Source organism: Salinimicrobium xinjiangense DSM 19287 (assembly GCF_000423585.1).
Classification (GTDB): domain Bacteria; phylum Bacteroidota; class Bacteroidia; order Flavobacteriales; family Flavobacteriaceae; genus Salinimicrobium; species Salinimicrobium xinjiangense.
Window position 1 is genome coordinate 230,686 of record NZ_AUIG01000002.1, and the last position, 57,671, is coordinate 288,356.

54 protein-coding genes and 1 tRNA gene (2 of these 55 only partly in view) are annotated in these 57,671 nt (G+C 41.9%); 35 read left to right on the forward strand and 20 right to left on the reverse strand.

Features of this window, described 5'->3' with window-relative positions; translation table 11 throughout:
• The 6 genes from G564_RS0103255 to G564_RS0103280 form a co-directional block, all read left to right on the forward strand.
• On the forward strand, positions 1-496 hold the 3' portion of the coding sequence (locus tag G564_RS0103255; RefSeq protein WP_029036397.1) for a creatininase family protein. It extends 272 nt beyond the left edge of the window; the window shows 496 of its 768 coding nt (coding positions 273-768); its start codon lies off the left edge, out of view; it ends in the stop codon at positions 494-496.
• A gap of 36 nt (positions 497-532) precedes the next feature.
• Positions 533-2,131: a beta-N-acetylhexosaminidase gene (locus G564_RS18465; RefSeq protein WP_051205280.1), complete on the forward strand. Its 1,599-nt coding sequence runs from the start codon at positions 533-535 to the stop codon at positions 2,129-2,131.
• Between the two features lie 10 nt (positions 2,132-2,141).
• The gene (gene murQ, locus G564_RS0103265; RefSeq protein WP_029036398.1) at positions 2,142-2,966 is read left to right on the forward strand and encodes an N-acetylmuramic acid 6-phosphate etherase; all 825 of its coding nucleotides are present in this window, start codon (positions 2,142-2,144) and stop codon (positions 2,964-2,966) included.
• A 61-nt stretch (positions 2,967-3,027) separates the two neighbouring features.
• Positions 3,028-4,680 (forward strand): glycoside hydrolase family 10 protein, encoded by a 1,653-nt coding sequence (locus tag G564_RS0103270; RefSeq protein WP_029036399.1) that lies wholly within the window; start codon positions 3,028-3,030, stop codon positions 4,678-4,680.
• A 17-nt stretch (positions 4,681-4,697) separates the two neighbouring features.
• A complete protein-coding gene (locus tag G564_RS0103275) occupies positions 4,698-5,711 on the forward strand; it encodes a dipeptide epimerase (protein WP_029036400.1) in 1,014 nt (337 codons plus the stop codon).
• An 8-nt stretch (positions 5,712-5,719) separates the two neighbouring features.
• Positions 5,720-6,958: a C40 family peptidase gene (locus tag G564_RS0103280; RefSeq protein ID WP_029036401.1), complete on the forward strand. Its 1,239-nt coding sequence runs from the start codon at positions 5,720-5,722 to the stop codon at positions 6,956-6,958.
• 236 nt (positions 6,959-7,194) lie between these two features.
• Here the strand turns inward: G564_RS0103280 and nagB are convergent, their stop codons facing one another.
• Together nagB and G564_RS18470 are read right to left on the reverse strand one after the other, a co-directional pair.
• Positions 7,195-9,114 (reverse strand): glucosamine-6-phosphate deaminase, encoded by a 1,920-nt coding sequence (gene nagB / locus G564_RS0103285; protein ID WP_029036402.1) that lies wholly within the window; start codon positions 9,112-9,114, stop codon positions 7,195-7,197.
• A 35-nt stretch (positions 9,115-9,149) separates the two neighbouring features.
• Positions 9,150-10,409: an ROK family transcriptional regulator gene (locus G564_RS18470; RefSeq protein WP_037373386.1), complete on the reverse strand. Its 1,260-nt coding sequence runs from the start codon at positions 10,407-10,409 to the stop codon at positions 9,150-9,152.
• 197 nt (positions 10,410-10,606) lie between these two features.
• On the opposite strand from G564_RS18470, the gene G564_RS0103295 reads away from it, so the two are divergent.
• The 4 genes from G564_RS0103295 to dusB all read left to right on the forward strand — a co-directional run bounded on the left by G564_RS0103295 (position 10,607) and on the right by dusB (position 18,671).
• The gene (locus tag G564_RS0103295; RefSeq protein WP_051205281.1) at positions 10,607-11,779 is read left to right on the forward strand and encodes an acyltransferase family protein; all 1,173 of its coding nucleotides are present in this window, start codon (positions 10,607-10,609) and stop codon (positions 11,777-11,779) included.
• Between the two features lie 42 nt (positions 11,780-11,821).
• Positions 11,822-14,761 carry a glycoside hydrolase family 3 N-terminal domain-containing protein gene (locus tag G564_RS0103300; RefSeq protein WP_029036404.1) on the forward strand — a complete coding sequence of 980 codons (2,940 nt, stop codon included), beginning with the start codon at positions 11,822-11,824 and terminating at the stop codon, positions 14,759-14,761.
• 202 nt (positions 14,762-14,963) lie between these two features.
• Complete coding sequence (locus tag G564_RS0103305) at positions 14,964-17,375, forward strand: outer membrane beta-barrel family protein (protein WP_029036405.1); 2,412 nt, start codon at positions 14,964-14,966, stop codon at positions 17,373-17,375.
• 303 nt (positions 17,376-17,678) lie between these two features.
• A complete protein-coding gene (dusB, locus tag G564_RS0103315; protein WP_029036406.1) occupies positions 17,679-18,671 on the forward strand; it encodes a tRNA dihydrouridine synthase DusB in 993 nt (330 codons plus the stop codon).
• A gap of 70 nt (positions 18,672-18,741) precedes the next feature.
• On the opposite strand, the gene G564_RS0103320 is transcribed toward dusB, so the two are convergent.
• A complete protein-coding gene (locus tag G564_RS0103320; RefSeq protein WP_029036407.1) occupies positions 18,742-19,941 on the reverse strand; it encodes an ABC transporter permease in 1,200 nt (399 codons plus the stop codon).
• A gap of 3 nt (positions 19,942-19,944) precedes the next feature.
• The gene (gene rbfA / locus G564_RS0103325) at positions 19,945-20,340 is read right to left on the reverse strand and encodes a 30S ribosome-binding factor RbfA (protein WP_029036408.1); all 396 of its coding nucleotides are present in this window, start codon (positions 20,338-20,340) and stop codon (positions 19,945-19,947) included.
• 167 nt (positions 20,341-20,507) lie between these two features.
• Here rbfA and mce point away from each other — a divergent pair, with 167 nt between their 5' ends.
• Both mce and G564_RS0103335 read left to right on the forward strand, forming a co-directional pair.
• Entirely contained in the window at positions 20,508-20,957 is a 450-nt protein-coding gene (gene mce / locus G564_RS18475) for a methylmalonyl-CoA epimerase (protein WP_051205282.1), read from the forward strand.
• An 82-nt stretch (positions 20,958-21,039) separates the two neighbouring features.
• Positions 21,040-21,113, forward strand: a tRNA-Ile gene (locus G564_RS0103335).
• A gap of 151 nt (positions 21,114-21,264) precedes the next feature.
• Here the strand turns inward: G564_RS0103335 and G564_RS0103340 are convergent.
• A complete protein-coding gene (locus G564_RS0103340) occupies positions 21,265-21,888 on the reverse strand; it encodes a thioredoxin family protein (protein ID WP_029036409.1) in 624 nt (207 codons plus the stop codon).
• A gap of 268 nt (positions 21,889-22,156) precedes the next feature.
• Positions 22,157-22,966, reverse strand: a complete 810-nt coding sequence (locus G564_RS0103345) for a hypothetical protein (protein WP_029036410.1) — start codon at positions 22,964-22,966, stop codon at positions 22,157-22,159.
• 472 nt (positions 22,967-23,438) lie between these two features.
• Here G564_RS0103345 and G564_RS0103350 point away from each other — a divergent pair, with 472 nt between their 5' ends.
• The 9 genes from G564_RS0103350 (at position 23,439) to G564_RS19785 (ending at position 30,975) form a co-directional block, all read left to right on the forward strand.
• Positions 23,439-24,962, forward strand: a complete 1,524-nt coding sequence (locus G564_RS0103350; protein ID WP_029036411.1) for a hypothetical protein — start codon at positions 23,439-23,441, stop codon at positions 24,960-24,962.
• A 286-nt stretch (positions 24,963-25,248) separates the two neighbouring features.
• Positions 25,249-26,466: a DUF481 domain-containing protein gene (locus tag G564_RS19780; RefSeq protein WP_051205283.1), complete on the forward strand. Its 1,218-nt coding sequence runs from the start codon at positions 25,249-25,251 to the stop codon at positions 26,464-26,466.
• A gap of 134 nt (positions 26,467-26,600) precedes the next feature.
• Positions 26,601-27,224 carry a hypothetical protein gene (locus G564_RS0103365; RefSeq protein ID WP_029036412.1) on the forward strand — a complete coding sequence of 208 codons (624 nt, stop codon included), beginning with the start codon at positions 26,601-26,603 and terminating at the stop codon, positions 27,222-27,224.
• The gene (locus G564_RS0103370) at positions 27,221-27,520 is read left to right on the forward strand and encodes a winged helix-turn-helix domain-containing protein (protein WP_029036413.1); all 300 of its coding nucleotides are present in this window, start codon (positions 27,221-27,223) and stop codon (positions 27,518-27,520) included. Before G564_RS0103365 ends, G564_RS0103370 begins: the two co-directional genes overlap by 4 nt.
• 75 nt (positions 27,521-27,595) lie before the next feature.
• On the forward strand, positions 27,596-27,937 hold the full coding sequence (locus G564_RS0103375; RefSeq protein ID WP_051205284.1) for a hypothetical protein: 342 nt from the start codon (positions 27,596-27,598) through the stop codon (positions 27,935-27,937).
• An 18-nt stretch (positions 27,938-27,955) separates the two neighbouring features.
• The gene (locus G564_RS0103380) at positions 27,956-29,197 is read left to right on the forward strand and encodes a DUF4153 domain-containing protein (protein ID WP_029036415.1); all 1,242 of its coding nucleotides are present in this window, start codon (positions 27,956-27,958) and stop codon (positions 29,195-29,197) included.
• A 93-nt stretch (positions 29,198-29,290) separates the two neighbouring features.
• Positions 29,291-30,061 (forward strand): oxygenase MpaB family protein, encoded by a 771-nt coding sequence (locus G564_RS0103385; protein WP_029036416.1) that lies wholly within the window; start codon positions 29,291-29,293, stop codon positions 30,059-30,061.
• 18 nt (positions 30,062-30,079) lie between these two features.
• Positions 30,080-30,448: a ribosomal maturation YjgA family protein gene (locus tag G564_RS0103390; RefSeq protein WP_029036417.1), complete on the forward strand. Its 369-nt coding sequence runs from the start codon at positions 30,080-30,082 to the stop codon at positions 30,446-30,448.
• A gap of 113 nt (positions 30,449-30,561) precedes the next feature.
• Positions 30,562-30,975: a BLUF domain-containing protein gene (locus tag G564_RS19785; protein WP_051205285.1), complete on the forward strand. Its 414-nt coding sequence runs from the start codon at positions 30,562-30,564 to the stop codon at positions 30,973-30,975.
• Between the two features lie 83 nt (positions 30,976-31,058).
• Here the strand turns inward: G564_RS19785 and G564_RS0103400 are convergent, their stop codons facing one another.
• Both G564_RS0103400 and G564_RS0103405 read right to left on the reverse strand, forming a co-directional pair.
• Positions 31,059-33,935 carry a M16 family metallopeptidase gene (locus G564_RS0103400; RefSeq protein WP_029036418.1) on the reverse strand — a complete coding sequence of 959 codons (2,877 nt, stop codon included), beginning with the start codon at positions 33,933-33,935 and terminating at the stop codon, positions 31,059-31,061.
• Positions 33,936-34,062: 127 nt separating this feature from the next.
• Positions 34,063-35,127, reverse strand: coding sequence for a transporter substrate-binding domain-containing protein (locus tag G564_RS0103405; protein ID WP_029036419.1), 1,065 nt, complete (start codon positions 35,125-35,127; stop codon positions 34,063-34,065).
• Between the two features lie 236 nt (positions 35,128-35,363).
• Between G564_RS0103405 and G564_RS0103410 the strand changes: the two genes are divergently transcribed.
• Positions 35,364-35,687 (forward strand): hypothetical protein, encoded by a 324-nt coding sequence (locus G564_RS0103410; RefSeq protein ID WP_029036420.1) that lies wholly within the window; start codon positions 35,364-35,366, stop codon positions 35,685-35,687.
• Between the two features lie 78 nt (positions 35,688-35,765).
• Positions 35,766-36,095, forward strand: a complete 330-nt coding sequence (locus G564_RS0103415; RefSeq protein ID WP_029036421.1) for a hypothetical protein — start codon at positions 35,766-35,768, stop codon at positions 36,093-36,095.
• 114 nt (positions 36,096-36,209) lie between these two features.
• Here the strand turns inward: G564_RS0103415 and G564_RS0103420 are convergent, their stop codons facing one another.
• Positions 36,210-36,800 carry a riboflavin synthase gene (locus G564_RS0103420; RefSeq protein WP_029036422.1) on the reverse strand — a complete coding sequence of 197 codons (591 nt, stop codon included), beginning with the start codon at positions 36,798-36,800 and terminating at the stop codon, positions 36,210-36,212.
• 59 nt (positions 36,801-36,859) lie between these two features.
• Between G564_RS0103420 and pdxA the strand changes: the two genes are divergently transcribed.
• The 9 genes from pdxA (at position 36,860) to G564_RS0103465 (ending at position 44,267) form a co-directional block, all read left to right on the forward strand.
• On the forward strand, positions 36,860-37,906 hold the full coding sequence (gene pdxA / locus G564_RS0103425) for a 4-hydroxythreonine-4-phosphate dehydrogenase PdxA (protein ID WP_029036423.1): 1,047 nt from the start codon (positions 36,860-36,862) through the stop codon (positions 37,904-37,906).
• A 96-nt stretch (positions 37,907-38,002) separates the two neighbouring features.
• A complete protein-coding gene (locus tag G564_RS0103430; protein ID WP_029036424.1) occupies positions 38,003-38,539 on the forward strand; it encodes a YceD family protein in 537 nt (178 codons plus the stop codon).
• A gap of 9 nt (positions 38,540-38,548) precedes the next feature.
• Complete coding sequence (gene rpmF, locus G564_RS0103435) at positions 38,549-38,746, forward strand: 50S ribosomal protein L32 (RefSeq protein ID WP_006988996.1); 198 nt, start codon at positions 38,549-38,551, stop codon at positions 38,744-38,746.
• Positions 38,747-38,920: 174 nt separating this feature from the next.
• Positions 38,921-39,916 (forward strand): beta-ketoacyl-ACP synthase III, encoded by a 996-nt coding sequence (locus tag G564_RS0103440; RefSeq protein WP_029036425.1) that lies wholly within the window; start codon positions 38,921-38,923, stop codon positions 39,914-39,916.
• Between the two features lie 21 nt (positions 39,917-39,937).
• A complete protein-coding gene (gene accB, locus G564_RS0103445; protein WP_029036426.1) occupies positions 39,938-40,438 on the forward strand; it encodes an acetyl-CoA carboxylase biotin carboxyl carrier protein in 501 nt (166 codons plus the stop codon).
• 41 nt (positions 40,439-40,479) lie between these two features.
• Positions 40,480-41,829, forward strand: a complete 1,350-nt coding sequence (gene accC, locus G564_RS0103450; protein ID WP_029036427.1) for an acetyl-CoA carboxylase biotin carboxylase subunit — start codon at positions 40,480-40,482, stop codon at positions 41,827-41,829.
• A gap of 196 nt (positions 41,830-42,025) precedes the next feature.
• Positions 42,026-43,141, forward strand: coding sequence for an NAD(P)/FAD-dependent oxidoreductase (locus G564_RS0103455; RefSeq protein ID WP_029036428.1), 1,116 nt, complete (start codon positions 42,026-42,028; stop codon positions 43,139-43,141).
• Entirely contained in the window at positions 43,141-43,812 is a 672-nt protein-coding gene (gene mtgA / locus G564_RS0103460; protein WP_029036429.1) for a monofunctional biosynthetic peptidoglycan transglycosylase, read from the forward strand. The genes G564_RS0103455 and mtgA overlap by 1 nt, the downstream gene beginning before the upstream one ends.
• Positions 43,812-44,267, forward strand: a complete 456-nt coding sequence (locus tag G564_RS0103465) for a hypothetical protein (RefSeq protein WP_029036430.1) — start codon at positions 43,812-43,814, stop codon at positions 44,265-44,267. The genes mtgA and G564_RS0103465 overlap by 1 nt, the downstream gene beginning before the upstream one ends.
• 17 nt (positions 44,268-44,284) lie before the next feature.
• Here G564_RS0103465 and G564_RS0103470 read toward each other — a convergent pair whose 3' ends face one another.
• The 10 genes from G564_RS0103470 to G564_RS0103515 all read right to left on the reverse strand — a co-directional run bounded on the left by G564_RS0103470 (position 44,285) and on the right by G564_RS0103515 (position 54,876).
• Positions 44,285-45,253 (reverse strand): ABC transporter ATP-binding protein, encoded by a 969-nt coding sequence (locus G564_RS0103470; RefSeq protein ID WP_029036431.1) that lies wholly within the window; start codon positions 45,251-45,253, stop codon positions 44,285-44,287.
• A gap of 96 nt (positions 45,254-45,349) precedes the next feature.
• The gene (locus G564_RS0103475; protein WP_029036432.1) at positions 45,350-47,533 is read right to left on the reverse strand and encodes a prolyl oligopeptidase family serine peptidase; all 2,184 of its coding nucleotides are present in this window, start codon (positions 47,531-47,533) and stop codon (positions 45,350-45,352) included.
• Between the two features lie 104 nt (positions 47,534-47,637).
• Positions 47,638-48,120 carry a DUF4625 domain-containing protein gene (locus tag G564_RS18490; RefSeq protein WP_051205286.1) on the reverse strand — a complete coding sequence of 161 codons (483 nt, stop codon included), beginning with the start codon at positions 48,118-48,120 and terminating at the stop codon, positions 47,638-47,640.
• A 31-nt stretch (positions 48,121-48,151) separates the two neighbouring features.
• On the reverse strand, positions 48,152-48,499 hold the full coding sequence (locus G564_RS0103485; RefSeq protein ID WP_029036433.1) for a hypothetical protein: 348 nt from the start codon (positions 48,497-48,499) through the stop codon (positions 48,152-48,154).
• Positions 48,500-48,501: 2 nt separating this feature from the next.
• Entirely contained in the window at positions 48,502-50,877 is a 2,376-nt protein-coding gene (locus tag G564_RS0103490) for a TonB-dependent receptor (protein WP_037373389.1), read from the reverse strand.
• A 79-nt stretch (positions 50,878-50,956) separates the two neighbouring features.
• Complete coding sequence (locus G564_RS0103495; protein WP_156879164.1) at positions 50,957-51,292, reverse strand: hypothetical protein; 336 nt, start codon at positions 51,290-51,292, stop codon at positions 50,957-50,959.
• A 68-nt stretch (positions 51,293-51,360) separates the two neighbouring features.
• Positions 51,361-52,350: an aspartate-semialdehyde dehydrogenase gene (locus G564_RS0103500; RefSeq protein WP_029036436.1), complete on the reverse strand. Its 990-nt coding sequence runs from the start codon at positions 52,348-52,350 to the stop codon at positions 51,361-51,363.
• Between the two features lie 301 nt (positions 52,351-52,651).
• Complete coding sequence (gene mscL / locus G564_RS0103505; protein ID WP_029036437.1) at positions 52,652-53,089, reverse strand: large-conductance mechanosensitive channel protein MscL; 438 nt, start codon at positions 53,087-53,089, stop codon at positions 52,652-52,654.
• Positions 53,090-53,126: 37 nt separating this feature from the next.
• On the reverse strand, positions 53,127-54,236 hold the full coding sequence (alr, locus tag G564_RS0103510) for an alanine racemase (RefSeq protein ID WP_029036438.1): 1,110 nt from the start codon (positions 54,234-54,236) through the stop codon (positions 53,127-53,129).
• Complete coding sequence (locus G564_RS0103515; RefSeq protein WP_029036439.1) at positions 54,208-54,876, reverse strand: thymidine kinase; 669 nt, start codon at positions 54,874-54,876, stop codon at positions 54,208-54,210. Before G564_RS0103515 ends, alr begins: the two co-directional genes overlap by 29 nt.
• A gap of 90 nt (positions 54,877-54,966) precedes the next feature.
• Here G564_RS0103515 and G564_RS0103520 point away from each other — a divergent pair, with 90 nt between their 5' ends.
• Together G564_RS0103520 and rsmI are read left to right on the forward strand one after the other, a co-directional pair.
• Positions 54,967-55,779, forward strand: a complete 813-nt coding sequence (locus G564_RS0103520; RefSeq protein ID WP_051205287.1) for a hypothetical protein — start codon at positions 54,967-54,969, stop codon at positions 55,777-55,779.
• 8 nt (positions 55,780-55,787) lie between these two features.
• Positions 55,788-56,459: a 16S rRNA (cytidine(1402)-2'-O)-methyltransferase gene (gene rsmI, locus G564_RS0103525; protein ID WP_029036441.1), complete on the forward strand. Its 672-nt coding sequence runs from the start codon at positions 55,788-55,790 to the stop codon at positions 56,457-56,459.
• Between the two features lies 1 nt (position 56,460).
• Here rsmI and G564_RS0103530 read toward each other — a convergent pair whose 3' ends face one another.
• Entirely contained in the window at positions 56,461-56,808 is a 348-nt protein-coding gene (locus G564_RS0103530; protein ID WP_029036442.1) for a hypothetical protein, read from the reverse strand.
• Between the two features lie 164 nt (positions 56,809-56,972).
• Here G564_RS0103530 and recJ point away from each other — a divergent pair, with 164 nt between their 5' ends.
• On the forward strand, positions 56,973-57,671 hold the beginning of the coding sequence (recJ, locus tag G564_RS0103535) for a single-stranded-DNA-specific exonuclease RecJ (RefSeq protein ID WP_029036443.1). The gene runs 999 nt beyond the window's last position; only the first 699 of its 1,698 coding nucleotides appear in the window; its start codon is at positions 56,973-56,975; the stop codon falls past the right edge of the window.

A 57,671-nucleotide genomic window follows, 5' to 3' on the forward strand; every position in this document is an offset into this window, starting at 1 on the left:
GCTTGCCATTCTTAATGATATCGTGGAGGTTCTTAACCGTCAGGGTATTCATAAGCTACTTCTACTCAACGGCCACGGCGGAAATAATTTCAAAGCCTTGCTCAGAGAAGTAGGAGCAAAGTATCCTGAAATGCTCCTGGTCACCACAAGTTTTTTTCAGACTGTAGACCGGACAGAATTTTTCGAAGAACCGGGAGATCATGCCGATGAAATGGAAACCAGTCTCATGCTGCATATAAGACCAGATCTTGTGCTTCCGCTGGAAGAAGCCGGAAAAGGAGAAGAAAAAAAATCCAGACTTACTGCTATAAGAGAAGGTTGGGCATGGTCTGAACGAAAGTGGAAGATGGTATCGGCCGATACGGGCATTGGAAATCCTAAAAAAGCTTCCGCAGAAAAGGGGAAGAAATATTTTGAAGCCGTTACGCAGCAGGTAGCTAACCTTCTTATTGAAATGGATAAAATTAGTAATAAGGATCGTTATAAAGATTTATAATCTTCAGCCGATCTTATAATCTTCAAAAACGTCATCATGAAAAATTATCTTAGAGGCTTTGGTTTCCTGATTATTGCTACCCTTACTTTTTCCTGTGGGAGTACAGATCCTACAGAAACTTCACCAGCTGTTGCAGTATCCGGTGAACCTTCATTGATCCCGCTTCCGGCAAAGGTAGAATGGGAAAATAAGTACTATGTAATTCCGCAGCAAAATAACGTTTGCTATACAGGCGAAGGTAAAGAAGCCTCACAGTGGCTTCAGGCTTTGCTTTCTAAAGCAGGTTTTGTTGTTTCATCAAATGCTTCGGGAGATTGTGGAAACTGGAGACTGGTACAGGATGTCAGCCTTGAGCAATCCCTTGGTGAAGAAGGCTATCAATTACAAATTACAGGAGAAGGAGTTGTTATAAAAGCTGCTTCTAAAGCCGGACTTTTTTACGGTATTCAGACCCTTCGACAAATGTTTCCGGCCGAAATTGAAAACGGAGAGCTAAAAAGCGGAGTTTCTTTGCGGCAGACTTTTATCGAAGACCAACCGGAATTTCCCTGGAGAGGAACCATGGTAGATGTGGCCCGAAGCTTTTTTGGTCTTGATTATCTCAAGCGCCACGTTGACAGAATGGCCCTTTACAAAATGAACCGCCTGCATCTGCATCTTAGCGATGACCAGGGTTGGAGAATTGAAATTAAGGGCTGGCCTAAACTCACTGAAGTTGGCAGTCAATTTTCGGTTAGAAGAGGAAGGGCAGGTTTTTTAAGTCAGGATGAATATAAAGAGCTTCAGGATTATGCCCTTGCACGTAATATTATTATTATTCCCGAGATAGACATGCCGGGTCATATATATGCAGCTCTTGCTGCTTACCCCGAGCTTAACTGTGATGACTACACAAATTTGACTCCCATACGGGCTACACCTCCCGAAGGTTTTGAGGATTACGACGTTGGCTGGAGTAAGTTTTGTCTTGAAAAACCGGAGATCTATAATTTCGTATCTGATGTTATTGGAGAAATAGCAGAAATTACCAAAGGACCATGGATACACATTGGTGGAGATGAGATCAAAGATCCCCGATATGAAGAATTTGTTGTAAAAGCGGATTCTATAGTACGTGGATATGGGAAAACAGCCATAGGTTGGGAAGAGGCAACTAAGGCAGTAGTAGATGACTCTTTTATTAGCCAGGTATGGCATGGAGAAGTAGAACCTGTTGTTAATGTAAAAATAATTGAATCAATTTGTACAAACTTTTATCTGGATCATGCCAATGTGCCGGGGCAGCCAAATACCCTCAACTGGTGCAAAGAGGATGGAGTTTCTCTAGAAAATGTCTACACATTCAAGTCGGTCAATCCAAATTCAATAGGCGTAGAAGCGCCTGTTTGGAGTGAATTCGTACTCAGCGATGAAATGATGGATAACCGGTTTTGGCCTCGTGCCATAGCGGTTGCAGAGGTCGGGTGGACTTCCGGCGAAAAAAGGGATTTTGAATCCTTTAAGCAAAGACTGGGCAACCACGGAAGTCGTTTAAGGGCGTTGGAGATCAATTTCTTCAGAACCCCGGAAATAAACTGGGGTCCCGAAAAGGCCATTCCGGGAGTCTTTTCTAATTTCAAACCTGCTTCGGAATAAATAAATAGCTATGACAAAGAAATCAACGACCGAGAGTTCATCTAATTATGATCATCTCGAGAAGATGAGCACCCAGGAGTTGCTCGAAAACATAAATAAAGAGGACAAGACAGTTCCCCTGGCAGTAGAGAGGGAGATTTTGGCTATTGAAAAACTGGTTGAGGTAGTTGTCTCAAGGATGCAGGAAGGAGGAAGACTTTTCTACATTGGTGCCGGCACCAGTGGCAGGCTCGGCGTACTGGATGCTTCAGAATGTCCGCCCACCTTTGGTGTTTCTCACAATGTGGTGATTGGGTTAATTGCCGGTGGCGACGGAGCCCTTCGGAAAGCTGTTGAGAATGCCGAAGACGATACAGAGCAGGCCTGGAAGGACCTGCAGGAATTCAGTATCTCCAAAAATGATGTTTTAGTGGGTATTGCTGCTTCCGGAACAACGCCTTATGTGATTGGTGGCATCAAAGCTGCACGTGAAAACGGCTTGATCACTGCCTGTATTACCAACAATGCGGGTTCTCCTTTAAGCGAGGCAGCCGAATTTCCCATTGAAGTAGTTGTAGGACCCGAATTTGTCACCGGAAGTACCCGTATGAAATCGGGCACAGCGCAGAAACTGGTGCTCAACATGATCTCCACGGCGGTGATGATCAAACTCGGTCGCATAAAAGGTAATAAGATGGTCGATATGCAGCTGTCTAATAAAAAACTTGTAAGTAGGGGAGAGCTTATGCTGATGGAGGAACTCGGGATTTCGCAGCACATGGCCTCAACCTTGCTTGAAGAATATAAAAGCGTGCGGAAAGTGCTTGAAATTTTTAAGAACAAACCTGAAAAATAACATTTTACAATACACTATTTTTACCGGCTTAAGGTTATATAACCTGAATATACAAAGATCTATGCTGAAGAAAAAGCTGTTAATCACCGGCCTGCTGGCCATTTTCCTTAATTTGAGCGGGTGCTCTACTTCCAAACCTGTAGTTTCTGGAAAGAAACAACCGCAGACAGAAAAGCCTGCTGAAAAAATCACTGAAGCTTCCGAAGAAATTCCGGAAGTCACCCCCGAAGAAATAATTGAAGAAATTCCGGCTACGCCCGAAGCTGTCAAAGAGCTCCCGAAGGAGAAACCATTTAAAAAATCCCCTTTTGTGATGCGGGAATTCCGCGCTGCCTGGATCGCTACCGTGGCCAATATCAACTGGCCCAGCAAATCGGGCTTATCAACCGCCGAACAGCAAAGAGAAGCCATTGCGCTGCTTGACTTTTTAAAAGAGCATAATTACAACGCGGTCATTTTTCAGGCGCGTCCTCATGCAGATGCGCTTTACAAAAGTGAACTTGAACCCTGGTCGTTCTTCCTTACAGGCGTAGAAGGACTGGCGCCAGATCCTTATTATGATCCGCTGCAGTTCTGGCTGGATGCCGCTCATGAACGCGGACTCGAGTTTCACGTGTGGCTTAATCCTTACCGGGCCCATCATTCCACCGGTGGGAAAGTGACAGAAGCTTCTGCTGTAAGAAAGTATCCGGAGTTCATGGTTGAGCTAAAGAATGGTATGTGGTGGATGGATCCCGCAAAAAAAGCTACCCAGGATCACACTTCGAGAGTGGTAATGGATATTGTGAAGCGCTACAATATTGACGGGGTGCATTTTGATGACTATTTTTATCCCTATGCTTCCTATAACAAAGGTGCAGACTTTCCTGATGCCGCGATTTATGCCGCATATCAACGGGAAGGTGGAAGGCTTTCTAAAGATGACTGGCGCAGGGATAATGTGAATCGGTTTGTGGAGCGGATCTATAAAGAGATCAAGGCTGAGAAGCCCGGAGTAAAATTTGGAATAAGCCCCTTTGGGATTTTCCGCCCCGGTTATCCCCGTTCTATCACAGGAATGGACCAGTACAGTGAACTTTATGCCGATGCCCGGCTATGGCTAAACGAGGGCTGGATAGATTACTATTCGCCTCAGCTTTACTGGAAGATAAGTCAGACGGCGCAAAGTTTTCCGGTTCTGTTGGGTTGGTGGGAACAGGAAAATCACAAGAACAGGCATCTATGGCCGGGGATCAACATTGATTTTGGCGGGGATGACCCCAACCTTATTGAAACAGTTAGCCAGATCATGATCACCCGCGGTATGCTTCCTGAGAGCAAGGGAACAATCCATTGGAGCATTGGTCCGCTGCTTAAGTACAGGAATCTTTCCGCAGGGATATTAGAAAATGCTTATAAAAGACAGGCTCTTGTGCCCGAAACTCCATGGTTGGCTACAGCAGTTCCTGAAGCTCCACAGGTTTTGGCAGAGCGCAAAGGAGAAGATGTTTTGATCTCCTGGGATAATCCTTCCGGCGAAATTTTTCGATGGGTGGTACATTATCAGTACAACGGGGTATGGAATTACAAGATCCTTAGCCGGAAAGAAACCACTCTGATTTTGCCTGCAAAAGTAGGTGGCCATCCATTGATGAAGTTTGGAGTGACTGCAGTAGACCGGTTAGGATCTCAGAGTGAGTTTGAGGAAAATTCAATAGATTTAATTAAGATTTAATGCTTTAATACCGCCGATTGTACATTAAACTCAGGAAATATAAGCTCGAACTTAAAAACACCTTCAGGATTAGTCATACCTCAAGGAACTTTCAACCCACGCTTATTGTAGAATTGAGTGACGGTAAGTTCACGGGTTATGGAGAGGCTGCCGCTACTTCTTATTACGGAGTCACCGTAGAAGGAATGGCAAAAAAAATAAAAGCTCTGGAAAAGCTCATTTTTGAGCACCTTCATAAAACACCCGAAGAATTATGGGAGATCACTGCTCCTTTTTTAAAAGATAATTCTTTTGCACAGTGTGCGCTTGACATCGCCGTGCATGACCTCCACGGAAAGCGTAACGGGCTTCCACTGTACCAAATGTGGGGACTTAGTCTTGAGGATATTCCGCTTTCTAACTACACCATCGGGATCGATAGCCCTGAAAAAATGGTACAGAAGATGAAGGAATTTCCGTGGCCACTTTATAAGATCAAACTGGGAACAGAGCATGATGTGGAACTGGTAAAAGAACTTCGGAAGCATTCTGATGCAATTTTTAGAGTAGACGCCAACGCCGCCTGGACTGCAGCACAAGCCATCGATAATTCAGTTTTACTGAAGGATTTGGACGTAGAATTTATTGAGCAACCGTTACCTGTAAAGGACGAAGAAGGTATGGCCGAAGTTTATAAGAAGTCAGTTCTACCGGTTATTGCCGACGAAAGTTGTGTCACTGAAGCCGATGTCGAGAAATGTGCCCCTGTTTTTCACGGGATCAACATCAAACTCACCAAGTGTGGCGGCCTCACCCCGGCACGCCGCATGATCGCCCGCGGCAGGGAGCTTGGTTTAAAGATTATGGTCGGTTGTATGACAGAATCCACGGTGGGAATTTCTGCAATTGGGCATTTATTACCTTTATTGGATTACGTGGATATGGATGGCGCGATGCTGATAAAAAATGACATAGCCGATGGGGTAAAAATATACGATCAAAAAACACATTTTCCGGACCGCAATGGTACGGGAGCTTTATTACTGAAATGAAAGAAAACATGATAAATCTTAGAACCCTCAAAAATTTCGGATTTGCAGCAGTATTTTCCGGTCTGCTTTTCACAGCCTGTAATTCTAATACAGAAGAAGGTGTCGTAACTGCTACCGAAGCCGATGCAGCTATTGAAGAGGTAAGGCAACAGCACGCACCCGATAAACGTGTAGCTCTCTTTGATATAGAGGCTGTAAAAAGGGAGAATGAGCTGGTGCTTAGGGGAGAATCGAACATGCCGGGAGCAATAGAAGATCTTAAACAGAAGCTGGCCGCCGAAAATGTGAAATTCACAGATAGCATACAGTTGCTGCCGGCAAGTGAACTGGAAGGTAAAACAGAAGGGGTAGTACCTATCTCTGTAGCCAATTTGAGGTCCAAACCTTCACACTCTTCAGAATTAGTGACCCAGGCAACCCTGGGAACTCCGCTGAAGGTTTACAAGAAGGAGGGAGGCTGGTATTATGTTCAGACTCCCGATGGTTATCTTGCCTGGGTAGATTATGGTGGTGTAACATCTCTTACTCCACAGGAATTCCAAACCTGGAAAGCTTCAGAAAAGATCATTTATCTGGAACCTTACGGTTTTTCTTATTCCAAGCCGGATAAGGATTCAGATGTAGTGACAGATCTTGTGTCGGGAAATATTTTCGAAGTAACAGGAGAGAAAAATGGCTTCTATGAGGTTAAATATCCTAATAATAAAATGGCATATGTAGCAAAATCTGATGCGCAGCCATATCTTGAGTGGGTAGCCTCTCTGGAGCCAACAGGAGAAAATCTTATTAAAACAGCAAGAGAAATGATGGGTGTGCCCTACCTGTGGGGAGGAACTTCTTCAAAAGGCGTGGATTGCAGTGGCTATACCAAAACAATTTTCTTTCTTAACGGAATGGTCATTCCGCGTGACGCCTCTCAGCAAATTGCAGCAGGGGAGGAGATAGATTCGGTTAAGAATTTTGAAAACCTGCAGGCGGGAGATCTGCTTTACTTCGGAAGAAAAGCTACAGATACAACTTCAGAAAGAATTATCCATGTGGGCATGTGGATAGGGGACAATAAATTCATCCATTCCATGGGCGAGGTGCATGAGAGTAACTTTGATACTACGGCAACAGATTTTGATGAATATAACTACAACCGGTATTTGAGGACCAAGAGAGTTCTTGGAACAAATGACGAGCGGATTATTTACCTGGCGCAGAGTGATCTTTTTACAGACGGCAATAGAGAATTCAAAAATTAGACCTTCAGAAAAGCGGCTTTTTAGGCCGTTTTTTTTTTATTATTAAAACAGATCATTCATGCCCTGTTCTAAGAATTACCAGTAGTTGATATGAAGAACTTCCACTTTTAATCCTTCTGTTTTATTACTTTTCAACACCACAAACATTTTTATGAGCCTGGTTAGACTTTGAGTATGGATTGGCACTGCAGCCAGTTAGTAGGGTTAACAGCAGAGCACCAACCCAAACAAAGGATTTAGAATTTCCACTTTACAAAAGCTTCCATGGCCTCGTAGTTTGCCAGCCCCAGTTTATGGTAGGCTTTTGCAGTTTCACGGTTTCGGTCTTCTGCCCGTTGCCAGAATTCCCTTTCATCATCTCCCGGGAAAACAGGTCGATCTTTTTGGGACTGGTGCTGGAAAATGGCGTTGCGTTTTCTTTGTACTTCCTGAGGAGACAACGGCACAGCCATCTGCACTTCATGAGTTTCAAATTCATGCCATGCACCACGGTACATCCATAGCCAGCTGTCTTCAATCCAGTCTTCGGTCTCTTTAAGTCTGCTCATAGCTTCCACCACAATGTTGAAACAAACCAGGTGAGTACCATGAGGGTCTGCAAAGTCACCCGCAGCGAATACCTGGTGGGGTTTGATCTGCTGTAGCAATTCCATGGTGATCTCTACATCTTTATCTGTTGGTGGATTTTTCACTGTTTTTCCGGTTTCATAAAATGGAAGGGCCATGAAATGAATATTATTATCCTTAAGGCCTGCAAATCGTGCGCCGGCAATAGCTTCAGTTTTTCTTATAAATCCTTTTACGTCCCTTATTTCTGGTAGATCGAGCTGGTTGGGCTGTTTGGTTTTAAGGAACTCCCGCATATCGTCATAGATCTTCTCGAGTTTACTGCTGTCTTCACCAATACTCTTGTTGAAGTCAATGGCAAATTCGACGTAACGCAAAACATCGGTATCCCAAACGGCTGTATTTCCCGAAGTCTGATAAGCTACATGTACATCATGCCCCTGGTCAACAAGCCTTATAAAAGTGCCTCCCATAGAGATCACATCGTCATCTGGATGTGGAGAGAAAATAAGGGAACGTTTTTGAGCAGGTTCGGCTCTTTCGGGACGCTGGGAATCATCGGCATTTGGTTTACCACCCGGCCATCCCGTGATGGTATGCTGCAGCTGATTGAATACGTCAATATTGATATTATAAGCCGGACCTTTTTCTGTGGCCAGTTGAGCCATACCGTGGTTATTGTAATCCTCATCTGTAAGTTTAAGGATAGATTTATCAACTTCTCCCGAAAGCCAAATAACTGCCTTTCTAATGAGATCCCTATCCCAGCTGCAGTCTTTGACAAGCCATGGGGTATCGAAACGGGTCAAATTTGAAGCTGCATCTTTATCCAGAACAAATTCGGTATTCTCTGAAAGCTGAAGGTAGGTGGCGGGTACTTCGCCCGAAATTTCCCCCTCTACAGCTTTTTTAATAATAGACGCTTTCTTTTTATTCCAGGCCATAAGAATGATCTCTTTTGCCTTGAAAATGGTCCCGATTCCCATGGTAATGGCCTTCGTTGGCACATTCTCTTTCCCCCCAAAGTCACGGGAGGCATCACGACGTGTGAGATCGTCAAGCGTAACCAGCCTGGTGCCAGAATTAGGCGCCGAACCCGGTTCATTGAACCCGATATGTCCCGTCCTACCAATGCCAAGAATTTGCAAGTCCAGACCACCCAGAGCTTCAATTTTATTCTCGTAATCAATGCAGTAGGCGGCAATTTCTTCTTTGGGAAGAGTACCGTCGGGAATATGAATATTTTCCTTTTTAATGTCAATATGATCGAACAGATTTTCCTTCATGAAAGTCACGTAACTTTGACGTGAGTCGGGATTCATAGGATAATATTCATCAAGGTTAAAGGTGATGACGTTTGAAAAGCTAAGGCCGTCTTCCCTGTGGCGACGCACCAGTTCTTCGTAAACCTGTACAGGAGTGGCCCCTGTGGCCAGACCTAATACTGCCATTTCCCCCCGATCCTTTTTTCTTTTTATGAGATTGGCTATACGATCGGCAACTTTGAGAGAGGCAATCTGGGCATTTTCATAAACCGTTACGGGTACTTTTTCGAAACGTGTTTCTTCAAGAAGATTTAATCTGGCCATCTAGTAGAGGTAATAAATTGTTATACCGGTTCAGTTCAATTTTTTGTTATGAGGGATATTTGATTCCCAAATATATTTTCCATCACTGTCGCTACAGCACCCAACAAAACTGAATCTTCACACAGATTGGAAAGAGAGATTTTCGTTCTTTCCCGAAGCTGTGCCATACAATAGGTGTTGATCGATTGCTGAATAGGAATAGTAATGAATTGTTTTGCACGTGAAAATCTCCCTTCCAGAATAATTAGTTCGGGATTAAAGATTTGTATAAGTATTGCCAGGCCTTTTCCAAGATTTATTCCCAGTTTAGAGAGGATATTGATTGAAAACTGGTCACCTATGTTTGCTGCTTCGATAATAGTCCGGGGTTGAAGGGCTTCAATTTCCTTTTTTGATAAGGAGCTAAGGCTGGTGCTTTCTCCTGCTTTAATACCTTCCTGAGCCATTCTGGTTAATGCAAGCCCTGAAGCCATTGTTTCAAGACACCCCCTTTTTCCGCAGTGGCAGAGTAATCCATCATCTACTAAAGGGATGTGACCAAATTCTCCTGCAAAACCCGAAGAGCCCTGATAAACTTTTCCGTCTATAATGATCCCGAGACCTATTCCCCAGTCCATGGAAATTACCAGAACATCCTGTTTTTTGCTGGCCAGGCCGAAATTGAGTTCAGCAAGACAGGCACTTTTAGCATCATTAAGTATAAAAACCGGCTTATCAAATTTCCGCTTCAGGATGACTTCCAGGGATTCCGATTCTTCTTCTTTAATAAAATAGGTGAAGTTTTTCCCTTGTTGCGAAGAAACTAATCCAGGCATACTTACCCCAATCCCCAGAAGCTTTTCCAAATTGATTTTTGAACTCTTAAGGAGTTCATTTGCCTTGCTGTATATTTGGTCCACCAGGCCGTCTTCACTTTCCAGTTCGAAGAGGTCCTCGAATTCGGCTATTTTATTATTGTGATTGTCGAAAATGGCCATTTTTATCCTGGCGCGCTCCAGTTGGATACCCATTACGTAAAAGCTGTCTTCTTTAAGCCTGTAGAGATCGGGTTTTCTTCCTCCTGCAGATTTTCCCTGTCCCTCTTTCTTGATCCAGCCTTCATCTATTAACTGGTTAAGAAGTCTTATAGAAGTAGGGGAACTAATTCCAAATTGTTCACAAATGTCTGTGTTAGTTTTTGGCCCCTGGAAATAAATATTTTCAATGATCTTTATTTTTTGCAGATGCTTTTTTCGCTCTACAGTACTGCTGGTGCTGAGCTGCTGGGTTCTTACGAGGAGTTTCTGGGTTTCCATTCTTTTTTGGTCGCGCTTAGGCGAAAACTGTTTTTGAAGTTTAAAAATAGGACAAAAAGTATATACAACAAAGAACTTTACTTAAATTTTTATAAAAGATGTTTTGTTTAATAAAAATTTATATTTTTAGACTTCATTATAATTCTGAATCTTTAGAGAACTTTTCTTCAGTCATTCGATTTTAAAAAATGCCAGTCATGAGCAGTTTTTCAGTAATTAAAAACGGGGAGAACACAGGAGTTGTAACGCCTCGTACAGGTGAGAGGTATCTTGCCTTAGATGTATTACGCGGCCTTACCATTGCACTGATGATCCTTGTAAATACGCCCGGAAGCTGGAGCACGATATACGCTCCTTTTCGCCATGCAGCCTGGCATGGCTTCACCATCACCGATCTCGTTTTTCCAAGTTTCCTTTTTGTAGTAGGAAATGCTATGAGCTTTAGCATGAGAAAATTTGATTCTCAGCCCGATGCCATATTTTGGAAAAAAGTATTAAAAAGAACTTTTTTGATCTTTGTGATTGGACTTTTCCTGAACGCCTTCCCCTTTGTACATCGGGCAGAAGGAGAAATTGTGCTTAAAGATCTCAGCAACATTCGCATAATGGGCGTACTACAGCGCATTGCACTGTGTTATTTTTTTGCATCTGTTTTTATAAAGTATTTTAAGCTGAAGGGATCTGCTATAATTAGTGTCATTATTTTGCTGCTGTATTGGGGACTAATGTACTATTTTGGAGATGCGGGAGATCCCTATTCTAAAGAGGGAAATGCAGCTTTAAAATTCGACCGTTTAATTTTACCTGCTGAAAATTTATATACTGGATTTGGGCTTCCTTTTGATCCCGAAGGACTTTTAAGCACCTTACCGGCTATTGTTAATGTCATTGCCGGTTATCTTGCGGGCATTTTTATTCAGAAATCGGGAAATAATTTTACTACCGTAATGAAACTTATTGCCGCCGGCTTGGTTTGTGTATTAATAGGAGAGATTTGGGATATGGTTTTTCCAATAAACAAACCTATCTGGACCAGTTCCTATGTGATGCTGAGTGTTGGCTGGAGTCTTGTGCTTATCGGTGCATTAATCTGGATCATTGAGGTGGTAAAACTAAAGAGATGGACCTACTTTTTTGAGGTCTTTGGTAAGAATCCTCTCTTCATCTATGTAATGTCTGGTGTTTTTGTAATGCTCCTTAGCGTGATTTGGATCAATGGGGGTTCCTTGAAAGGCTGGTTGTACGATAATTTCTTCCTAAGTTGGCTGGAGCCATATAATGCCTCGCTGTTTTTTGCCGTTATCTATGTATTGCTTCTGTGGCTCATGGGTTATTGGATGGACAAGAAAAAAATCTATATAAAGGTGTAGTTAAAAATACATACTAAAGAATAAAAACATTAAGCTTCAAAAATGAGAAAATTTTCTGCCCTTTTCCTGCTCCTGGCAATAGGCCTAAACCTGCCGCTGCAGGCTCAAAATGCCAAACCTCCATTTCTGAAGTACACTAACAGCCAATGGGTGGATTCCATAATGAAAACCCTGTCGCCCGATGAACGTATTGCGCAGCTTATCATGGTGGCGGCATACTCTAACCGGGGGGAGCAGCACAGGCAGGAGATCCTGAAGCTCATAGAGGAACAAAAGATTGGTGGACTCATTTTTTTCCAGGGAGATCCTGCGAGTCAGGTGAAGTTGATGAATGAATATCAGGCGGCTTCAAAAGTGCCACTTTTGGGTGCTATTGATGCCGAATGGGGATTGGGAATGCGGCTGGACAATACTATTAGTTATCCTTTTCAAATGGCTTTAGGAGCAATTCAGGATGAAGATCTGTTATATGAGTTGGGTACCGAAGTGGCCCGGCAGGTAAAGAGAACAGGGCTGCACCTTAATTTTGCACCTGTGGTTGATGTTAATAATAATCCTGATAATCCCGTTATAAATTTCCGTTCTTTTGGAGAAGACAAATACAATGTCGCGAGAAAGGCCAAAGCTTATATGCAGGGGATGCAGGACGGGCAGCTGCTCACAACGGCAAAACATTTTCCCGGGCACGGAGATACAGATACTGATTCGCATTACGCACTGCCGCAAATTAATCATCCGAAAGTAAGACTGGATTCCCTTGAACTATATCCTTTTAAGGAGATTCTTAAAGCAGGAATCGGCGGCGTAATGGTGGCGCATCTCAACATTCCGGCGCTGGATTCCACAGGTGTGCCTTCTACATTATCAAAGCCAATTATTACAGGATTGTTAAAGGAGAAACTGGGGTTTGAAGGTCTTATAGTGACCGATGCCATGAACATGAAGGGAGTGACCGAAGGGAACGAACCCGGAGTTGTCGATAAAGATGCTATCCTGGCAGGAAACGATCTTCTGGAATTTACCGAAGATGTACCCAAAGCTATTTCTGAAATTAGAAAAGCCATCAACCTCGGACTCATTTCCCAAAAGGAGATCGATGCCAGGGCAAGAAAGATACTTGCAGTAAAACAATGGGTGGGCCTGAATGATTATGAAGCCACGCCGGTAGAAGATATTTTGGATGAAATAAATACTCCCGAAGCAGAATTTCTCAATCGCAGGCTTGCAGAAGCTTCACTTACAGTACTAAAGAACAGGAGAGATATTTTGCCGGTGCAGGGACTGGATAGCCTGCGCATAGCTTCAGTTTCTTTTGGAGCCAAAAAGCAAACAGTGTTTCAGAAAAGTCTGGATCTGTATGCGGGGATGACCCACTTTAATCTGCCGGTAAATGCTTCGGAAATTATGGTGAAGACCCTGAGAGATCAGCTGAAAAATTATGATCTTATCATTGGAGGGATCCATGACCAGAGCAAATTTCCACGAAATACCCTGCGGTTGAATAAAAATGTTTTGGAGCTAATATCAGAACTCGCACAGCAGGGCCATACAATTTTTGCCCTTTTTAAGAACCCGTATGTAATGAGCAAGATTGATGGGATCGAGGCAGCACCGGGACTTATTGTTGCATATCAGGATAGCAGGGAAACCCAGGAAGTCGCGGCCCAGCTTATTTTTGGAGGGGTAGGTGCCAACGGAAAACTTCCGGTAAGTGTGGGAGAAAAATTCAAAGCCGGTGACGGACTCGAGGTTCAGGGCGGAATTCGTTTCAGTTATACTTTGCCTGAGGCTGCAGGCATGGATTCAGAGATCCTTCATACCCGTATCGATTCCCTAATGAATCTGGCAATGCAAATGAAAGCTACTCCCGGAGCCCAGATCCTGGTGGCGCGCAACCGGAAAGTTGTATTCCATAAGGCATATGGCGAACACACCTATTTTGACACCATAAAAGTGAAAAAGGATGATGTTTATGACCTGGCTTCAGTAACAAAAATTTCCGCAACCATGGCAGCCTTGATGAAGCTGAATGAGCAGGGGAAGTTTCAACTAGACGGTACCCTGGCAGATCATCTTCCATCTTTCCGAAGATCGAATAAAGCCGACATTCCTTTCACAGATATACTTACCCATCAGGCAAGATTCCGGCCCTGGATCCCTTTTTGGAAGGATACAAAAAAAGAAGATGGCGGCTTCAAGAGAAGGACATTTAGTAATACGCCTTCAGAAAACTATCCCATTCAGATCAGAGAAGGAATGTATTTGCATAAGAATTATCCGGATAGGATAGTAGAGGCAATCCGGGAGTCTCCTTTGCGGGAAAAGAAGGAATATGTGTATTCCGACTTCTTTTTTATCCTGGCTCCGCGGGTTGTGGAAAGTCGAACTGAGCTAAGCTTTCCGGAATTTCTTGAGAAGAACTTCTATGAACCCTTAGGTGCCGCTTCTGTCGGTTTTAATCCGCAGCTGCCTTTATACAAGATCGTGCCTACAGAGCATGATTTTTTGTTTAGACAGGAGCCTATTCATGGTACGGTACATGACGAAGGTGCTATAATGCTGGGCGGAGTTTCGGGACATGCAGGTTTATTTGCAAATGCAAATGACCTGGCAAAGCTGCTGCAAATGTACCTTGACGGGGGGAAATATGGCGGGAAGCGGTATCTGGAGCAGGAAACGCTTCAGAAATTCACCCAAACAGCATTTCCGGAATCTGGTAATCACCGCGCTTTAGGTTTTGATAAGCCATACTACAATGAGAAAGGGGAGAGCAGAAATACGGCACAGGATGCATCGGCAGCCAGTTTTGGTCATACAGGCTTTACCGGAATAATGGTCTGGATGGATCCCGAAGAAGATCTGCTCTACCTGTTCCTTTCGAACAGGGTTCATCCTACCAGAGATAATCACAGGTTGTACAGCCTTAACACGAGAACCGAGATCCACCAGGTGCTTTATGACGCCATTAAAAGTTACAGGTGAATATATTCGGTTCGGTTATAAAAACCGGTTTGTGAAATCTCTTGTTTATACATTTTTATCCTAAAAAATATTAATGTTCTTATAGGCTAGGTAGGCTATGAGGAAATAAAGTGGAATTTCCTCATTAATTTCTATGTCTTATCAAAAATGCTATATTTGTTTGATTTTGTTACCCTTATCAAGCACTAACCAACCATTTTGCATGACCAATTTATACAGCCCCCCACTGTTCCTGTTTATATTTTTGTGTTCTTTTTCAGGTTTTAGCCAGCATTCCGTCGAGGGAAAAGTAGTCGATTCCAACAGGAATCCCGTTGCTTTCGCTAATCTTATTCTCCTAAATGCCCAGGATTCTACAACAGTTTATAAAGGTGCTGTTTCTTCGGAAGCAGGGGATTTTAAATTCACAGAAGTAGCCGAAAACGAATACCTGCTAAAAGTCAGTTTTGTTGGATTTGGAGACCATTTCAGGAAGATTAAGGTGTCAAAAAATGAAAATTTGAGTCCGCTTGTGCTGCAGGAGGACACGGCTACCTTAAATGAAGTTTCTATTAACTATAAAAATCCTTCAGTAAAAAGAGAAGTAGACCGGCTTGTGTTTAGTGTTGAGAACACAACTCTTTCCACCGGAAATTCTTGGGATATTTTAAAGAGGACACCGGGGGTGATCCTGTCAGGAAACAGTCTTATGGTAAGAAATCAGGGAGTGCAGGTTTATATCAATGACCGGAAGGTGCAGCTCACTGCTTCAGAATTACAGACGCTGCTGGAAAATTATTCCGCCGAAAATATAAAATCCATTGAGGTCATTACCACGCCACCGGCACGCTACGACGCCGAGGGCGGTGCGATTCTCAATATTGTTACGACAAAAAGTATTGCTCCCGGGTACAAAGGGAATATTAACGGCGCGTGGACACAGGCAGTATTTCCGAAGTACCAGCTGGGAACGAGCCATTACTATAAAACAGAGAAATTAAATCTCTTTGGTAATTATACATTTTCGCCAAGAAAGGAATTTAAGGAAGACGAGAGCTATATCAACTTCAACGATGGGAATGGAAATATTCCGGCCCGTTGGGAAACAGATTTTGAACGTATTACGCGCTCTAAAGCTCATAACGCCAATTTACTTTTAGATTATAACTTCGATGATAACAATGTGTTGAATTTTTCTTCCAGCTTCACCTTTTCTCCCGGTAAAACCTTCGACAATGATGTGATGACAAGAGTTTTTGAAGGCAATAATGAAGTTGGGAACCTACTAACTGAAAGTGAACTTGAAGAAGATCTTTCTAATGTTGCCCTGGATCTCGAATACCGGCATTTACTTCAAAAACCGGGGGCTCAGTTTTCCGCTAAAGCGCATTATACGCGATTCGACCAGGACAGGGATCAGCTAATTCTCACTAATATAGAAGAGGGGGCACAAAGTCAGGAATCCTCCTTTACAACCCTTGCACAGCAGCATATTAATATTGCCACCGGCCAGCTTGATTTCATTAGTCCTTTAGGGGGAACCAGTTTTGAGGCCGGATTAAAAGCTTCTCTAATTGATTCTGAAAGCGGAATAGATTATTACAGTATAGATCCTGCCACGGGGCAGCAGGTTTATGAGCAGCAACAGTCTGACAATTTTCTCTATGACGAAAATATTTATGCAGCATATCTCTCCCTTGCAAAAGACTGGGAGCGATGGAGTGTCAAAGGTGGTTTAAGAGGGGAATATACAGATCGCACGGGAGAGTCCAGATCTATGAATGAAATTGACGACAGAAAATATTTTGAATTGTTTCCTACATTTTATCTGCAGCACAATTTTAATGAGAATAACAGTCTCACCTTCGACTACAGCAGAAGGATTCAGCGGCCGCGATATGAAAGCCTTAATCCATTCAGATATTATTTAACCGAATTTGATTTTAATTCAGGTAATCCGGAACTAAGAGCTTCGATCAGCAATAATTTCACCCTGAGCTATGCTCTCAAAAATCAGTATTTCTTTGATCTTTACTACAGGGACAGTGGTGAAACTCCTGAAACATTGAGCTTTCAGGATAATGAGCAGAGGCTAATCAGACGGGTGAGTGTAAACCTGCTCGAAAGTAAATCCTACGGACTAGATATTAGTCATGGCCGTTCAATTGCCAACTGGTGGTATGCCTACGCCTATGTTTCTCTCTTTAATGAGGAACGTACGTTTATGGCCATTGAAAGTGGAGATGTACCGGTAACCATAGATATTGATGCTTATTATGCGAGCCTTTACAACAATTTTATTATTTCCAAAGACGGTACTCTCACAGGAGAATTCAGCCTTACCTACGTTTCGAATTTTCTAAGTGGTTCCTATATTATGGATCCCTTTACCACCCTGTCTCTGGGCTTAAGGAAGACGTTGTGGAATAACCGCGCTGAACTCAGCGCAAATGTGGAGGACCTTCTCGATGAGACCAACACCTGGCTAAAGTCTCAATATCTTAATCAGGACAACGGCTACTTCGCCCAACCCGAGACCCAATATGTACGGGTAGGTTTCAAATACAACTTCGGAAACTTCAGACTCCGCGACAACCAGAGAGCTATAGAGGCGGCGGAGAGAGATAGATTGTAGATTTAATATTGTATATGGAATATTTTATATAGAAGAAGCACCAAGCACCAAATTCCAAATTCCAAATTCCAAATTCCAAAAAATTAAAAGGTAATTGGTTAATTGGGGAATGGTTGTTCTGCGAAGATCTGCGTGATCTGCGGGAAACATTTTCAATTAACAGTGATCAATAAACAATAATCAGAAATACCACTTCGACCACCCTCAACCAGACAACATCAATTCGTGTATTCGTGGCTATTTATTCTCAAACCTTGGAACTGAATTAATTTCATTATTTTTGCAGCCTGAAAAACAGTTGTTTTGGCGAAAATAGGAAACATAGATGTAGGAGAATTTCCGTTGTTGTTAGCACCAATGGAAGATGTGAGTGATCCACCGTTTCGTGCATTGTGCAAGGAGCAGGGGGCCGATGTTGTTTATACCGAATTCATTTCTTCAGAAGGGCTTATTCGTGATGCCGCAAAGAGCGTCATGAAACTTGATATTTACGAAAAAGAAAGACCTGTAGGCATTCAGATCTTTGGAGCCAACCTGCACTCCATGCTACAGTCGGTAGAGATTGTTGAGAAATCCGGGCCGGATATTATAGATATCAACTTTGGCTGTCCGGTAAAAAAGGTGGTTTCTAAAGGTGCAGGAGCAGGGATCCTTAAAGATATTCCGCTGATGGTTTCCCTTACCGAAGCTATGGTGAAGCACACAAAACTTCCTGTTACCGTTAAAACCCGTCTTGGATGGGATGCCGATTCCATAAAGATCGTTGAGGTAGCCGAAAGACTGCAGGATGTTGGAGCCAGCGCTATCTCTATCCACGGCCGCACCCGCGTACAGATGTATAAGGGAGAAGCGAACTGGGCACCGATTGCCGAAGTAAAGAACAATCCGCGTATGCACATCCCAATTTTCGGAAACGGAGATGTTGATACACCCGAAAGAGCCATGGAAATGCGCGATAAATTCGGACTTGACGGCGCCATGATCGGTCGGGCCAGTATTGGCTATCCCTGGTTTTTTAGAGAAGTAAAGCATTTCTTCGAAACAGGCGAACAGCTTGCTCCACCCAGCCTGGAGGAGAGGATAGACGCTGCCCGTCGTCACCTGCAAATGGCAATAGACTGGAAAGGGGAGAAGCTTGGGGTTTTTGAAACCCGCAGACATTATACGAATTACTTTAAAGGCATTCCACACTTCAAGGAATACCGGCAAAAGATGGTGACAAGTGATGACGCAGCCGATGTCTTTGCCGCTTTCGATGAGGTGGAAAGAGATTTTGCCGGCTACGAGTTCGCTTAAGGTCCTCTCCTAATAAGGTGTCAAAAATGACATTTTTAGGACCTCTTTTATAAGGCCCGCTTTAACCGGTCTATGCTTCCAATGCCTTTTTACTTCTGCTGGCGGCGATCCAGGAGGCCATCATGCCTAAAGAGGTGATGGTGACCATCACGATGATCACATTTTCCCAGGTAATAGCTACGGGGTAGGCAAGGCTGGGAGTGATCATTACCAGATCATATTCGAGTTGCAGGTAGACAAGAGCAAGGGAACAGAGTATCCCGATAGTACCCCCCAGAACAGTCATAAAAACTCCCTGGGTAAAAAAGATATTCCTTATCTGGTTTGGGGCTGCGCCAAGACTGTGCAGGGTTTTGATGTTTTCCCTCTTGTCCAGGATCACCATAATTATAGATCCTACCACATTAAAGAGCGCAATAATCAACACCAGGGTGAAGATGAGATAGACCGCAAGATTTTCTGTGTTGAGCATTTTATAGAGCGCATCATTCAGCTGTGCCCTGTTCTTGATCTCGACCTGCTCACCAAGGGAAGCTCTGATATCGGCCTTTATAGTTTCCGGATTGGCACCGGGGCTGAGCTTCAGTTCAATTCCCGTCACCTCATTAGGCTTCAGGCTAAGCAGGTCCCGCGTAAATTCCAGCGGAGCAAATATAAATTTATCATCCAGCTCTTCATTAATACTGTAAATGCCCGATGCTACTACTCTTTCAGAATTAAAAGCACGGGTAGGGTCGAGCTCCTGTCCTGTTCCGGGTCTTGGGACCAGGATCTCCAAAAGGCTCATATAATCGAATACCCCCAGGTTTAGTTCCCGGGAAATGTTATTTCCTATGACCACCTGTGATTCTTCTGGATGAAACCAGGTGCCTCGAACCAGGGCACTGTCGAGTTTGTTGACCTTCAGGAAATTTCCATCCACTCCCTTTATATAAGCGGTTTTATTCTTCGACCTGAAGGTGAGGAATACCCGCTCCTCGATAACCTCCGAAAAATGTAAAATTCCGTTGATATTTTTCAGGCGTTCCCTTTCTTCCGCAGAAAAGCTGAAAGTCTTTCCGCTGGAGGGCAAAACCTTGAGATCGGGGTCATACTGATTGGAGAAGGAAAGGCTGAAATCTTTTAATCCTGTAAAGCCCGAAAGGACTATAAAGAGGGCAAAAGCCCCTGCAAAAACCCCGATAGCCGCGATGATCGTGATGATGTTGATGGCATTGTTACTGCTTTTAGAGAACAAATACCGGCGGGCTATGTAAAAGGGGAAATTCAAGAATTATGATTTTTTCCGTCGTGACAACAAATCGGGCTGTTCGATGGGGTTCTCATCTCCCTTGATCGATTTTTCAATGTTTTCAATGTAGTCCAGGGAATCATCTATGAAAAATTCCAGGTGGGGCATTCTTCGCAACTGGTGTTTGGTGCGTTGTGCCACTTCATGTCTTATTTTAGGCTTCAGCTCATTGAGCTCTGCAAGGATCTCCTTTGAGTTCTTCGTCGGAAAAATGCTGAGGTAAGCTTTTGCCTGGGAAAGATCTGTGGTGACTTTTACTTTAGAAACAGAGATCAAAATACCCGTTCTTCCTGCATCTCTTAGGTGAGACTGGAGAATATCGGCCAGATCCCGCTGTATCACTCCGCCTATTTTTTTCTGTCTGTGTGTTTCTTCCATGCTACAAAAATAGAACATTTAACGCTCAAATCTTAAAATCTACGTTAATAGCTTTTAGTTTTAGCTTCAAACTCCCATGACTTTTTATCTTTAATCAGGGAAAAGGCCGTGAGTAATCCATCTGTGGCTACAAAGGCTTTATATTCTGAATAAATTTAAATGTAAAAATGAAAAAGATTGAACACATAGGAATTGCCGTAAAAGACCTTGATGCGGCAAATGAAGTTTATGCAAAACTACTTCAGACAGAGAGTTACAAAACTGAAAAAGTAAAAAGCGAAGGGGTGGAAACCTCTTTTTTTAAGGTAGGAGACAGCAAGATCGAATTGCTGGCCGCAACTTCGGAAGACAGCGCTATTGCTAAATTCCTTGAAAAGCGGGGAGAGGGCATTCACCACATTGCCTATGAGGTGGCCGATATAAAAGCTGAAATGAAGCGCCTAAAAGAGGAAGGTTTTGAATTGATCTCCAAAAGACCAAAGAGGGGAGCGGACAATAAACTGATCGCTTTTTTACATCCCAAATCGGCCAATGGAGTGCTGGTGGAATTATGCCAGGAGATAGAGAAAGAAGAAGATACTATTCCTATTGGCGATGAGGTGTGGGAGGATTTGTAGGTGCTGTGAAAATATATTTTTGAAATGCTTGTGAAGTAAAGGACAAATATCTAAATTTGCGCCCTCATAACACCAATGAGCCGGTCCTATAGCTCAGCTGGTTAGAGCACCTGACTCATAATCAGGTGGTCCCTGGTTCGAGTCCAGGTGGGACCACAAAAAAATCCTCGCTTTTGGCGGGGATTATTTGTTTCTAAGTGGGTAAATGCCGTAAGGCTCGCCTCATTGGGCATATAATTTGAAAGAGTTTCCTCTTAATATCTACGACAGGGTAAACAGCTTACTTAAGCAGTCCATTATTATAAATCTAACTTTGGAGCAAAAGCCTTTCCTGCTCTTCGGCTTTGCCAACTATGTCTATCAGTTCGTTTATGATACTCGCACCTTTATCCTTATTGTACCACATTTGAAGCTGAGTTTTAAAGGCTGCATCGATCTTTCCAAATTTCTCTTTATAGTCACTCACCAGTTTGGTAGCTGCAGCTGATCGCGGGCCCCAGGTGGCGATTACATCAAGATCAGAATTCAGGATGATAAGTTTTGGAATGGATCGGGTGCCATTGGTTAAAAAGTGATCCATCAGCTCGGGATGCTCGTCTCTCATGATAACTCTGAGGTCGAGATTTTCTGAAGCCTCTGCAAGCTTATTGAGAACCGGTAAGGTCTGGGCCGCGTCACCACACCAGGATTCAGTGATCACAAGCCATGTTTGCTGCATCCTGAGTTCTTTAAAAAAGGAGATTTCAGGTTCCTGCAGACGGAGCTTCTTATTCAAACGTTGGGATCGCGTGAGGTTTAAAGCGGTGAATTCTACCCTGCTTTGATCTATTTCTCCGGTTGTACTTTGGGAAAGCACAAGCTTTTCCATTAGATCCATGTATTTCTGATAAGTCAAAGAATTTTCCAGGCCGGAGATCAACTGTTCTTTCATAAGATGAAGATTTAAAAGTGCAATTTTAAGTTTATCCTCTGCAAAGAAAAATGACCGTACTCAGCTTAGGGGGCATTTTTGGAAAAAGCTTTAAATAGCTTTAGGATAAATTCGACCTGCATTGAATCACCTGTAATAACTTCCTCTCAAAAATGTCATTTTTGACACCTCTTTGGTGGATTGCATTAAAAGAATCACCGTAAACGCAGTCTCTTTTCTTCGCCCTTGGTTGGGATGTTCCCTGAGAGAACACTATTATATTAAAACATTACACTAATTTCTTTAAAACCCTTATCCAACCCTCAATGAATTTTTTTCTCTTTTCTTCAGGTAATAACTGAATGGAAAGAAAGGGATTTAGATCTTCCAGTTCGACCAGGAGCAGCCTTCCATCCTTCAGGCGGCAGGCGTCTACACGGGTGATTCCGGTTTTAATATTGTTCCAGTTTATAAATTGTTCGGCAAACCGGAGATCCTCATGGCTGGGTTCATAGACCTTTAAATCCCATCGCCGGGATTTGTCGGGTGCATATAAAGCGTATTGAAAATCCTTGTTCAAATAGTAAAAGGACACTTCATATTCGAAATCCAGGTAAGGCTGAATCAGTTTACCTGCAGGCTTTGCCTTGAGAAGTTCCTCTTTTGAGAGGATCTCCATTCCGATGGAATCAGCTCCGTTTCTAAGTTTCAATACGTATTTGTCCGGTTTTCCAAGAACATCAATATCCGTGATCTTTTCCACTGTAGGGATTACCGGAAAGTCGGATGCTGCCAGATCTAGAAGATACTGCTTCCCTTTTATATCTGCCTTCCCATCAAAGGAGTTGAATATATTAATATCTTTTTGCTTCACAGTCTCCACAAGGCGATTAAAATAATCCTGGTATTCTATTACAGGTCCTGTATTTCTAAAGACCACCAGGTCACCTTTTTCTAATAGCAGAATGGCTTGTTGTGGATGCGCTATGAGGATATTGAAATGTTCTTTAAGTCTTGAAGTGAGATACAGATCCTCTTCATAATAGTTTCTGCCTTGTGCTTTAAAATAAAAGTCTGTTAAATAAAGTATGGTTTTCATGTTCTAAATATAGGGGTGTAATATTAAGGTACATCGCGGGAATAACAAGGGAGAGTAAAGTTCCTTTATAAAAAATTTACGGTTTAAAATGATTTTAGGTTACAGTAGTTAAGTATACTTTAAGAGTGGTTCTCATTTTCCTTTTAGATTTAATGGTTTTCGCAACTTCTTAACCCATTTCCACCACCTTCATCACCTGGCTCTTAAATCATAAAATTTTTCTGTCAAAAGTTTTCATAAAGAAGGTCCAGAAGCGGATTTTTCTGTTAACGGGAAATTAAAATGTAAGAATTTTTCCCTGTTAACTTTTTAAAAGTCAGATAAATATGACAAACAATTAGTATTCTATTATGTACATGCCTGTTTATCTTTGACCTGAAAGAAATGTTTTTTCGGAGTAAAAATGCCGACGGAAAAACTTCTGACAAATTTATTAACGATTCTAAATTTTATTAATTAAAAACCATTATCTATGAAGAATTTAAAAACCTATTTCGCGTTTCTTGCAGTATTCGCGTTGATCTTTACCTCCTGTAGTAAGGACGAAACAGGGGTGGAAACCTCAACAGAAAAAGCTACGCTTTCCTTTGGAGCCATTGTGGCTGACTTAGCGAGTGACTCTACCAACAAACAATCTGATGTTGGCGATCTGCCTCAATGTTCAGAAGCTGCCCCTTCTTATGTAGAGGTTGTTTTGACGCAGGGAGACAATTACATTATTGGAGAGGATGCCCCACACAGAATTAACCTGGTAGCCGGACAGGTCTTCACCGAGGAAGATGCTGTTTTAGAACTTGACCCGGGAAATTATACCCTTGAGCATTTCGCTGTATATGATGCCCAGGGAAATCTAACCTGGATCGCACCAAAAGGTGGAGTTCTTTCTCAATTCGTTGATGTTGCACTTCCGCTTGACATAGACCTGGGTGCCGGAACAAAGAAATATGTTGATGTTTCTGTACTTTGTTATGATGACAGAGATGTGAACGAATATGGATACCAGTTCTTTGAATTTGACACTACGAAAGCTTTGGAATTCTGTTTCTTCGCAAACTATTGTACTCCTGAAGGCAGACATTTCCCTGCAAGATATTCAGTAGAATTATCTATTGAAGGAAATGTGATCTATACAGCCGAAGAGAATACTAACAATGTAGGAGTGAACAGCTTCGGAGACAATTATGCAGATCCGCTGTGTTTTGCACTACCTGATCTTTCAAGATTTGGAGATGATGAGGAGTATATCGACTATACTGTTACACTTCTTGACTGGGACGGAGTTTATGATGCTCCTGAAAACACGGTGATCACCGGAAGCCTTAGCAGAAATGAAATTATGGCCAACTTTGATGGTGATGACAACGTGGACTACGAGCACCTGAGATTTGGATGTGAAGGTGATGATACCAATACCGGAGGCGGTGACGATAACGGAAACGGCGACGGCGACGACAATGGTAACGGTGATGGTGATGATAATGGAACCGGTGACGGTGATGACAACGGCGACGGTGACGGTGATGACAACGGAGACGGTGACGACAACGGAGACGGTGACGACAATGGTGATGGAGTTGCCGAAGGTTGTGATACTGCTTACATGATTGGAGACAATGCGTTAAACGAATTAGATCGTTATAACGAAACTAACTGGGGTTGGGGTCTAATACTTGATGGAGATGCGTTTGATGATGAATATTACGAGGGTGACGGAGTTTGGAGATTCCCATTCTACGCAGGAGCCGGTCAAAATGACTGGGAAACTAAAGGCTGGGAAGCCGGTCATATCGTGATCACCAGAACGGGAAACACTCTTAGTGTAGAGTTCGATCTGTACTCTGGTGTTACAATTAATGAATCTCACATTTACGTAGGATCTGACTGGCCAACGAGCCGTGCTCCGGGACAATTTGATCGTGGAACAGATACTTTCACAGTTGGTGATACCCCGCACATCATCGTACATGCAGAAGTTTGTGGTACAGATGAAGATTAATTAAGCAGACATTATAACAGTCTGAAACTTAAAAACCTCACTATTTAATGGTGAGGTTTTTTTATACTTTCTAACCGGCTATGCAATAAATTGAAGGCAGGAACACGACCCTGCCATATTAAATCTGGCAGGTAAAATTTCACCGCATCCGGATTTTTTTGTAAGGCTTCTTTAATAAAAACTTTGTCCTTCCTTACCTTTGCAAAAATCACCTGCTTTGTTTCTAAATACTACTAAATTTTCTCTGTTCTCAGCTTTTATTAAGTGTTCAATTTTTGGATTTTTATTGTCATTTCCTGCTCATTCCCAGGTTGTAGATGCCAGTTTACCCGATAAGGATATACTCCAGGATCGCATTTCTGTTTATCTGGATTGCTCGGTCTGTGACAATTCCTATTTAAGACAGGAGATAGATTTTGTGAGTCATGTGAGGGATCCTCAACTTGCCCAGGTACACCTCTTCATTACTGCACAACAGGCTGCCAGTGGCGGGAGGGTTTTCACTCTTTCTTTTATTGGGAAGGACAGATTTGCTGAAATTAATAATAATCTTACCTATACTTCTGTTCCTACCAATACCAGGGATGAAGAAAGAGAGGGATTAAGAGCAATGATCGAATTAGGATTGGTTTCCTATCTCGCCCATACAGGTATTGCTGAAGGGATAAGGCTGGAAATTCCCGGAGAATATAGCAATAACGTCCAACCTACAGACGACCCGTGGAACAACTGGGTATTCCAGATTTATGGAGGGGCTAATTTTTACGAAGAATCCAGGAAAGGTTCCCTGGATCTTAGATATGGTGCCTACGCGGATTATGTTACTGCCGACTGGCGCATAAGGCTACGCCCTTATTTCAACTACAACCGGGATGATTACGTGCGGAATGAGGAAAAAGTGCGAAGTGTAAGGCACCGAAACGGCTTTGAGGGAAGAGCGGTTCGTAGCATCAGTGATCACTGGTCCATGGGTGTATTCCCTAGTGCGATCTCAAATACCTACGAAAATATTGATTTTGGGTATAGAATTGCCCCTGCGATCGAATATAGCCTTTTGCCGTACAGGCTGGCTCTCCGAAAGGAATATACCATGGCTTACAGCATTGGTTATCTCTATAGGGACTATCTGGAAGAAACGATCTATGGTAAAATGGAGGAAAACCTATACAACCAATCCCTCAAATTTGAAGTTAGAGTACTACAGCCATGGGGAACAGTAAGGGGAGGCCTTGAAGGCTCACACTATCTTCACGATATGAGCAAAAACCGAATCTCTCTTGATACGAATGTTTCAGTAAGAATATTTAAAGGTTTCTCAGTAGATTTTTCTGCTGATTATGACTATGTGCAGGACCAATTATCTCTTCCAAGGGGAGATGCCTCCCTGGAAGAAGTACTTCTGGGACAGAGACAGCTGGCAACTTCTTATGGTGCCTCTCTTGCTGTTGGTCTTAGTTATCGTTTTGGATCTATCTACAATAATGTTGTGAATACCCGCCTGTAACTTTTCGTACAACAGAAATTCCCGTTCCTGTTATGATAACATTTCACCCGCTTAAGTACGGGATGAAAATTTTCTGAAAAAACTTCTTTTTCATATCTTTTTCTTTATTAACTTTGAATCACAAAGTACTTTATATGAAAACAGAACAGGAGTATGTAAGAGATCTTAGCGAGATCCGCTCTATGATGGAGCGCTCGTCAAAGTTTATGTCGCTTTCCGGCTTATCGGGAATCATGGCAGGTATTTATGCTCTAATTGGGGCATATATTGTTTACAGATTATTTTATGGTAATCAGGCTGGCATTGAAAGCACCGGGGACGGACAAATGTTACAGGGGAATATAACCGAGATATTCTTGTTAGCTATATCGGTGCTGATCCTGGCAATTGGTACTGCCATTTTTTTATCATGGAAGAAATCACAAAAAAGTGGAGAGAAACTGTGGCATTCTGCCGCTCGAAGACTAACTTTTAATATGACCGTCCCCCTGTTGACAGGTGGAATTTTAATTATCCTTCTCCTGATCAAAGGCTTGACAGAGTATATTGCCGCCACAACTCTCATCTTTTATGGACTGGCTCTTTTCAACGCGAGTAAATTTACATTTCAGGAATTAAAATCCCTGTCTCTAATTGAAATAGGGTTGGGGTTGATTGCCTTTCACTTTACCGGCTACGAACTCCTTTTGTGGGCGCTGGGATTTGGGCTCATGCACATCTTGTACGGTATTTATATGCACCTGAAGTACGAAAAATGAAAACCATCATTGAAGGTCTACATAAAGCTTTTGAAAGCAGGGTGCGCCTGGGAATAATGTCTGCTCTCGCTGTGAATGACAGCCTGGATTTTACTTCTCTGCGTGAGTATCTGGAGGTCACAGATGGCAACCTGGCCAGTCACCTTAAGGCTTTGGAAAAAGAGAGATTTATTGGAGTAAAAAAGACATTTATCGATCGTAAACCAAACACCCGGTATTCCATGACGAAAGAAGGAAAAAAAGCCTTTGAAGCACATCTGGTTGCTTTGGAAGATCTAATTAGATCACAGAAATAATAGACTATATTTTTTTATCTAACCACTTTGAAACACAAAGTACTTTAAAATTTTTATAAATTAAAACTGATTATTATGAGTAAAACAAATTCGAACATTAGCCAGGCTAATTCAATTAAAAAGGCTTCGGTAGCAAAAACAGCCTTACTTGGAGCAGGTATAGGTTTACTCCTCATCCTGTTCTTCATAACCGGTGCTGAAACTCAGCCTCACTGGCCGGAGCTGTGGAAAATCAGACCTTTAATAATAACGCCTTTAGCTGGAGCACTTGGCGGCAGTCTTGCATATATAGCGACAAAACTTTTAACAAGGGAAGGATTAAATAGGATAGTTGCTATTATCCTGAGCTTCATTGGTTTTCTCATAGCATTGTGGTTGGGTATAGTGCTTGGCCTTGACGGAACTTTGTGGGACTAATCTTAATAAGTGGAGGTTATGAAAGACCAGATCATTTTATATCGTGAAGATCCTGTACAACTTGAAAAACTGTACAGATCAAATAAGAGCTTTTTCCGTAAAGAATTCAATAAAGCTTACCCGGAAATAAAAGGTAGCCAGCTGTCCCAATTCTGGCATGAAAGGCTAAATTTCGAAAACGAGGAGGTAATCCGTGGATCTTCCAGAGATCTCATTTTTGTCATTGTTGCTTCACTGATTTCGGGAATAATCGCTAAACTTCCGGCAATAGTGAGAATTGAGGAAGAATTTTTCTACCCCAGGAATATCGGGTTCATCGTGTTTCCTGCATTAGCCGCATATTTTATTTGGAAGAATAAATTATCTGCAGGGAAAACAGCAGTGATCGCCGGCGTGTTCCTCACCGCAGCAGTTTATATAAATTTCTTACCCAATGTGTCGGAGAGCGATACTTTCATCCTGTCCTGTATCCATTTATTATTTTTTCTATGGGCAATTTTGGGTTATGCTTATGTGGGAGCCAAAAACACTTACACCAAACGGCTTGATTTTTTGAAGTATAACGGGGATCTCCTGGTGATGTCTGCCCTCATCTGCATAGCAGGTGGTATTATGACCGGAATAACAATTGGGTTATTTTCAATCATAGGTTTAGACATTGAAAACTTCTATTTTGAGTATATCGTAGTTTTTGCACTCCCTGCAGTACCCATACTTGGTACCTGGCTTACGCAGTCTAATCCCCAGCTGGTAGGAAAAGTTTCTCCTGTTATTGCCCGGATCTTTAGTCCGCTGGTTTTGGTAATGCTGGTAATATACCTGGTCAGCATGGTTTTCTCCGGAAAAGATCCGTATTCCGACAGGGAGTTCCTGCTTATTTTTAACATCTTGCTCATAGGAGTTATGGCCATCATCTTCTTTTCCATAGCCGGCTCTTCGGGAGCTAAGAGGAGCAGGCTCGAGATGCTGACCCTCCTCCTGCTTTCTATTGTAAGTATAATTGTCAATGGAATTGCCCTTTCTGCCATTTTATTCAGAATTTCTGAATGGGGGATAACTCCAAACCGCATTGCTGTACTGGGAGCGAATATTTTAATTCTTATAAATCTCATTATGGTAACCGGTCAATTGCTGAAAGTCGTTTCCAATAAATCAGATCTTGATGGGGTGGGAAAGACCATTGCACACTACCTGCCTGTCTATATTATATGGGTTATTCTCGTCACCTTCACATTTCCGCTGATATTCGGATTTCAATAGCCCAGTTTTTTCTTCGGAAGGGACACGGGTAAGGTTTTTGCAGAAAAACAATTCAGAAGCAATGATGAAGGACAGAAAACTTAACAGCTTAGAATGGAATATTTTGTAGAGAAGGATTCAATAGTCCGGCAGATTTGGGGGAAGGGAGATACCATATTGTTCATATTTGCCGGGGCTTCGGCTGAATTCGCTCTGAACCGGGCTGTAGATTGGCTGTATTTCACCGGCCGTTTGCCTGCCAATCCACTGGGAAGGTTATTCTCCACCGTTTCCTATGCCCGAAAAATAGTTTTTTCTGAACAAGAGGACGCCCACCGGGCTATTGATTCCATTGCGGCAATACATGCTGCTGTCGAACAAAAACGGGGGAAAAGGATACCGGACTGGGCTTATAGGGATGTACTTTTTATGCTAATTGATTATTCGATTCGGGCTTTTGAAGTTTTTGAAAGAGAACTCAGCTTAGCCGAAAAGGAGGAAACATTTGGCGTTTTTCGCAGAGTAGGAGAGCGAATGGAAATTCCGAAGCTTCCCCAAAACTTTAAGGAATGGGAAAAAATGAGAGAGGAACATTTAGAGAATGACCTGTATAATGGAAATTTCACCAAAGATCTCTACCGGCAATACCGAAAGCACCTGGGAATTTTTCGTTACTCCCTGCTTATAGAGGCTCAAAAACTTATATCTCCTCAAAAAGTGAAATTTCTGTTGGGTTTCAATCGAGATTCGCTTTTAAGTCCTGTACTGGTAATGTATAAAAGCAGCAGGATCATTAAAGCTGACAGGCTGCTAAGAGCTCTCATCCTGCCTTCTGATTATAAAAAGGAAATAGCAGAACTGGACGTAAGGTCCGAAGAGCAGTAGATAATTAATTAGCTGAGCATGGTCTTCACCTTCAATAAAAAGTATTTTTCAGCAGCGATTCTGCTTTTCCTTGTGGAAGTTTTTATTGCACTATATATCAATGATTCCTGGATAAGACCTTATGGCGGAGATTTTCTTGTGGTGTTTTTTCTTTATTCACTGGTGAAAAGTTTCCTGAAAATATCTGTCAAAAATGCCATTTTTGGAGTACTTCTTTTTTCCTGGTTTGTAGAGGGCCTTCAGGCTATTGATCTTCTAAGCCTTCTCGGAATAGAGAAGAATTGGCTATTTGTTGTCATCTTAGGAAGTACTTTTGAATGGCTGGATATCTTAATATATACACTTGCTGCCCTCGTTATATTTTTTATTGAAGACTTAAGGCATTGATTTTCAGTTTTGAAACATTAAATCTACCGGAATTATGAAATACTTGGGATTTTTCTCTCCGCCTTTTTCTTTATCTTGAGATTAAAATTAACCATTATTTGCAAGTGTAGAATATGCAACACGCCATTTGTTATATAAGTACCGCCACCAGAGAATTCGGCAACAGCGAAATAGAAGATCTTTTTAATGCATGGAAAGAGAGAAATAAAAAAGAACAGATTCAGGGTATACTATTATATTCTGAAGGACATTTTTTTCAGGTTTTGGAAGGGGAAAGGACAGCTGTACTCGCACTGTTCAACAAGATTAATAAGGATGCCAGGCATAGTGGAATAATCCAGGTGCTGGGAAAGGATATTCAAAAAGGTTCTTTAGACGGCTATATTACCGAACACATTACTTCCAGAAATTTTTCCAGACCTGAGCTTATAGAAAGCTACTGTGAATCTGTAAAAGGAATGGACAGCAGAACACAGCAGCAAATAAAAGCTATTCTTGATTCTTTTCTGGATACCCAGGTGCTGTGACATAAGTTTCTTTTTGTTGAGAACGGAAAATTAAAAACCCCTCACAACTATTGTAAGGGGTTCTTTCAAATTCAAAAGCAGAGTTATGGTTTCACTTCCTGTAATTCAATTTCTTCAGCTTGTTTATCGATCAGTTTTACCTCATCAAAGCCCATTTCTTTGAACTGTTCAAACTGGGTAGCTGCATCTCCAACCACCAGGTAGGCCATTTTAGATTCATCAAGGTATTTCTGAGCCAGTTCCCTGTGCTGCTCAAGAGTCATGTTACGTATTATTTTTTCTTCCTCTTCAATATAATTAACAGGAAGATCATATGCGCTCATTTCCTGAAGCATGCCCAACAATGATCCCTGGGTTTCAAACCGGCGGGCGTTGGATTTTATCAGAGCATTTTTAGTGAACTCCAGATCTTCTTCAGTTATTCCTTCCCTGTATTTTGCAATCTCATCTCTAAAGATTCCTACAGATTCTCCGGTCGTGTTGGTTCTAACACTTGAAGAAGCGGTGAAAGTTCCCGGTATCTTTGATCCGCTAAAGCCGGAACGGGCTCCATAGGTATATCCTTTTTCTTCCCTCAAAATAAGATTTACATTTCCGGAGAAAGAACCTCCAAGCTTGTAGTTCATTACTTCGGCCGGGAAAAAGTCCTTACTTGTTCTGGGAAGGGCAATGTACCCAATGTTAATTACCGATTGCTTAGCTCCGGGAACATCTACGAAATAAAGAGATGCCTTGTCCCGGTTGGTCACCACCTCATATTCAGGAATGTTCACTTCCTTAGCTTCCCATCTTTGCTCCAGATCTTTAATAGCTGCAAGAGCTTCAGATTGGGAGATGTCTCCTACAACATGAAAACGGCTCACGGTTGGCGAGAAATTTTTGTTATAATAATCCTTTAAATCCTGCATGCTGATGGCTTTTACAGACTCTTCGGTTCCTGAAGTAGGATGTGCAAAAGGATGGTTCTCCCCATATAGCAGTTTATTATATACCTGGTTAGCTATATAATTTGGATTTGCCTCATTTCTTTTGATACTATTAATAGTACTGGTTTTAATTCGGGCAAGTTCTTCCTCATCCCATCGTGGCTCCAGCAGGATCTCTTCAACCAGATCCATGGTTTCTTCAAAGTTGCGTTTTAGGGTATTTCCACGAATCACTATAGATTCATTTGTTGTGTACATATTGATGTTGGCTCCCAACATGTCTATAGCTTCTTCAAGTTCTGCCGGAGTTTTATTGGCAGTACCTTCCATAAGTATATCGGTGATTAGATTGGCAACGCCGTTCTTGCTTTGGAGATCATCCAGTAAGTGTCCGCCTTCAATGACAAGGCTAAAGTTCACCAAAGGCAGTTCTGTTTGTTCAATTCCGTACACTTTAAGTTGATTGTCGAGCTCCACGTTCCATGATTCAGGAACATCCAGAGATGGGGTTTCTCCCACTTCAGGTTGTTTGGAACGATCAATTTTGGATGGCGTTCTTTCAACTTCCTGATTTGTTTCTGCTACTTCCGTCTGCACATTTTCAGTGATCTCTTCTTCTACCACCTCGGCTTTTTCAGAATTTTCGGTGATTAGCTCCAGTTGACCTTTTGGTACAAAACTGGTCATCACGTAAGGTTTATCTTTAATATATTTATTGTAAACCCGCATCACATCTTCTTTAGTGACCTTTTTGATATTTTCAATATCTTTTTCTATGTATCCCGGGTCATCTGTAAATACATCGTAGCGTGCCAACTGGAAGGATTTACCAAGAACACTGCTTATTCCATTGTAGAAATCTGTTTCAAGTCCGGCTTTAATGCGCTCTATATCTTTGTCTGTTACTCCTTTTTCTTCAAATCTACTGAAGGCTTCATAGATCCCTGCTTCTACTTCGTCCAGGTCAACGCCGGCATTAGCAGTTACCATTATCCTGAATTTTCCTGCGATTTGAGCAGCACTATTAAATGCCCGGGGTTGAGATGCCACCTCCTTTTCTTTTACAAGCACCTCATAAAGAGGAGCTTCTTTTCCGTCAGAAAGGATCTCTCCAAGAAAATCAAGGGCATAAGCGTCTGCAGTATATTGCTCTACAGCCGGCCACACCATATTTAATTGTGGAGCATTGGCAAAATTATCTTCATGATAAAGCCTTTTTGTTTGGTCCAGCTGGACGTTCTGTATTTCAAGAGGTTCTACCTCCTGGCGTCTTTTGATCTCTCCGAAGTATTTCTCCACCAGCTGTTTTGCTTCCTCTTTTTCAAAGTCTCCTGCAATGACAAGAGTGGCATTATTTGGGCCGTAATACTTGTCGTAAAATTCTCTTACGTCTTCGACAGTGGCACTTTGCAGATCTTCAAGTTCCCCAATCACCTGCCAACTGTAAGGATGCCCATCGGGAAAAAGATTTTTGTCTATCACCCACCCCGTGTGACCGTAAGGATTGTTATCTACTCTCTGGCGTTTTTCATTTTGAACTACTTCCTGTTGATTGGCGAAGGCAGATTCGGTTACTGTATTGATAAAGTATCCCATACGGTCTGATTCCAGCCACATAACCATTTCTAAAGCATTTTCGGGGACCACCTCATAATAGATGGTTCCATCCTGCCAGGTACCTCCGTTAAGAGTTCCTCCAACATCCTGTATCTTTTTGAAAAATTGATCCTGCGGAACATTTTCGGATTCCTGGAACAACATATGTTCAAACAGGTGAGCAAAGCCGGTGCGGCCTTTCTTTTCACGATTGGAACCTACTCCATATTGAATGGCTACAGAAACAATAGGATCAGACTTGTCCTGGTGTAGTACCACGTTGAGCCCGTTGTCAAGTTCGTATTTTTCATAATCTATTGAAAATCCCTGATCCTGGATGATCTCAGACTCGCCCCCTCTCAGCTTTTCACAGGAGACGTAAGTGGTCATTAGCAGGGGCATAAGAAATGCCACAGCGAGAAACCTTAAATTTTTCATGCTTATTCGTTTTAGTTAATTGATTGCTAAATATATAAATATACATTGAGTGATAAGTAGGATTTTTATCGGGAATGTTACAGTTGTAATAAAATAGTATTCATTACCGGGTTGGCAAATAATTCTTCTACTTGTAATCTTTTATAAGATTTAACCATTCCATACTCTTTAAAGAACCAATTAAAACAGGATTTATGGTGTCAAGGAGTGGTGAATCGAGAGGGAAAGTGTAACTGTAGTAATCCTTTTTTAACGACTTTTCGAGCACTACTAATTCATCTCCGAGCTTTTTCTCCTCAATAAGAAAATTTAAAATAGGTTGATCATAAACGAAGGTGGAGGCTTCGTCCTGAAGTAAAGCCTCAATACCTTCTGCTGCATTTAGAACTTTCTTCGAAGAGATTTGATATTGGTCCAGAAGTTCCTGGGCGCTTGAACTTTTTACGGTTATAACATCAAACCTTTCAAGATCCTGGATGGAGTTGATCTCATCCTGCATATTCTGAACTGTTAGAGAGGAGGCGATTCCTGCAGTAAGCGTAGAGATCATAATAATAGCCATGAACATCCAGATGAGACCCACGAACCGTCCTCCAAGGGTGCGGGGAGCTTTATCTCCGTAACCTACAGTGGTCATGGTGACGGCACTCCACCAGAATCCCTGTAGGATACCGCGTCCCCCGTTCCCGAATTCTTCGGAATTTTTTTTACGCTCAAAGACCCAAACCATAAAGCCGAAAATAAAAATGACCCCTACCAGTATTAGAATGGCTGAAAAGAAATTCCAGCTGAAGATGTTGGAAAGGTAAGCCCAGAAAGCAGATCCACTCTTTCGGGCTATCCCGGTATAGGAAATGAAGTAAGGTTGGGAAAAATCCATTCGCTGCATTCTTTGATCGGTCACCGTAATTGGATTGATACTAAAATCAACTTCACCACTTTCTACGGCAAGTAATAGGTCCTCGAGGCTATTATAATAGCGGTATTCGTATTCAGAATTCAGCCGTCTATTCACAAGTTGCCAGGATTCAATACTTAAACCCGAAAATTTGTCATCTTTATATATGACGAATGGAGGAGCTTCGGTTAGTCCGATCACGAGAGGCTTGTAGTTTTGTAAAAGGGTATCTTCCTGCGCTGTAAGAGGATAGAAACACAACAAGAATAAAATAGGTAAGAGAATCTTTCTCATTTATGGGCTTTTTTCTTATTCAGCGGCAATGTAGAAATTTATAGGGAAAATCAGTAATAATAGGGAGATGGAGAAGTCTGCCCCTCTTTTAACCGATACTTTTTGTAAGTATTTTCTTTAATATCTGATTATCACTTCATAAAGATTGATTTATTTTCTATTTTTGAGGGTTAGAGGAGTAGGTTTTATTTAATATACTTCTAATTGGATTCTTATATTGCTCCAAATATTAAGGAATGTTGTTGGCTATGGGTAAAAGTATTAAATACTGGATTCTAATATTCGCTATTGCAGGCTTTACCTACGCCGTCTATAGCCAGGGTCCTGTTCAGGGACCGCCCGAACCCAAAACAGCGGCAAACCAGACCAGTGGGAACGGCAGAGGGCCCTGCGGGGAATTACCCGATCCTGATAATCCCGGTAATGGTCCGGGAATACCACCTCCGGTAGGACTTTGCCTTCCCATAAATGACTATCTCTTACCGTTGTTTATTAGTGGAATCGTCCTTGGCGGAATCATGGTATGGCGTTTGGAAGGGAAAATTGAGAACGCTCAATAAATCGATAAAAAGCGTTAAAAAACCGATAAAATGCGCAATTAAGGTTGTACAGAAGAAATATCGTATTATTTTTCCGCCATGGAAAAAGAAGTCCGGTGCTTTATTATCTTGGCTGCTTTAATGGCAAATTTGCATTTCGGTTTTTCTCAGGATTTTTCCAGTCCGCCACCCGAACCAATGATAACGACCCAGGATACGACATCTGATTGTGGAAGCGGTGATGGTGGAGATGGTAGTGGTGTTCCTCCTCCTGTAGGCCTATGTCTTCCTATTAATGATTATTTGTTGCCTCTGCTGATTTCCGGTGTAGCATTGGGTGCAGGATCTCTTTTCAGGATCCACACGAAATTGACATCGGTGATGTCGGATAGAAAAAAGAAGAATTATGAGAAAGTTTTCAGGCTGTAGTTAAAAAATTTCAGCTGAAGGATAGGATAGTTTTCTAATAAAAAAGTGGAGTTCTTTTCCGGAGGGGCATTTCTCTCACGATCCAGACTCTTTTCCCGGGCAGCATTGAACTTCTCAGGAATTCAGATCCATAAGCCTCTTTACGTATTTTCCTATGACGTCAAATTCCAGGTTCACAATCATTCCTTCCCTTAGGTCCTGAAAGGTGGTATTTGCATAGGTGTAGGGAATTATGGCAACACTAAAGGTTTTTTTGCCTGAGTTCACAACGGTTAAACTAACACCGTTTACAGTAATGGATCCCTTTTCTATGGTAATATTCTCTTTATCGGGATCATACTCAAAATCGAATTCCCAACTGCCGTTCTTCTCTGTCACTCCGGTACAAACAGCCGTCTGGTCCACATGGCCCTGCACTATATGTCCGTCAAGCCTGGCGCCTAACTGCATTCCCCGCTCCAGGTTCAATTTCTCACCTAACTTAAGATTTCCAAGATTGCTTTTGAAAAGGGTTTCCTCAATAGCAGTCACCGTATATTCTGAATTCCGGATGTCCACCACTGTTAAACAAACCCCATTATGGGCTACACTTTGATCAATTTTGAGTTCAGGTGTCATGCCTGCCTTAATGGTAATGTGCAAATTTCCTTCTCTTTTTTCGATAGCGGTTACTACCCCCAGTTCTTCGATGATCCCTGTAAACATTCCTTATTTATTAATTACCTTTGCCGGTATAAAATTAGAATAAATAGAGGGAAATCATTATGAAATCAGCCGATAAAATAAAAGTGGGAATAAGTATTGGAGATCTTAACGGAATTGGGAGTGAGATCGTGCTGAAGACTTTTGAAGATGCCCGGATGATGGAACTGTGCACTCCGGTTGTTTTTGCTTCGGCCAAGACGATCACCTTTATAAAAAAGAAGCTTGACATTGACATTAATTTTCAGGGGGTTGATGAGGCTTCTCAGGCTATAGATAACAAATTCAATGTGGTCAATGTATGGAAGGAAAATGTAGATATTAATTTCGGAGAAGAAACTCCCGAAGGAGGTAAATACGCATTTCTCTCGCTGCAGGCGGCGACCCGGGCATTGATCAAGGGAGAAATTGACCTTTTAGTTACGGCCCCCATTAATAAACATAATATTCAAAGTGAAGACTTTCAATTTCCGGGGCATACAGATTACCTCGCAAAAGAATTAAAAGGGGAGAGTCTTATGTTTATGATAACCGATACCCTTAAGGTAGGATTGCTTACAGATCATGTTGCCGTTAAAGATGTGGCTGCTCACATTACTCCCGAATTAATTGAAAAGAAAATAAAGATTATTCAGAAAACCCTTCAGCAGGATTTTCGCATTGCCCAGCCCAAGATCGCTGTACTGGGAATTAATCCTCATAGCGGTGATAATGGTGTGATTGGAAAAGAAGATGAGGAGGTCATGAAGCCGACCCTTGAGAAATTAAGGAATAGCGGAAAACCGGTGTTTGGACCATATCCGGCCGACAGTTTTTTTGGGTCAGGGAACTATAAGAATTTTGACGCAATAGTAGCTGCTTACCACGACCAGGGCCTTATTCCATTCAAGACTCTTTCCTTTGGAAGCGGCGTGAATTTCACCGCGGGATTGAGTAAGGTGCGAACATCGCCAGATCATGGTACTGCTTATGAAATAGCAGGGAAAAATGAAGCCGATCATCATTCTTTTAAAGAAGCCGTTTTTAAGGGTATGGATATTTTCAGAAACCGGCAGGAGTACGAGGAACTCACGGAAAATGTACTGAAAAAACAGAGCAAAAAGATATAAACAAAAATTTGTTTATAAAGAATAGTCAATTCATTAATTTTTATATCTTTGCACCCGCCTTATCCTAAGGGAGAGGCACTTGAAACTGATGATGAAATGAGGAAACTAAAGGAGTTTACGATCCCTTTTGTGGGTCTTAAACAGGGAAAGCACCAGTTCGGGTACGATATTGACAATAAGTTCTTTGAGCATTTTGACTACGATGAATTTAACAGTTCTAACATACGTGTGGATCTCGAGTTAGAGAAAAAATCCACTATGCTGGAGCTCACTTTTAAAGCATCGGGAACGGTTAATGTTTATTGTGACCTTACCAATGAACCATATGATCAGCCTATTGATTCAGAGCTGTTCCTGGTAATTAAATTTGGACAGGAATACAATGACGACAACGAGGACCTTCTTATTCTGCCTCACGGGGAATTTGAAGTTAATATTCAGCAATACATTTATGAAATGCTGGTTCTTGCAGTTCCGTCAAAAAGAGTTCATCCGGGAGTACTTGACGGTACTCTAAAGTCTGAAGTACTTGAAAAGCTGGACGAGTTAAGTCCCCGGGAAAAGGAAATTACAGCAGAGGAAGATATCGATCCCCGCTGGAACAAATTAAAAAATTTATTAAACGATAAATAATACGCAGCCATGGCACATCCTAAGAGAAAAACCTCGAAAACGAGGAGAGATAAAAGAAGAACGCATTATAAAGCGTCTGTACCACAAATAGCAACAGATCCTACTACCGGAGAGGCGCATTTGTATCACAGAGCGCACTGGCATGAAGGTAAACTATATTACCGTGGTCAGGTGTTAATAGACAATACAGAAGAAGTAGAAGCTTAATTCTTATTCAGGAGCTTTGAATCTTAGACAAAACTCTCACATTGTGAGAGTTTTTTGTTTTAAGTTGATAAAGTGCTAAAAACACCTTAATTTGCACCGCTGTATTTTGAGTATTTAGTAATTTACTGTTTATCAGGAAGCTAAGCTTAGTGCAGAGGCATAAAATGTCATTTTATGAATAAAAAAACGGCAGCAATTACAGCTGTAGGCGCATACGTACCCGATTTTGTCCTCTCCAATAAGGTCCTGGAGACAATGGTAGACACCAATGATGAGTGGATAACCTCCAGAACGGGAATAAAAGAACGCCGCATCCTTAAAGACCCTGATAAAGGAACTTCTTTCCTTGCTATAAAAGCAGCACAGAACCTTATTGAAAAGTCAGGAATAGATCCTGCAGAAATAGACCTTTTGATCATGGCTACTGCCACACCCGATCTTCCGGTAGCAGCTACAGGTGTATATGTAGCTACTCAGATTGGGGCTGTCAATGCGTTTTCATATGACCTGCAGGCTGCATGCTCCGGTTTTTTGTATGCCATGTCTACTGCAGCAGCCTATATTGAATCCGGACGTTATAAAAAAGTAGTTGTCATAGGTGCCGATAAAATGTCATCTATTATAGATTATACAGATCGAACTACCTGTATCATCTTTGGAGATGGTGCGGGAGCTGTTTTGTTTGAAGCTAACGAAGAGGGGCTGGGATTACAGGATGAAATCCTTAGGAGCGATGGTGCAGGAAGAGAATTTCTCAAGATCTCTGCCGGCGGATCCCTTATTCCTGCCAGTGCCCAAACAGTGGCCGATAAACAGCATTATGTGTTTCAGGACGGAAAAACAGTATTTAAGTTTGCTGTAACAAATATGGCCGACGTGAGTGCCAAGATCATGGAGCGCAATAATCTTACTAATGAAGATGTAGACTGGTTGGTGCCTCATCAGGCAAATCGCCGTATCATTGATGCCACCTCGGGACGTATGGGTCTGGATGATTCAAAAGTACTTATGAACATTCAGCGTTACGGTAATACAACTTCTGCTACCTTGCCGTTATTATTGAGTGACTTTGAAAAACAATTTAAAAAAGGAGATAATCTTATATTTGCTTCATTTGGAGGAGGGTTCACCTGGGGCTCTATCTACCTTAAATGGGCATATAATTCTTAAAAACACCCAACACTAAATATTATGGATTTAAAAGAAATTCAGAATCTGATCAAATTCGTAGCTAAATCCGGAGCCAGTGAGGTAAAGCTGGAAATGGATGATGTGAAGATCACCATTAAGACCGGCTCTGACGAGAGGGAAACTACGATCCTGCAACAGGTGCCAATGCAGGCTGCACCACAAATGCAACAGCCGCAGCAGCAACAGGCCCCTGCTCCTCAACAACAACAGGAGAATCGGGCTTCCGGTGGCGAATCGGCCTCAGGTCAGGAGGACAAGGGTTATCTTACCATTAAGTCTCCTATTATTGGAACTTTCTATAGAAAACCATCTCCAGATAAGGAGGCATTCGTCGAAGTTGGAGATTCAGTAAAGGTTGGTGACGTGCTTTGTGTGATCGAAGCTATGAAACTTTTCAACGAGATCGAAAGTGAAGTTTCCGGTAAGATTGTGAAGGTTTTGGTGGATGATTCTTCACCTGTAGAATTTGACCAGCCACTTTTCCTGGTAGATCCCTCTTAGGAACTATTAGAAATTTACCCTACAGATAAAACTAAACAGGTATGTTCAAAAAAATATTGATTGCCAACAGGGGAGAGATCGCTTTACGCGTTATTCGTACCTGTAAGGAGATGGGCATAAAAACGGTAGCGGTATATTCCACTGCCGATGCAGAAAGCCTGCATGTGCGTTTTGCCGATGAAGCTGTTTGTATTGGCCCTCCTCCCAGCAACCTTTCCTATCTAAAAATGTCAAATATTATAGCAGCTGCAGAGATTACCAATGCAGATGCTATTCACCCGGGTTATGGATTTCTTTCGGAAAACGCTAAATTTTCCAAGATCTGTGCCGAACACCAGATTAAATTTATTGGCGCCAGTCCCGAGATGATCGACAAAATGGGGGACAAGGCAACTGCTAAAGCTACTATGAGAGCTGCCGGTGTTCCTTGTGTTCCGGGATCTGAAGGCATTCTCCAATCCTACGAAGAGGCCGAAGAAATAGCTGCAGATATGGGATACCCTGTCATGCTTAAAGCTACCGCAGGAGGTGGTGGTAAAGGAATGCGGGCCGTTTGGAAAAAGGAAGATCTCAAAAAAGCCTGGGAATCTGCCCGGCAGGAGTCGGCTGCAGCCTTTGGAAATGACGGGATGTATATGGAGAAGCTCATAGAGGAGCCCCGCCATATTGAGATACAGATAGTGGGCGACAGCTCCGGAAAAGCCTGTCATCTTTCAGAAAGAGACTGCTCTGTTCAACGCCGTCACCAAAAACTAACTGAAGAAACGCCTTCTCCATTTATGACCGATAAACTTCGGCAACAAATGGGTGAAGCGGCAGTAAAAGCTGCGGAATTTATAAAATACGAAGGAGCGGGTACTGTAGAATTTCTTGTAGACAAACACAGAAATTTTTACTTCATGGAAATGAACACCCGAATCCAGGTAGAGCATCCTATAACCGAACAGGTTATAGACTATGATCTTATAAGGGAACAGATCCTTGTTGCTGCGGGAGTGCCAATCTCCGGAAAGAATTATACTCCGCAACTCCATTCGATCGAGTGCCGGATTAATGCAGAGGATCCATACCATGATTTCAGGCCTTCCCCGGGGAAGATCACCAACCTACATGCACCTGGAGGTCATGGGGTGAGGATAGACACGCATGTATACAGTGGCTACGTTATCCCGCCAAACTATGACTCCATGATCGCAAAGTTGATCACTACTGCTCAAACCCGGGAAGAAGCTATCAGCAAGATGAGACGTGCCTTAGACGAGTTTGTTATCGAAGGTGTAAAAACAACCATCCCTTTTCACAGGCAATTGATGGATGAACCCGATTATGTTGCGGGGAATTACACTACCAAGTTCATGGAAAGCTTCAAAATGAAACCGATAGAATCATAACGTAGTAGTAGAGATTCTCTATAGAGAATCTCTACGCATTTATCCAGACCTCACAGGGCCGATAAGAATATCGGGGCTGTGAGGTCTTTTTTTTAGCTTGTCTTGATTCTTGGTTCTTGGAGCGCAGTGGTCTTTTTTTATACCTTTAGATGCTTCGGAAGCAATTTATTCCTGAGGTCTTAAAAATATCATTTTCATGAGCTTTTCCTGGTGGGAGCACGATTCGTGGTTCTCAAATATTGATTTTACTATAATTGGTAGTGGGATCACCGGCCTTAATTGTGCTCTGCAATTAAAAACCCGTTATCCTGCAGCCAAAGTGCTGGTGCTCGAAAGAGGCTTATTACCCAATGGTGCAAGTACAAAGAATGCGGGGTTTGCCTGCTTTGGAAGCCTTAGCGAGATCATAGATGACCTCAACCACCATTCTGAAGAGGATGTTGTTGAACTGGTTAAAAAGCGGGTTGAGGGGCTTAAAATTCTTAGGGAGAATCTGGGGGATGCAAATCTTGACCTGCAGGTAAACGGAGGCTATGAGCTTTTTACTAAAAATGACAGAGAGATGTACGAAACATGCCTCTCAAAAATGCCAAAAGTAAACAGCCTTTTAAATCCCATTTTTGGAGCCGATGTCTACAGCGTTACCGGAAATAAATTCAATTTCAGAAAAATTCAGCCAGATTTGATATTCAACCAGTTTGAAGGACAGCTTGATACGGGCAAAATGATGACGTCCCTGCTCCAAAAGGTGCAGGCTGCCGGAATAAAGATTTTGAATTCGGTTACCGTTAACGGTTTTTCAGAGACAAATACTGCTGTAGAAGTAGAAACAGAACATTTTAGCTTTTATACGAATAAACTTTTAATTGCCACAAATGGCTTTGCTTCTCAACTTGGAATTCCTGAAGTCAAACCCGCAAGGGCGCAGGTTTTAATTACGGCTCCAATTGCCGATCTTCATATTAAAGGAACTTTTCACATGGAAGAAGGTTATTATTATTTTAGAAACATTAATAACCGCATTTTATTTGGTGGGGGAAGAAATCTCAATCTTAAAGGGGAGGAAACAACTGAACTGGCACTTACTTCCCTTATTCAGCAAAAGCTGGAAGTATTACTTAAAAATGTTATTTTACCTAACACTCCTTTTAAAATTGAAAGACGCTGGAGCGGGATCATGGGAATGGGAGAACAGAAAAAGCCCGTGATCAAACAGGTTTCCAATAATGTGTTTTGCGGCGTACGACTGGGCGGTATGGGTGTTGCTATAGGAAGCCTGGTAGGAAAGGAACTGGCCGATTTAATTAAATAATGATGAAAAGATTTTTCAGGTTTGTATTAAAATTAATTTTAGGCTTATTCCTTTTTAGCATTCTAATGGTGGTGATCTATAAATGGGTGCCGGTTCCATTTACACCTTTGATGGCAATTAGATATTTCGAAAATCCCGAAGAAAATATCCGTCATAATTGGGTGCCTATGGATGAGATCTCCAACAATTTAAAGGTAGCAGTAATTGCAAGTGAAGATCAAAATTTTCCAAACCACAATGGGTTCGATTATGAAGCTATTAAAAAAGCAATGGAGGAGAATAAAAAGGGAAGGCGCGTACGTGGGGCTAGCACTATATCACAACAAACGGCGAAAAATGTCTTTTTATGGCCACAGCGCAGTTGGTTGAGGAAAGGACTGGAAGTTTACTTTACATTTTTGATCGAGCTATTTTGGAGCAAAGAAAGAATTTTAGAAGTGTATCTCAATAGCATTGAAATGGGCAAAGGTGTTTACGGCGCTGAAGCTGCTTCGCAAGTCTGGTTTGGAAAATCTGCGGCTAATCTCACCGCTTATGAAGCAGCTTCTATTGCTGCTATTTTGCCAAATCCAAGACAATACCGGGCGAATCCCGCCAGTAGCTATATTCAGGGCAGGCAATCCTGGATCGTGCGGCAAATGAGGAACCTGGGACCCATACAGTTAGACTAATGAGCAAGACTTTAAAAATAAAGCTGATAGCCGCTTGTGAGGCATATGTTGAGAAGAAACTGGAAACCATACAACAAGCCATAGATGATCTTGAGGCAGCCCTCAAGCTGGAGACAAAGTGTTCCATGGGAGATAAATACGAAACCGGCAGGGCTATGCTTCACCTGGAGTTTGAGAAGCTTGCCGTGCAGTATGAGCAATTCAAGAAACTGAGAAAAACAGTAAGGATGATACCCTCCGGGAAGATAAATAAAGATGTTGCTTTTGGAAGTGTGGTGCGAACCTCACAGGCAAATTATTTTATAGCTATTCCTGCAGGAGAATTAATTGTAGAAGGAGAAAAGTATTACGCCGTGGGAGCAACTGCACCTATAGCTCAAAATCTAATGGGAAGAACTGCAGGAGATACATTTAGCTTTAACGGGAGAGAATTAGAAGTTCAGCAAGTTTTATAATTACGTGCCTGAAGCTATCACCTGATTCGCTTATATAGTAAATCCCCTTTAAAAGAAATGAAGATCATCTTGTTCTTTGGAAGTTCTTTTGAGCATTCGAATAAGATATTCTCACCAGCCATTTCTGCTTCTGTAAGGTAATGATTGCCTTTAAAAAAGCTTTGCTTCACTCTGGCTTTATAATTTCCGCCATCTGTCTGATGAATTTCATGAGGATAGAGGATGATCTTTTTTCTGGACCCCTGATTCTTGAGGAAAAGGGATGCCGGCAGTTCGTTTACCTCTCCAAAAAGTGAAGCTACATAAGAATTTCTTGGTTCATTATATAGCTCTGACGGTTTTCCCATTTGAATTATCCTTCCATCTTTCATAGCTATGCTCTGATCTGCAAATGCAAGTGCATCTGTACTGTCGTGGGTAGCAACCAGTACTGTTACTCCGGCTTTCTTAAGGTGTGAAAAAAGGTTTCTGCGAAGTTTATTTTTTCTAAAGTGATCAATATGGCTAAATGGCTCATCAAGCAAAAGAACCTCCGGGGGATTTGCCAGTACTCTGGCCAATGCCACCCTTTGTTGTTGTCCGCCACTTAGCAGCTTTACTTTTACTCTTGAAAGCTCGCGCATCTCTACCAGTTCCAGTAGTTGATTTATCCGCTGCTGTTTCTTGCTGGGGTACATGTTAGATAAATATTTTCCCACATTATCTGCCACACTCAGCGGGGGCATTAAATCAAAATCCTGCGCCAGGTATTTCATAAAATCCTCTCCGGGCACAATATTAAATTCCGGTCCCAGCAATTGCCGGTCATTCCAAAATATTTTCCCGTCTACATGATGTAATCCATAGATAGACTGTAGTAGAGTACTTTTTCCACAGCCGCTCGCACCAATTATAGAAACATTTTCCCCTTTAGAAATGTTGAAGCTCAGGTTCTTTAAAACCCGCTTTTCTTCATAACCAAAAGAGAGATTTTTTACCCGGAGCATATTAGAAAAGTTTAGCCGGTAAATTTACGGTATTAAAAGCAAAAAGCCTTCCGGAGAAGGCTTTTTGAACTGTATTAGAATTTAAAAGCTGGACCTTTAATTACGTTTATTTGGTAAGCTTTCAAAACCCATGTTGTATAAAGTAAAGCCAAAGATATCTGCATATTGCTCAATGGTTTTACTCACCGGTGTTCCGGCACCATGTCCTGCATTGGTTTCAATACGTATTAGAACCGGGTCTTCTCCTGCATGTTTATCCTGTAATTCGGCTGCGAATTTAAAGGAATGTGCGGGTACAACTCTGTCGTCATGATCTCCTGTTGTAATAAGAGTTGCAGGATAATCTACTCCTTCCTTTACATTATGCACAGGAGAATATCCCTGTAAATATCTAAACATGGCGTCACTTTCCTCGGCAGTACCATAGTCGTATGCCCAACCTGCTCCTGCGGTAAAGGTATGGTAGCGCAGCATGTCAAGTACACCTACTGCCGGCAATGCTACTTTCATAAGTGCGGGCCTCTGAGTCATTGTAGCTCCAACCAGCAATCCGCCGTTTGATCCTCCACGAATTGCCAGGTAATCTGAAGAAGTATAATTGTTCTCGATCAGGTATTCGGCTGCAGCAATGAAATCATCAAATACATTCTGCTTTTGCATTTTCGTACCTGCATCATGCCATTCTTTACCGTATTCTCCACCTCCGCGAAGATTAGGTACAGCATAGATTCCTCCCTGCTCCATCCATACAGCGTTGGCAATACTGAATCCCGGGGTAAGGCTTACGTTAAAACCACCATAACCGTAAAGAATAGTGGGGTTCTTTCCGTCCAGTTTAAGACCTTTTTTATGTGTTATGATCATTGGGATCTTTGTGCCATCTTTAGAGGTGTAAAATACCTGCTCGCTTGTATAGTCATCAGGATTAAAATCTACATTTGGTCTGTTGTAGAGTTCAGATTTTCCTGTCTCCACGTCATATTTGAAAATACTGCTTGGAGTAACATAATTCGTAAAGCTGTAGTAGAGTTCCTTTTCGTCCTTTTCTCCACCAAACCCTCCGGCAGTTCCAACTCCGGGGAGGTCGACCTCCCTTACCAGCTTACCTTCATAGTCATATTGCTTAATGTTGGAGATTGCATCCTGCATGTATTTGGCGAAAATATATCCTCCCCCGGTTGAAGGGCTAAGCACGTTTTCGGTTTCAGAAATAAGATCTTTCCAGTTCTCAGGTTTTGGATTTGAAGCATCAACAGTAACAATTCTCCTGTTGGGTGCATCCATATTTGTCACAATGAATAACTTACTGTCCCGATTGTCTATTACATAACTTTCGTTCTCTTCATGTCCAACAATGGTGTCAATTGTAGGATTTGTTTTGGAAAGGTCCATCATGAAGAGTTTTCCGCCTGATGTAGAAGTTCTGGCAGAGATGAAAAGGTAACGGTTATCTTCAGAAACATCACCCCCTACATAGCGGTGCTTTTGTTCCGGAGTAGCTCCAAAAATCACCTTATCCTGACTTTGTGGAGTACCCAGCTTGTGGTAATAAAGCTTGTGCTGGTCTGTCTTGGCAGAAAGCTCACTACCTTCGGGTTTATCATAGCTTGAGTAGTAGAATCCTTCATTCCCTTTCCAGGATACTCCGCTGAATTTTACATCTATTAAAGTATCTTCTTTGATCTCTCTGGATTCAGCATCCATAATGATGATCTTTCTCCAGTCGCTACCACCTTCAGAAATACTGTAGGCAAGGGTTTTTCCATCTTCAGAAAAGCTCATTCCGGCAAGAGAAGTAGTGCCGTCCTCACTAAATTTATTTGGATCAAGAAAAACTTCAGGCGTCGCATCTTCAGATTTTTTTCGATAGATCACACTCTGATTCTGCAGGCCGTCGTTCTTGCTAAAGTAGATCCAATCTCCTTCTTCATTAGGAGCACTCAATCTTTCGTAATTCCATAGTTCTGTAAGGCGGTTCTTTAATTCTTCTCTAAAAGGGATCTGCTCTAAATAACCAAAAGTCACTTTATTTTGTGCCTTTACCCATTCCTCGGTTTCGGGGCTGCGGTCATCTTCCAGCCAGCGATATGGATCCTTAACTTCAGTGCCGAAATAGGTATCAACAGTGTTTCCTTTTCTGGTTTCGGGGTATTCCAATGTTGTGGATGGTGTTTGTGATGTGGTTTGTACCGGTTGTTCCTGTTGCGGAGATTGCTGCTGTGAAGTTCCACAGGAGATTAAAGCTCCGGCAGCCAGTACAGTTGTTAATATTTTTTTCATTTTCTTGTTTTTAGGGAAAGGTCTAAATGTAACTATTTTCCTATATATGAAACAAGAAAGGCTGCACATCAAGTACAGCCTTTTTTCTTATAAACTATATAGGATTATTCCACGTGTTCCTCTGCATCTGCTTCTATATGGATCTCAAGAAAAGCTTCCTGTTGATTTCCGGACTTGTCAGTAACAAATACTCCCAGATGGTAAGCTCCCTCACTTATTGGCTGCCCGTTTAACTCTGCGGGGATAGCAATTTCCTGGGTGGCTTCAAATGAAGTACGGCCTGCAGGAATAGTAAAGGTTTGTTCGTAGGCAAAAGGATTCAGATCCTGGGAAGATTTATTAAAGGCATGGGTGTGTTCATCAAAATCTTCATGGATCTCGATCTTATAAGAAGCCAGTTCCACGTTATCTGTGAAAACTGCTTCAAACAGCAGCACACTGCCCGGTACAAATTCCTCTTCTGTATGAGGTTCAACTATTGTGATTGTCGGTTTTTGGGTATCAACTACAGTGTCATCATCACTACAGGAGGTAAATACCAATGTTGCTGCTATAACAAATGTGAAAAATTTCAATTTGGTTTTCATGATTTTTTGTTTAAAAATTAGGTATTGTATTTTAATATCGGATTAATTGGAAAATAGCAGATGGAGGCCCTCTTAGAAAATACCGATAGTTTAACTTAAGAATATGTGTTGTTGAATATGGTTTGTGTTGCTGTAAATGTATTTCGGGAATAATGATCTTTTCAGCAGTATCTGCTACCATAAATGCAGGGCCTGTTCCTGTAAAATGATAGTGACATTCATGATACTCATAAATTCCGGGAGCATCAAAATTATAGTCCGCCTGTTTTGAGGTATATTCAATATGAGGCACAAGGAAGTAATGCACGGCATTTGCTGCCTGCGGAAAAAGAAATGCAGCAAGCATCAAAAAACTTATATATTTCCCCTGTTTCAGCATTTCTATTTAATAGGAATTCTAAGCATTAATTGAATGTTTCTGCCCATTTCGGGGATCTCCAGTGCCCTGTAAAAACTAGTGTGATTAAAATATTTATGATTAAATAAATTGGTCACCCGCAGGTTAAGATCGGCACTTAATTTGCCTATTTGAAGCCCTGTCTTTATACCTCCTCCAAATATCTGGTAACCCGGAGTGATCTTTTCCTGTTGCGCAATTCTATCCTGCTCAAGCGCAAAGGACGTATTTGCAAAAATTTCCGGCTTTCTTAAGATAAGGAATTCTTCAGATAAAGTATAACTTACTTCAGCAAAGCCGTTAGCAGGAGGAGTGAAGGGGAGCGGATAATTTCTTGAACTATCACCGGTAACTTGCCTGTTGTAGAGATATTCAAATGTTCCCATGACATGCAGTTTCTCAAAAAACCTTTTTTCGAGCTCAAGTTCAATCCCCGTCAGCAGGGCTTCACTTTGAGTGAACTGATAGGTCTGGCCCGAATGAGGTAATACAGAAAAAACACCACTGGGATTCAGGAATATATAGTTATCAAAATAATATAAATAAGGACTTGCTGATATCCTGAAACTGTCTTTGTTATAGTTAAGCTTTGTATCAAAAACGTAACCTTTTTCAGCATCAAGATCTGCATCACCTCTTTCATGCCTGAAAGATCCATGATGTATGCCATTTGCTCCCAATTCAATAGCTGTGGGAAGCCTAAAGCTGGTACCGGTATTTACCGAAAAATCCCAGTTTTCATTAATGTTATACAATAAGCCCGTCATTGCATTGAAATTGGAGAAATCTCTTTTTAATTCAGGACTCCGTTGGGCATATTGAGAAGCTTCTAATTCAGAACGCCCTCTACTGGTTAAATACTCAAATAATAACCCGTCATAATATTCTTCAACAGAAATCTGACTATAGTCGAATCTTGTGCCCAGGTTTATCCTGAGTTTCTCTGTGACATCAAATTCATGGGTTAGGAATATACCTGTGTTCGTTCTGAAATATTCGGGAAGGAGAAAATTATATCCACCAATAGAATTATCCTGGATCTGGCCCTGCACCCCAATGGTACTTTTACTGCCATTCGAAAATGCCCGGCTTACCTTCACCTGAGCATCATAGGTGTTGAGGTCAAAATCGAGCTCTAAATTCGGGTTTACTTCAGGAGGTTCCTGGCCGCTGTAATGGGTGTGAAAAAGACTCCACTCCTGCCGGTGATTGTTCTGAAAACCCAGTATTAGCTCAAAGGTATAATCATGGTAAAACCATTGATTTTTACTAATGGCCTTAAGATGATTTACCTTCTGAAATGGAAAATCAATATTACGCTTATCGCCATCATCCCTTACTCTCCCTACCGAGGGAATACCGTGAGCACCGGGAAAGAATCCCGACTTAAAATAAACATTACTTAAACTTAAAGTGCCTTTGTAATGTGGAGCTATATAACCTATCTGCCCATAAAGATCCACTTCTTTACCGGCTGTATTCTTAAGCTCCTGGTTATAAACAGGTATATTAAAATTTAAATAGACTATACTATCTGTGGGAACTGAATAGTCTCCAAACTCACTTAAAGTTGCCTTGGTTTTGTAGAAGAACCTGTTCTTACGGTAGGTGAGATTGGCCGCAGAAGTCAACCTGTTGTTCACACTATGAGCGAGTCCAAGAACTTCTCCCGAAAACCCTTTTTGAGGAACCTGATCATTAATGATCTTTATTACTCCTCCCATGGCATCACTGCCATGTTCAATAGCGCCGACTCCTTTTATGACCTCAATATTTTCCACATTAAGTGCGTCTATTTCAAGGCCATGATCTGCTCCCCATTGCTGCCCTTCCTGTTTGATCCCCTGTTCGGTTACAGCTACACGATTAAATCCAAGCCCACGAATGATGGGTTTTGAGGTGCCGGCTCCTATCTCTACGGAGTTTACTCCCGGAAGACGATCAAGTGTTTTGGCCAGGGAACCGGTGAATTGATCCTGAAGATATTCCCGGTTTACCCGCTCTTTGTTCTCTGCACCGCTTCTTTGAGTAAGGCCGGTCAAAACAATTTCCTCCAGGGCTGCCGCATCTTCTTTAAGAGTAAAATTTAATACCAGATCTTCTTCAATCGAAACCACAGTGTCTATTTGTTTGAACCCCAGGAACGAAATATTTAAATTGTACGTTCCTTTAGTGATATGACTTATGTGATAATTACCCTGTTTATCTGAGGTGCTGAAAAAGCTTCCAAAATGCACATGAGCATGTTCGAGAGGCTGATTTTTCTCATCTGTGATACGCCCTTCCAGGGTAATGGATTGAGCAGCCGCACAAAAGGGTAAAAAATAAAGAATGAATAAAGCTAAACCTGTCTGTTTCATTTTGGAATTCCTGGTGTAAACTAGAGCTTAAATAACTCAAAAGCCTGAATTTGTGAAAATTATGCTTTTAACGGGATCGTTATGCTATAGTTGCCGGTGGTGCTCTTAATGAAAAGATTGTTTGAGGAAGAAGAAATATTGGTTCTGTGAGGGAAGTATTTTGTTTATTATAATCTTCTGGAAGATTAATATTATAAACGAACATCTTCGGGGCATCTGCTGAAGAAAAAGTGAAATCACATAAATCACAATCTACGGCAGACTGGGAAAAGTTTATTGTTAGCTCTGAAGCTGAAATATTTTTTGATGCTTCTGAAGAGGCGAGGTGGGCGCAGGTATGCAATGCCGGCAGCAGACTGGCTGCCAGCATTAACAGGCCTAAAAATAGGTTTATATATGTTCCTTCGCTTTTCACTTGGCTCCAAAGGTATAAAACAAGCTCATGGTATCAAGCCTGTTTTTACATTATGTGTAGATCAAAGTCTATACCAGTTTGTTCTCCACCAGGTATTCCGCAATCTGTACTGCATTTGTAGCCGCTCCTTTACGAAGATTGTCGGCCACTATCCACATGTTCAGGGAATTTGGTTGGGAGAGATCTCTTCTAATGCGGCCTACAAAAACATCATCCTTACCTTCTGCATAGATCGGCATAGGGTAGGTATTGACATCTGTATTATCCTGAACAGTAACTCCCGGGAAATTGTTAAGCAGGCTGCGAACTTCATTGATGTCGAAGTCATTTTTAAAAGTCACGTTGACAGACTCACTGTGTCCACCAACCACCGGAATTCTAATGGCAGTGGCAGTTACATTAACTGAATCATCCTTTAAAATCTTTTTGGTTTCATTGGTAAGTTTCATTTCTTCCTTTGTGTAACCATTAGATTCAAACACATCACATTGAGGGATTGCATTACGGTGAATAGGATATGGATAAGCCATTTCTCCTTTTTCGCCTCTGTATTCATTCTCTAGTTGTTGTACTGCTTTTACCCCTGTGCCGGTGATGGATTGATAAGTAGATACCACAACTCTTGTAATACCATACTTCTCATGAAGGGGAGCAAGAGCCAATACCATTTGAATGGTAGAGCAGTTGGGATTAGCGATGATCTTGTCCTGTGAGGTTAGATCTTTGGCATTAATTTCCGGCACCACCAGCTTTTTGTCGGGGTGCATTCTCCATGCCGAAGAGTTGTCTATTACCGTGGTTCCCGCTTCGGCGAATTTGGGAGCCCATTCAAGTGAGGTTTCTCCCCCTGCCGAAAACAAAGCGATTTCCGGTTTTTGACTTACAGCTTCCTCTAATCCGATTACTTGATATTCTTTTCCGTTAAAGCTGATCTTTGATCCTACAGATCTTTCCGAAGCTACCGGCAACAATTCGGTCACCGGGAAATTTCTTTCTGCAAGTACTTTTAACATCACCTGTCCCACCATACCGGTGGCTCCAACTACTGCTATTTTCATTCTATATATAGATTTTAAGACCTCACTGATTTCGGAAACCAGTGAGGTCTCCATTTGGGAAGTCTGGATTTTAATTTTGCAAAGGTATTGCACTGCAAATAATTAAAAGAATGACCTAAAGAAATTTTCGGAACGTTTGATGTCTTTATAACCACTTTGTACAGATTGTTAAAAATAGAGACAGGTAAAAAAAGACCCCCGTGGTGACGGGGGTTTTGGGTTAGGATATGTAGCGTAGCGGTTACTACGTGTGATTAATCGTATTTTTGCAAATATAAAACTTTAAAAATATATTTTTAGTTTACGCCCTTCCTGAATTTTGTCTTTTGAGTTCATCCCTTATCTCCGTCAGCAATTCTTCCTGGGAAGGTCCTTTTGGCTCTGTAACCTTTGGGGCCTCTTTTTTGGTTTTGGTGCGCTCGTAGGCACGAAGAACTAAAAAGATAAAAAATGCTACGATCACAAAATAAATAGTGGCCTGGATAACATTGCCATAAGTGAGAACGGCGGCTTCTGCTTCACGAGCTGCGTCAAGAGTTTCGTATTCACCTCCATCAAGGGCGATGAACTGATTTGAGAAATCCACTCCTCCTGTAATTACACCTATTAAAGGCATAATAATATCCTCTACAAAAGAGGAGATAATTTTATTAAAAGCCGCACCTATTACCACTGCAGTGGCAAGCGCAATGATGTCACCTTTCATTAGAAAGGCCTTAAAATCTTTTAAAAATGCCATAGTTGTTTGGTTGAATTAGCAGCTTAAATGTAAGAAATTAATTACTTACAAGTACTCTTTTGACCCTTTGAGAAATACCGGTGATTAATTCATAGGAGATAGTATTGCCTTTTGCTGCAAATTCCGTAGCATGCTGAGGTCCGCCAAAGACAATAACTTCATCGCCTTCCTCACAATCAATTCCTGTAATATCTACCATGATCATATCCATGCATACATTCCCAATAATGGGAGCGTAATTTCCATTGATGATCACTCCTGCGCGACTGTTTCCATATTGCCTGTTTATACCATCTGCATGGCCCAGAGGCAGAGTGGCTGTTTTGGTAACTTTTTTTGCTTTAAAAGCTCTGTTGTAGCCCAATGTTTCTCCTTTTTTCATGTGATGGATCTGGGAGATTATGGTTTTCAATGTAGCAATAGGCCTCAATTTTTGATCTATTGGTTCATCATTGCCAAAACCATAAAGCCCTATACCTGTTCGAACCATATCAAAATGAGCCCTGGGATAATTGATTACTCCAGATGTATTGCAAATATGAAGCATAGGCCGGTAACCCAATTCATCATATAGCTTTAAGGCTATATTCCGGAAAGTATGGATCTGTAATAAGGTAAATTCCCGTTCCCGCCAGTCCTCACTGGCTGCCAGGTGGGAAAAGAAAGAAGCAGCCTTTAATGCTTCAGTACTTTTCAAAAGATCTCTCACTACTTGAGTTTCTTTTTCAGAAAATCCCAGTCTGTTGAGCCCGGTGTTGAACTTGATGTGTACCGGATAATTTTTTTGATTTTGTCTTTCGGCTGTCTCTATGAATTCTTCCAGAACAAATTTGCTGTACAGGCTAGGCTCAAGACAATTTTCAATAATAGCTTCAAAATTCACCGACTGTGGGTGTAGGACTAAAATCGGGGTTTCTATACCTGCTTGACGCAAAGCTATTCCTTCATCTGTATAGGCCACGGCAAAATAATCGACACCTAATTCTACAAGTTTACGGGCAATACCTGCAACATCACTGCCATAGCCAAAAGCTTTTACAACCGCCATAAGTTTTACATCCTTATCTGTTTTAGAACGGAGATAATCGTAGTTATGGGCAAGAGCATTAAGATCAATTTCAAGTACGGTCTCCCTGGCTTTCGGCATGTTCACTTCTTTTATTTTCTTTTACTTCTTCTGGTTCTTTAACTTCCAGATTTCGGAGTTTTTCCCGTAATCTCGCTTTATAGAAAGCTCCGCGGCTTAAAGGTTCGTATTCTTCTGTTTCTCCCAGCATTACAAGATCTTCATTGGAGGTTTTTCTGTAGCTGAACTGGGCGAGATTTCCTGTGCGGGTGCAAACAGCATGCACTTTAGTGACATATTCGGCTGTTGCCATAAGGAAAGGCATTGGACCAAAGGGATTTCCTTTAAAATCCATGTCAAGGCCCGCAACTATCACCCTCACCCCCCTGTTAGCCAGATCATTACAGACCGTTACGATCTCCTCGTCAAAAAACTGTGCTTCATCAATTCCCACCACGTCACAATCATCGGCAAGTAACCGAATATTGGCAGCAGCAGGTACGGGGGTAGACCTTATTTCATTTGAATCATGGGAAACCACCATTTCTTCGTTATACCGGGTGTCTATGGCCGGTTTAAAAATTTCAACTTTTTGTTTTGCAAATTTGGCGCGCTTGAGCCTGCGAATAAGCTCTTCGGTCTTTCCCGAGAACATCGATCCACATATAACTTCAATCCAACCAAATTGCTCCTTATGATTTACAGTATTTTCGAGAAACATTTTGTATTTTTCAAGACCAAAAAACGAACTTCGCTTTTTATAAAGGTGACACAAATTTAATTAAAATACAACCGCATTTAATTTGCAAGCATGAAAGTTATGAAAAAGCAATTGAAAGAGGAATTAGTAGCTTTAGCCGAAAAAATCTCCCTATTGAAAGAAAGGGATGAGGTGGCTGCTGGAGAACTTAAGGAGCTGGCTAAGAGGTTGTACGAGCAGCTTACAATATATGATTTTACGGAATCTAATCTTTTTGAAGCTACCGAACAAAGACAACGGGAAGTGGTGAAAACTGCACAACAGGTGAAAGCTCCCGCTGAAAAAAAGCAGGAGAAACAAGCTGCTGAAAAGAAACCGATTCCCGAAAAACAACCGGTTCCCGTTAAACAAGAAGTGCAGGAGAATGAAGATGAGTACAATCCTACCGGTCTCGAATACAATCCTGAAGATATTACCGAACCCAATACCGAAAAGATCAAGGATATAGTAGCGCAAATGCCGCCGGAGACGCAGCAGATAGATGATCTTTTTGCACAGGTGGAATCCCGCAATTATAAAAAGAATGATATGCAGGATATAGGGGGAGTGCATTACGACAACCTGCCTCAGTTTGAGCCTGTAAGTAAGTCGGGAGGGAGCTCTGATAAACCCAGGTCTGTAAACGACCGGCTTAAAAAAGGCATTAACATTGGCCTCAACGACCGTCTTGCTTTTGTAAAGCATCTTTTTGATGGAAGTACCTCCGATTATAACAGGGTATTGTCCCAATTGAATACCATTAAATCAAAAGAAGAAGCTTTCAATTTTGTGGCAAATATGGTGAAGCCTGATTACAACAACTGGGAAGGAAAAGAGGATTATGAGAGCAGATTTCTTACCATAATCGAAAAGAAATTTGAGTAGCAGGCTTTATGGCTAAACTATACCTGGTTCCAACTCCTATCGGAAATCTGGAAGACATTACCTTAAGGGCGATCAGAGTTCTTAAGGAGGTCGATCTTATCCTGGCCGAAGATACCCGAAACAGCGGTAAACTCCTGAAGCATCTCGATATCACCACTCCCATGCAGAGTCACCATATGCATAATGAGCATAAAACCGTGGAGGGGATAGTGAGACAGATCCAAAATGGTAAAACCATAGCGCTAATTAGTGATGCAGGAACCCCTGCAATAAGTGACCCTGGATTTTTACTTACCAGAGCCTGTGTCGAAGCCGGGGTGGAATTAGATTGTTTGCCCGGGGCCACAGCCTTTGTTCCGGCGCTGGTGAACAGCGGATTACCCAATGATAAATTCGTTTTCGAAGGTTTTCTGCCCGTTAAGAAAGGGAGACAGACCAGGCTGGAATTCCTTGCGCAGGAAACCCGGACCATAATATTCTATGAATCGCCTCACAAACTGCTAAAGACCCTGGCACAGATAAAGGAATTTTTCGGAGAAGAAAGGCAGGTCTCCGTATCGCGCGAAATCACAAAACTTCATGAGGAAACCATGAGAGGAACTGCTACGGAGGTCCTGGAACATTATGAGAATAAGCCTCCGAAGGGCGAGATCGTATTAGTTGTTGCAGGAAGAAAATAATCTATTCCCTCACATTAATAATGAGTGTTGTGATAGTTTCTGAATAAACAGTTGCCCCGTTGGAATCCTGTCTTTTGATCTTGACAACTTCTGTTCCCGTGAAAGTATCTTCAGGAGCATAGATGTAATAGAGCCCGTTCTCCCGGTGCTGAATTTCACTAACAGAAAAATTTTGTGCCTGTTGCGAGATGTTAAAGCCGCCCTCAACAGGCATAGCTTTGGCCAGGAAAAATTCCAAAGTCTCCGCCTGAGATATTGTAAATGTTTCCTCATTTTTCTCAACCTCATTCGAATTATCGGTACATGATAATAATGCAACTGATAAAAAGAAAAGAATTAATTTTCTCATTTATAAATGTTTACCGGGAATGTACCAAAATTAAATCAGACAGTACGAAAAATATCATTTTTGAGATCTGTTTTAGAGAGAATTTTCTTCAATTCCTATTTTTCTAAGCTTCTGTAGGAAGCCAATTTATTCTAAACAATCTGTACTTTTGAAAAAAAATATTGATGCGGTGGACTCTTAAACCCAAACCTGATCCCGAAATTATTGAACATCTGCAGAAAGTACTGGGTGTGGAAAGAGCTATTGCTTCGCTGCTGGCCCAGCGTGGAATAAAAACCTTTGAAGAAGCAAAAAAGTTCTTTAGACCAGATTTAGCAGATCTGCACGATCCATTCTTAATGAAAGACATGGATTTGGCTGTTAACAGGATAGAACTTGCTCTTGATAAGGGAGAAAATATAATGGTGTACGGAGATTATGACGTGGACGGTACTACCAGTGTAGCCCTGGTCTCTTCTTATTTGAAAACCATTTATCCTAATGTTGCCACTTACATCCCCGACCGGTATGATGAGGGCTATGGAATTTCATTTAAAGGAATTGACTTTGCTGCAGATAATGACATATCACTTATCATAGCTCTGGACTGCGGCATCAAAGCAATTGAAAAAGTGGCTTATGCATCAAAAAAGGGAATTGACTTTGTCATTTGTGATCATCACCGCCCGGGAGCGGGAATTCCAGATGCCGTTGCAGTTCTTGATCCAAAAAGGGCAGATTGCGAATATCCTTATAAAGAGCTTTGTGGCTGCGGTGTAGGCTTTAAGCTTCTGCAGGCAATCAATGAGAGAAGAGGCGAGCAATTTGAGTTGCTTATTCCCTACCTCGACCTCGTGGCTACAGCAATAGGTGCCGATATTGTT

What these genes read in the sequence shown, in the direction of transcription:
- G564_RS0103405 (WP_029036419.1), bottom strand. Translation starts at nt 35,127, where the DNA reads ATGAGAAAGATTCTCTTACCTATTTTATTCTTGTTGTGTTTCTATCCT.
- G564_RS0103520 (WP_051205287.1), top strand. Translation starts at nt 54,967, where the DNA reads ATGAAAGTTATGAAAAAGCAATTGAAAGAGGAATTAGTAGCTTTAGCC.
- G564_RS0103530 (WP_029036442.1), bottom strand. Translation starts at nt 56,808, where the DNA reads ATGAGAAAATTAATTCTTTTCTTTTTATCAGTTGCATTATTATCATGT.
- G564_RS0103380 (WP_029036415.1), top strand. Translation starts at nt 27,956, where the DNA reads ATGAAAGACCAGATCATTTTATATCGTGAAGATCCTGTACAACTTGAA.
- G564_RS18465 (WP_051205280.1), top strand. Translation starts at nt 533, where the DNA reads ATGAAAAATTATCTTAGAGGCTTTGGTTTCCTGATTATTGCTACCCTT.
- G564_RS18470 (WP_037373386.1), bottom strand. Translation starts at nt 10,409, where the DNA reads ATGGAAACCCAGAAACTCCTCGTAAGAACCCAGCAGCTCAGCACCAGC.
- rsmI (WP_029036441.1), top strand. Translation starts at nt 55,788, where the DNA reads ATGGCTAAACTATACCTGGTTCCAACTCCTATCGGAAATCTGGAAGAC.
- accC (WP_029036427.1), top strand. Translation starts at nt 40,480, where the DNA reads ATGTTCAAAAAAATATTGATTGCCAACAGGGGAGAGATCGCTTTACGC.
- G564_RS0103415 (WP_029036421.1), top strand. Translation starts at nt 35,766, where the DNA reads ATGGAAAAAGAAGTCCGGTGCTTTATTATCTTGGCTGCTTTAATGGCA.
- G564_RS0103365 (WP_029036412.1), top strand. Translation starts at nt 26,601, where the DNA reads ATGAAAACAGAACAGGAGTATGTAAGAGATCTTAGCGAGATCCGCTCT.
- G564_RS0103390 (WP_029036417.1), top strand. Translation starts at nt 30,080, where the DNA reads ATGGTCTTCACCTTCAATAAAAAGTATTTTTCAGCAGCGATTCTGCTT.
- G564_RS0103515 (WP_029036439.1), bottom strand. Translation starts at nt 54,876, where the DNA reads ATGTTTCTCGAAAATACTGTAAATCATAAGGAGCAATTTGGTTGGATT.
- pdxA (WP_029036423.1), top strand. Translation starts at nt 36,860, where the DNA reads ATGAAATCAGCCGATAAAATAAAAGTGGGAATAAGTATTGGAGATCTT.
- G564_RS0103410 (WP_029036420.1), top strand. Translation starts at nt 35,364, where the DNA reads ATGTTGTTGGCTATGGGTAAAAGTATTAAATACTGGATTCTAATATTC.
- rpmF (WP_006988996.1), top strand. Translation starts at nt 38,549, where the DNA reads ATGGCACATCCTAAGAGAAAAACCTCGAAAACGAGGAGAGATAAAAGA.
- mtgA (WP_029036429.1), top strand. Translation starts at nt 43,141, where the DNA reads ATGATGAAAAGATTTTTCAGGTTTGTATTAAAATTAATTTTAGGCTTA.
- G564_RS0103440 (WP_029036425.1), top strand. Translation starts at nt 38,921, where the DNA reads ATGAATAAAAAAACGGCAGCAATTACAGCTGTAGGCGCATACGTACCC.
- mscL (WP_029036437.1), bottom strand. Translation starts at nt 53,089, where the DNA reads ATGGCATTTTTAAAAGATTTTAAGGCCTTTCTAATGAAAGGTGACATC.
- G564_RS0103490 (WP_037373389.1), bottom strand. Translation starts at nt 50,877, where the DNA reads ATGAAACAGACAGGTTTAGCTTTATTCATTCTTTATTTTTTACCCTTT.
- G564_RS0103400 (WP_029036418.1), bottom strand. Translation starts at nt 33,935, where the DNA reads ATGAAAAATTTAAGGTTTCTCGCTGTGGCATTTCTTATGCCCCTGCTA.
- G564_RS0103455 (WP_029036428.1), top strand. Translation starts at nt 42,026, where the DNA reads ATGAGCTTTTCCTGGTGGGAGCACGATTCGTGGTTCTCAAATATTGAT.
- nagB (WP_029036402.1), bottom strand. Translation starts at nt 9,114, where the DNA reads ATGGCCAGATTAAATCTTCTTGAAGAAACACGTTTCGAAAAAGTACCC.
- G564_RS0103385 (WP_029036416.1), top strand. Translation starts at nt 29,291, where the DNA reads ATGGAATATTTTGTAGAGAAGGATTCAATAGTCCGGCAGATTTGGGGG.
- G564_RS0103485 (WP_029036433.1), bottom strand. Translation starts at nt 48,499, where the DNA reads ATGCTGAAACAGGGGAAATATATAAGTTTTTTGATGCTTGCTGCATTT.
- G564_RS0103420 (WP_029036422.1), bottom strand. Translation starts at nt 36,800, where the DNA reads ATGTTTACAGGGATCATCGAAGAACTGGGGGTAGTAACCGCTATCGAA.
- murQ (WP_029036398.1), top strand. Translation starts at nt 2,142, where the DNA reads ATGACAAAGAAATCAACGACCGAGAGTTCATCTAATTATGATCATCTC.
- accB (WP_029036426.1), top strand. Translation starts at nt 39,938, where the DNA reads ATGGATTTAAAAGAAATTCAGAATCTGATCAAATTCGTAGCTAAATCC.
- G564_RS0103280 (WP_029036401.1), top strand. Translation starts at nt 5,720, where the DNA reads ATGATAAATCTTAGAACCCTCAAAAATTTCGGATTTGCAGCAGTATTT.
- G564_RS0103270 (WP_029036399.1), top strand. Translation starts at nt 3,028, where the DNA reads ATGCTGAAGAAAAAGCTGTTAATCACCGGCCTGCTGGCCATTTTCCTT.
- G564_RS19785 (WP_051205285.1), top strand. Translation starts at nt 30,562, where the DNA reads ATGCAACACGCCATTTGTTATATAAGTACCGCCACCAGAGAATTCGGC.
- G564_RS0103475 (WP_029036432.1), bottom strand. Translation starts at nt 47,533, where the DNA reads ATGAAAAAAATATTAACAACTGTACTGGCTGCCGGAGCTTTAATCTCC.
- mce (WP_051205282.1), top strand. Translation starts at nt 20,508, where the DNA reads ATGAAAAAGATTGAACACATAGGAATTGCCGTAAAAGACCTTGATGCG.
- G564_RS0103500 (WP_029036436.1), bottom strand. Translation starts at nt 52,350, where the DNA reads ATGAAAATAGCAGTAGTTGGAGCCACCGGTATGGTGGGACAGGTGATG.
- G564_RS0103340 (WP_029036409.1), bottom strand. Translation starts at nt 21,888, where the DNA reads ATGAAAGAACAGTTGATCTCCGGCCTGGAAAATTCTTTGACTTATCAG.
- G564_RS0103305 (WP_029036405.1), top strand. Translation starts at nt 14,964, where the DNA reads ATGACCAATTTATACAGCCCCCCACTGTTCCTGTTTATATTTTTGTGT.
- G564_RS18490 (WP_051205286.1), bottom strand. Translation starts at nt 48,120, where the DNA reads ATGAAAACCAAATTGAAATTTTTCACATTTGTTATAGCAGCAACATTG.
- G564_RS0103350 (WP_029036411.1), top strand. Translation starts at nt 23,439, where the DNA reads ATGAAGAATTTAAAAACCTATTTCGCGTTTCTTGCAGTATTCGCGTTG.
- G564_RS0103430 (WP_029036424.1), top strand. Translation starts at nt 38,003, where the DNA reads ATGAGGAAACTAAAGGAGTTTACGATCCCTTTTGTGGGTCTTAAACAG.
- rbfA (WP_029036408.1), bottom strand. Translation starts at nt 20,340, where the DNA reads ATGGAAGAAACACACAGACAGAAAAAAATAGGCGGAGTGATACAGCGG.
- G564_RS0103375 (WP_051205284.1), top strand. Translation starts at nt 27,596, where the DNA reads ATGAGTAAAACAAATTCGAACATTAGCCAGGCTAATTCAATTAAAAAG.
- G564_RS0103345 (WP_029036410.1), bottom strand. Translation starts at nt 22,966, where the DNA reads ATGAAAACCATACTTTATTTAACAGACTTTTATTTTAAAGCACAAGGC.
- G564_RS0103465 (WP_029036430.1), top strand. Translation starts at nt 43,812, where the DNA reads ATGAGCAAGACTTTAAAAATAAAGCTGATAGCCGCTTGTGAGGCATAT.
- G564_RS0103295 (WP_051205281.1), top strand. Translation starts at nt 10,607, where the DNA reads ATGAGCAGTTTTTCAGTAATTAAAAACGGGGAGAACACAGGAGTTGTA.
- G564_RS0103300 (WP_029036404.1), top strand. Translation starts at nt 11,822, where the DNA reads ATGAGAAAATTTTCTGCCCTTTTCCTGCTCCTGGCAATAGGCCTAAAC.
- G564_RS0103470 (WP_029036431.1), bottom strand. Translation starts at nt 45,253, where the DNA reads ATGCTCCGGGTAAAAAATCTCTCTTTTGGTTATGAAGAAAAGCGGGTT.
- G564_RS0103370 (WP_029036413.1), top strand. Translation starts at nt 27,221, where the DNA reads ATGAAAACCATCATTGAAGGTCTACATAAAGCTTTTGAAAGCAGGGTG.
- alr (WP_029036438.1), bottom strand. Translation starts at nt 54,236, where the DNA reads ATGCCGAAAGCCAGGGAGACCGTACTTGAAATTGATCTTAATGCTCTT.